This window comes from Chryseobacterium herbae (assembly GCF_025154075.1).
GTDB lineage: Bacteria > Bacteroidota > Bacteroidia > Flavobacteriales > Weeksellaceae > Chryseobacterium > Chryseobacterium herbae.
In genome coordinates this window covers 115,343-173,013 of sequence record NZ_JAOAMU010000003.1, presented here as the reverse complement: position 1 = coordinate 173,013, position 57,671 = coordinate 115,343, and the positions used below count along the sequence as shown (strand labels likewise).

Here is a 57,671-nt window from a genome sequence, read left to right as displayed (position 1 = left end):
CAGACACGCTGCACACACGACATAAATCGACGTTTTATTCAACACCAATTGATCCTGAAAAAAAATTCCGAGGATAAAACACAGAGTCAGAATAAGAAGCGGCTGTTTATTCAACTGATGTCATTCTTGATGATCAAAATATATTAATTTATCCGATTCTTCAATAACACAGATTTTGCAGAATTCCGTTTCTATCTTCTTCCAAATGACTAACTGAGGGCTTGATTATTTACTATAAAATTAGATTTACACAAAAAAAAGAAAGCCGCCTTTATGAGACAGCTTTTATATTTGAAAAACATCTGTAAGGACAGACTTATTTTTAATTAAAATTTTAAATGGAATATCTTCTAAGAAGCAATAAATTTCACTTTAGAAGATGGAGCTTATTTCGCTTTTAAAAACCGGTCCGTCAATCTTTTGGTTTCCTTAATATAAAACCATGTATCTTTTCCGTAGTCTTCATATTTGAAATTCCCCGTCTTTTTGGGAATTGCAGGCTCTATCTGAGTTCCTTCATGCCATTCATTAAAGGAAGTGATTCCTATAAAATCCGGGTGAACTTTTGCTGCCGCCTCAAACATTTTCTGATAATACTTTCCGTTTTCCCTGCTCTTGAAATTGGCTTCATTCCACGGTCTTATCCTTGTATCAGAATAACCCGGTCCCACGCACGGAATAAAAACAAGGCTGTGATCTTTTGCATATTGAGAAAGATATTCCCAGTTGGAAGTTGTGCTCCCGAAAACGAAGCCTTCGCTGGCAAAATAAGTGTAGAAGCCATCAAATCCGGAGGTTTCAAAAAACTTCGAATGTTCTTTTTCAACCCATAATCCGATATAAAGCCCATCGAGTTCTGTATTCCGGACTGTTTTTTCACCTTTTTCAGACAATAATTTTGTCCATTCTTCCGGAGAAATTTTGTAACTGTCGTACACGTAATACAGAGGTTTTCCGTCTTTTTTATAAAAAGCATGATGCTGAGAATAAGTCTTCACAAGATAGGCCAGCTGATCTCGAAGTTCTGAAATATTTTTGTAGAACGGTTCGATGTGAAAAGCAACCTTCAGATCAAAATTATCAGCGATATCCAGATATTTTGAGATGCTTTTATCCACAAAAGAATCTTTTCCGAGCCAGCTTAGTACCACAACGCCTACGCCGGAATCTTTGATCATCTTCATGTGCTTTTTTATGATCTCCGGATCATTGGAACTGTAATTTCCCAACTCCGGATAGAAGTTGGCTCCAATATCATTCCCTCCTTTATAATGGCCTAGGTTGTTCCACTTCGGATTGCTCCAGTGCGGCAAAATATCATGATTCCAATGATCATATTTTCCATCTACGGTGAGGTTTGCATACCAGCCATAGTAGAAAATCTGGATTTGTTCACGGAATTGAGTCTGTTGAGCAAAACTTTTCAGGGAAATACCCATCAAAAGAATGAATATAAGTAAGCTTTTAAAATTCATTTTTATAAAAATTTAAATCTGCAAAACCCTTCAGCATTAAATCGATTGAAACTCTGTTCTAAACACTTAAAATCACCTCCGCAGCCTTCTCGCTGGCTCCTTTCCCACCGAGTTTTTCTCTTAAAAGACTGTAATCTGCGAGAACCTGATTCCTTTTTTCACCTTCTATCATTTTATTGAGCTCTTCTACCAGATTTTTAGTATTCAGATCAGTCTGGATCAGCTCTTTTACCACTTCTCTGTCCATAATCAGATTGACCAGAGAAATATATTTGATGTTTTTCACCAGTCTTTTTGCGATGGCGTACGAAATTTTGCTTCCACGGTAGCAAACTACTTCAGGAACATTCAGCAAAGCAGTTTCCAGAGTTGCCGTTCCCGAAGTGACAAGCGCAGCTTTCGAACATCTCAGCAAATCATAGGTTCTGTTGGATACAAAATGAACATTGTCATCCACATATTTCTGATAAAATTCCTTCGAAAGGCTTGGTGCACCGGCAATCACAAACTGATAGTTTTTAAAGTGAGGTCTTACGGAAAGCATGATTTCAAGCATCTTTTCCACTTCCTGCTTTCTGGAACCGGGAAGAAGTGCTATGATTTCCTTTTCATTCAGTACGTTTTCCTTTTTAAATTCTTCGGTACTGATTTCTTTTAAACTTGAAATTGCATCCAGCAACGGATGACCTACAAAATGGGAATGAACCCCATGCTTTTTATAAAATTCCTCTTCAAAAGGAAGGATGACCATCATTTCATCCACATATTTTTTAATGATTTCTACCCTGCCTTCTTTCCAGGCCCAAAGCTGTGGAGAAATGTAATAGACCACTTTGATCCCCAATTCTTTTGCAAAACGGGCGATTCTAAGGTTAAATCCAGGATAATCGATCAAAATCAAAACGTCCGGTTTATTATTTCTGATGTCTTCTTTACAGAACTTGATATTGTTCAGAATGGTCCTCAAATTCATGGCCACTTCCAGAAATCCCATAAACGCAAGATCACGGTAATGTTTTACCAGAGTGCCGCCCTGTGCAGTCATAAGATCTCCACCCCAGAATCTGATTTCCGCCTGCGGATCTTTCTGTAAAAGGGCTTTCATTAAATTGCTTCCATGCAGATCACCGGAGGCTTCTCCTGCAATAATGTAATATTTCATTTCTTCCGAAATCTTTTATTTGTTTTTAAAACCATCAAAAACCGGCCCTTATTTCACTTTACAGAATGATTTCGAATTATGGGAGGTTTCTATGGTAAGGATAGAGAACAAATTAAGGTTTACATGATCTTAATTTGTAAATTTGTCCAAAGATAATGATAAAAAATGTCAGAAGAATTTGAAATCCGAAATAAAGTTGCTGAAAGCGGCCTTGTGAATTTTGACTTATCCACTCTGATTCCTAAGGGGATAAGAAAAGGGATCGACCTTAAGGATTTTCTTTTCCAGGAAATGATCCTGAAGGAAAAAGACTTCAGGGAAAAAGTAGATGCTATAGATCCTGAGGAATACAATGATGCTTACATCTATATTTACAATTCAGTGGATACTATTGTTCCGCTGTGGGCTTATTTTGTCCTGACAGCCAAGCTTACTGATGTGGCTAAAAAAATCGTTTTCGGAAACCGTGAAGATTTGGAAGTGATCATCATGCATAATGTCATTCAGACACATGACTTTGAAGATATGAGAGGCAAAAGAGTGCTGGTAAAGGGCTGTTCGGATAAAGAAATTCCTGAAAATGCTTACATAGAACTGGTAGAACAATTAAAACCCCTGGTAAAATCCTTAATGTTTGGTGAAGCCTGCTCCTTTGTTCCTATTGTAAAGAATTAATATGAAGAAATATTTATCCGCCCTATTTCTATTCTTCATTTTTTTTGTGATTTACTTTTCCGGGAGCTTTTCGAAAATTCCATTTGGAGACTGTGTCGGGTTTGTCCTGGATGCTGAGAAAGGGAAATTGGCAACAATTGCGACGGCAACAACTCACTTTTTATACATTAATACCGTTATTTTACTTAAAAACATTACTGGTTTTAATGGCATCGAGGCTAGCCGTTTATTAATAGTTTCTTCAGGAGCCGCAACTGTTTCCGTTATTTATCTAACGGTTAAAAGTATCACGAAAACAGAATGGGCTTCCGCCACGGCAGCTCTTGTTTTTGGTTTCAGTTTCTCATTCTGGCGAAATGCAGAAATTGTGGAGGTCTATACTTACAATACTTTTTGGGTAAGCCTTTTTTTCTTTGCCGTCATCAAGAGTTTTACAGAGCATAAAAAACAATATATCGTATGGGCAGGTATATTTTTAGGCATCAGTCTTTGGGTTCATATCCAGAATATATTACTGATTCCCGCGTTTTTAGTTTTTCTTTTCTATTTCAAAAGTGAAAAGAAATATTTCTATCCTTCACTGCTGGCATTCGGGCTACTGTTTGCCTCATTGTTTATCCTGAATGTATCTCAGGGACTGCCTTTCAAATCACCTTACAGTTCGGATCAGGGAACCTGGGTCGATGATTCTTTTAAAAAAACCTTTATTCAATATATCAAAGATTTTATTCAGTCTTTGGCTTACCTTATCTACAATTTTAATGTATTTACTTTTTTCGGAGTGATGGGTGCGGTATTTCTGTACAAATCCAATCGGAAAATGTTCTTTGTGTTCCTTGCCGCATCCTTGTGTGTATATGGTTTTTCTACGTTTTATGCGGTTTCGGATAATTATGTTTTCTTCCTTCCTTTCAACGTTATCTTTGCGTTGTCTGTCGGATATGGATTGGCTCATCCCAAATATGCTGTGCTCAAAAAAATTTCATGGGCATGCCTGCTTATTCCATTGGGGTATTTCATCGCTTATCAAAGTGTTTTGCAGACAGAAAAAGGAAAAGTATTTCACAGTTTCAAAAAGTACAAAGGAGGACTGGATTATTACATGCTTCCCTGGATGAACGGCAACGAAGGTATTCTGGAGTTTACCATTGATAAAAAGACTGCCCCCGAACCCGTTAACTGGATGACAGTAAGCGCCGTAGAATATATACAACTACTGAAAAGCAAGGGATATACAGACGAAGAGATCAAAAAACTTTAACAATAATTGTGAGGTGAAAAGATTTTGTGAATCACATTTTTTGATAACTTTGATTTACTTAATACTTTAAAATAAACACAAACTATGAGTTTAATTGACCTACTTACAGGTAACACCAGCAACCAGGTTGCTGAGCAGGCAGAAAACAAATTCGGGATCAGCAGAAACCAGATTATCGCCTTATTGGCTGTAGCAGCCCCTTTGGTTATTTCTTACCTTAGAAATAAATCTCAGGACGCTAAAGAAGCAGAAGCTTTAAATAATGCTTTAGATAAAGACCACGACGGAAGTATTCTTGATGACGCATCACAGGCTGAAGCAAGACAAGATGAAGGAGGGTCAATCCTTGACCACGTTTTTGGCGGGCAGAAAAGCAATGTAGAAAACCAACTTTCTCAGAATACAGGAATCTCCATCGACAAAATCGGTCCTATTCTAGCGATGCTAGCTCCGGTGATCATGGGATATATCGGTAAAGAGAAACAACAGAATAATGTAGGTGCAGGAGGTTTAGGAGATCTTTTGGGAGGAATTCTTGGAAATGCATCCAGCCAGGCTCAAACGCAGCAATCAAGTCCATTGAATGATATCTTAGGAAGTGTTCTGGGAAGCGGTCAGTCGCAATCAGGAGGAAACCCGCTTAATGATATTTTAGGAAGTGTACTTGGCGGTGGCGGAGGGCAACAACAGCAACAAGGAGGCGGATTAGGAAGCATCCTTGGTAATATTTTAGGAGGAAAATAATTTAATTTTGTATATTAAAAAAGGCTGAAGATTGATCTTCAGCCTTTTTTATTTTTAGCTTTTTGCTTTAGTTTCAGAAGAACCAACGGATTTAGAAACCGTTCCAGGTCTTCTTTTCCCATATTGATTTTACACTTTCACCGTCTTCCATTTTCCTTTTTTAAACAAAATAAAGGCAACAATGGTAATCAAAGTTTCTGCAGCCGGAATAGAGATAAATACTCCTTTAGGTCCCATTCCGAAATGTTTTGAAAGAAAATAAGCCAGCGGAATCTGAAACAGCCAGAACCCAAAGAAATTCACCCAGGTTGGCGTCCAGGTATCGCCCGCTCCGTTAAATGCATTGATGAGTACCATTCCGATTCCATAGAAAATAAATCCTACACTCATAATATGCAGTGCATTTTTAGCAAACTCTTTAATATGTGTTTCCTGCGTAAAAAATCCTACCAGAAAATCTCCAAGCAGGAAAAATATTAAGCTTACCGCCAGCATGAAGATCACATTATATTTTACAGTTTTCATGACTGACTGTTCTGCTCTCAGCATTTCATTGGCCCCCATATTCTGACCAACCAGTGTGGAAGCCGCGTTACTCAATCCCCAGGCGGGAAGCATAAAGAACATCATCAGCCTCAAAGCGGTCTGATATCCTGCAGAAGCATTTTCCCCTCCGGTAGTTGCCACCAATTGAGCTAGAAAAATCCAGCTGCATGATGCAATCACGAACTGGAAAATCCCCGGTGTTGCTATTTTCACAATGGATTTTATCTGTTTGAAATCAGGAGTAAAATAAGGAAGCGCAATGCGGATTTGGGTATCTGCAACCAACAAATGATACAGCTGATAAACTACACCGACACTTCTACCTATTGTAGTTGCCAAAGCCGCTCCGGTAAGTCCCATTGCCGGAACAGGTCCGAAACCCTTGATCAGAACAGGACAAAGGATAATATTCACAATATTGGCGATCCAGAGAGATTTCATCGCAATGGCTGCATTTCCCGCTCCCCTGAAAATCCCGTTGATCAAAAATAAAAGCATAATAATAACACTGCTTCCCATCATGATCCTCGTGAAATCTTTCCCGTACGCTGCCGCTTCAGGTTTTGAGCCCATTAAAATCAGAATTTCTTCTGCATAGATCACGCCCAATAAACTCAGCAACAAAGTAATGACAAATGAAACGAGTAAAACCTGTGCAGCACTTCTGGAAGCCTGCTCCGGATTTTTCTCCCCAATTCGCCGTGCCACCAAAGCCGTGGCTGCCATACTCATCCCTATCGCAATGGAATACATTACCGAAAGTACCGATTCTGTAAGGCCTACTGTTTGAATTGCATATCCGCTTTCTTTCAGATGCCCGACAAAGTACAGGTCTACCAATGCAAAAACAGATTCCATGGCCATCTCCAGCATCATAGGAACCGCCAGAAGAAGAACAGCGCTCCTGATCGTTATTTTGGTATAATCTACTTCTTCCCCGCTGAATGCTTTTTTCAAAAAATCTATATATCTTGTCATTTCCTAATCAATAATTATCTGATTATCAAAAATACAAATTCAATTCTTATAAAAATTTAGTTACTCATATCAAAAAAATAATTTAGATTTGTATATTCTTAAAATGAATCTTATGAAAAAAATAATCTCTACTGTTTTTATACTTGCCATCTCGGCATCTGCCAGTATGCTTTCTGCTCAGTCACTTAGCAAAGCTCAGATGCAAGCTATTCAATCTGACAATGTTACTTCATTTAAAAAGAATTTTTCAAAAGCAGATTACAACAAATGCTTTCCGCTTAAAAATGAAACTTTCAGTGCATTAGGTTTCAGCTCTCTTTATGGCAGAAATAATATTATTAAATTTCTTCTGGACAACCAGGCAGATGTCAATAAGGAATGTAATGGTAAAACTCCCCTTGCATTAGCCAAATTGGGAAATAAAGAGCAAACCGCACAGCTATTGATACAAAAAGGAGCTACCAATAATTAAAAAGCCCTCAAATAATATACAAGACTTCCGAAAGGAAGTTTTTTTTGTTTACAGAACCTGCAAAAATCTTATCTTTGCATCCGGAATTTATGGTTGAAAACTTCATGATCAGAAAGCTCAACCTTATATCTTAAACATTGAACCTTAAACAAATAATTATGTTTCGATCACACACGAACGGAGAATTATCTCTGAAAAATCTTAATGAAGAAGTTACACTTTCCGGATGGGTACAGACTATCCGTGATAAAGGATTTATGATTTGGATAGATCTTCGGGATCGTTACGGAATTACCCAACTGGTTTTTGACCAGGACCGTTCTTCTCCACAACTGATGGAAGAAGCTAAAAAGCTGGGCCGTGAATTTGTGATTCAGGTGACAGGAAAAGTAATCGAGAGAGTAAGCAAAAATCCAAATATTCCAACTGGAGAAATTGAAATTCTAGTTGAAAAACTGGCAGTTCTTAATGAATCCCAGCTTCCCCCTTTCACCATTGAAGATGAAACGGATGGCGGTGAAGAATTAAGAATGAAATACCGTTACCTTGATATCAGAAGAGCACCGGTACGAGATAAGCTTATTTTCCGTCACAAAATGGCACAGAAAGTGAGAAATTATCTTTCCGACGAAGGATTTATCGAAGTGGAAACTCCGGTTTTAATTAAATCTACACCGGAAGGCGCAAGAGACTTTGTAGTGCCAAGCAGAATGAATCCGGGACAGTTTTATGCCCTTCCACAATCGCCACAGACGTTCAAGCAGCTTCTGATGGTAGGCGGAATGGATAAATATTTCCAGATCGTAAAATGTTTCCGTGATGAAGATTTGAGAGCGGACAGACAACCGGAATTTACACAAATTGACTGTGAGATGGCTTTCGTAGAACAGGAAGACATTATGAATGTCTTTGAAGGAATGACGAAAACATTGATCAAAGATATTACAGGACAGGAATTCGGAGCTTTCCCAAGAATGACTTTCGTTGATGCGATGAAGAAATACGGGAATGATAAACCGGACATCCGTTTCGGAATGGAGTTCGTGGAACTTAACGAACTTGTAAAAGGAAAAGATTTCAAAATATTTGACGACGCTGAATTGGTAGTAGGAATCAATGTAGAAGGATGTGCTGACTATACAAGAAAGCAGATCGATGAGCTTGTTGACTGGGTAAAACGTCCGCAGATCGGAGCATCCGGAATGGTTTGGGCTAAATTCCAGAATGACGGGGTGAAAACCTCATCTGTCAACAAATTCTACAACGAAGAAGATCTGGCGAAGATCATTGAAAAATTCGGAGCTAAAGAAGGCGACTTAATGCTGATCTTATCCGGAAACGAAAATAAGGTAAGAGCTCAGCTTTCTGCCTTGAGAATGGAACTTGGAAACCGTTTGGGACTGAGAAAAGGAGATGTATTTGCACCACTTTGGGTCGTAGACTTCCCATTACTCGAATTCGACGAAGAAAGTGGACGTTACCACGCTATGCACCACCCTTTCACCTCTCCTAAACCTGAAGATTTCCATTTACTGGAAACAGATCCGGGTAAAGCAAGAGCAAATGCTTACGATATGGTTCTTAACGGAAACGAGATCGGTGGAGGTTCTATCAGAATATTTGACAAAGATCTTCAGTCTAAAATGTTTGACCTTCTAGGATTTACCAAAGAGGAAGCAGAAGCTCAGTTTGGATTCCTGATGAATGCCTTTAAATACGGAGCACCGCCTCACGGGGGATTAGCTTTCGGATTTGACCGTTTGGTGGCTATTCTCGACGGAAACGAAGTGATCAGAGATTATATCGCATTCCCTAAGAATAATTCAGGGCGAGACGTGATGATCGATGCGCCGGCATCTATCGCTGATGCACAGCTGGATGAACTGGAAATACAATTGAACTTAAAAGCATAAATTTAAAGCGGAGATTTTTCTCCGCTTTTTTATTGACATTATATGAAAATCGCAGCAGCACAAATCAAGCCCATAAAAGGAGATATTCTTAAAAATATTGAAAATCACAAAATAGTAATCAAAGCAGCAGCTACTAAAAACGTTGATCTGATTATTTTTCCTGAGCTTTCGATTACCGGCTATGAACCTGAATTAGCGGAACAGCTCTCCATTGATTATGAAGATCAAATTTTAGATGTTTTCCAAAAAATAGCAGATGACAACAACATGAGTATCACCGTTGGAATGCCGACAAAGTCCGATGATCAGTTATTTATAAGCAGTATTATATTTGAACCGGGGGAAAAGAGAAAAGTGTATTCAAAGCGGAATCTTTTCCCAACGGAAATTACCTTTTTTTCAAAAGGAGAAAGCTTCTGTCAGCTGGAACTTTCGCAGACTAAAATATCACTAGCCATATGTTATGATTTATCTGATCCTACTCATTCACAGGAAGCTTACCAGACGGGTTCAACTATTTATGCAGCAAGTGTTCTCAATTCGGTCAATGGCATTGATGAAGACATTATTAAACTATCCACTATTGCAGAAAAATACCATCTGCATGTTATAATGGCTAATTTCGTTGGAGAATCGGGAGGTTATGAATGCGCAGGAAAATCGTCTGTCTGGAGTACTACAGGAAATTTATTGGGGCAACTCAATGATGAAGATGAGGGGATTTTGATTGTAGACACCGATAATGATCAGATCGAAAAAATTTATATCAACTAATATCTATTAAAGCGGAGAAAAATTTCCGTTTATTTTATTCAAAATTACAGAAATATTCAGATTAATTCCGTTTTCACACATAATATGGGGTCATTTCGACTCTTATATCGAATATTTGTGAATAATTAAAATTCTAATTTAATAGGAAAAAATCACAGTAAATAAATTTATTAACGAAATAAATACACTATTCAATAAAATAATAAACAAAACAAACATTATATTATGTTACATTTAAATACAGGTTTTATTAATATATTTATAAGTACCATGTGAATATGATGACAATATCATCGTTCATATTGAGAAAACTTTACCAATACACCAATATTTAAATGATATGAAAAGCAAACTATTACTCTTATCAGGATGCCTTGTTTTGGCTCTGAATTCTTGTAGGTCGGATATCGAAAACGCGCAGGCCAATCAAATGGACCATACAACGGCGAAGCTGGATAACACGACGGTTCATAAATTATTAATTAGCGGGACTTATACGTATGTCAATGAAGTGAATGGTGAATATTTTTACGCAGATGATATTACCATTACAGCTGAACAGTTTAACAAATTAAAGATGCAGACCAATTCTGAATTGTCAACATCTGAGAAAAGCACCATTGTAAGCTCCTTTATCAAGACATGGCCAGGTGCAACAGTCTATTATACATTACCCAGCCAGGGAACCCTGAGTACTCTGAACTACAATACGTTCCTTACCAATATCAACAAAGCGTTTGATATGATTTCTTCCCAAACCAGTGTTCAGTTTGTAGAACGCACCAACCAGACCGAATATATCACCTTTACCTATTCTACAGGTAACAGTTCTCCGCTTGGATGGCAGCAAAACAGAGTGAATGGTATCAAAATTTATAATATTACCTATCCGGCAATTATTGCCCACGAAGTGATGCACTCTATGGGAATTATGCATGAACAATGCCGTCCGGACAGAGATCAGTATATTATTGTAGATGTTAACAAGGCGGTAGAAGGAAGCCGTCACAACTTCAACCTTTACAATGATTATGCAGGACACGGTGCGTTTGACTTCGGTTCGGTGATGATGTATCAGTCTACAGATTTTGCGATAAACTCAAGCCAGCCTGTAATGACTAAACTGGACGGTTCTACTTTCACCAAGCAAAGAACAGGATTGTCTGCCGGTGACTATGCCGGAATTAACCATTTGTACGGGCCTGTTAATGCTACTTCTGCAATCAACGGAACTTATACAATGACAACAGCTTTAGCAAATGATAAAAATGTAGATATATCCGGAAGCTCCACTACAGATGGTACCAGTGTGATTCTATATTCAGCCTCTACAGGGAATAACCAGAGATTTACTTTCAGTAAGTCAGATCACGGTTATTATACCATCAAATCTACATTGGATGCTACAAAGGTTTTAACTGTAAAAAGTAGCGGAACAGCAAATGGAACTGCTGTAGAATTAAGAACTAATTCTAATACAGATGCTCAGAAATGGTTATTAATTAATTTGGGAAATAATGGTTTTGGATTTGCTCCTAAGAACGCACCATCCCTGAGATTAGAAGTAAAGGGTGGTCTAACCACTAACCTTACTCCTATTGTAATCGGTAGTACGGATCAAACGGTTCAGCCGCCTACAAAACAACGTTTTAAACTTACAAAAGTTAATTAATATTTTTTTATCCAGATAAAGAGGTTAGGGATTTATTTTCCTAACCTCTTTTGCTTTATAATTATTTACTGTTTAATTTCAATATCTCATCTCTTCCCGGTCCCGTAGAAAGATAAGTGATGGGAACACCCAGCTCATCATTCAGAAAAGAAAGGAAAGCTTTTAATTCTTCAGGTAAGTTGGAGGCATCTTCAATAGCGGTAATGTCTCCTTCCCAACCTTTCATCTGTTTTAAAACCGGACGGGCATTTTCAGGGAGTATTCCTGAAGTTCGGGCCACATTTCCATCTTCGAGTTCATAATGGGTACAGACTGACACGGATTCCATTCCGCTTAAAACATCTGCCTTGGTCAAAATAACCTGGGTAACTCCGGTGATCATAATCGCATATCTTAAAGCCGGAAGATCCAGCCAGCCGATTCTTCTCGGGCGCCCTGTATTGGACCCGAACTCGTTTCCTTTCTGTCTGATCTCTTCACCCAAACTGTCAAAAATCTCCGTAGGAAACATTCCATTCCCTACTCTTGTGCAATACGCTTTTGCAATCCCGAATATTTCACCGACTTTCTTAGGTGAAATACCCAGTCCGACACATGCTCCTGCAGCCGTGGTGGAAGAGGAAGTCACATAAGGATACGTACCGTGATCTATATCCAGCATTGCAGCCTGTGATCCTTCTGCCAGGATCTTTTTTCCTTCAGACAAAGCCGTATTTAAAACTATCTCTGTTTCTGTACGGGTGAACTTTTTCATAAAATCTACCGCTTCAAAGAATTCCCTGCTGATTTCCTCTAATGAAGGAAGCACCATATCTCCACCGGCAAGAAGCCTGTAGTCTCTTTCTAGAATCTGCTCTACCCTGCTCTTAAAATCAAGAGAATCTATATCACCAACCCTAAGATTCTGTCTTAAGATTTTATTGGAATAGGCCTGGGCAATCCCGTTTCTCGTCGTTCCGATGGTGGTATATTCTAGATTATCTTCCATAAAGCAATCCAAGAGTCTATGCGTAGGAAGAACGAAGTGTGCCTTTTTGGAAATCATCAGAGTATTTTCAGGTTCAATCGTTTCGTCAAATTGTTTAAGATTTAAAATTTCTTTTCTCAGACTTACCGGATCCAGTACGGTTCCTGTTCCGATGACATTCTGAACGCCTTTCATGAAAATCCCGGAAGGAAGTGATTTTAAAGTGATTCTTTTACCATTTCTTTCTATACTGTGTCCAGCATTTGCACCGCCATTAAAACGGGCCGTCATGTGATAGTCTTCACTGATGAGATCAATAAACTTTCCTTTTCCTTCATCGCCCCACTGCAGGCCTAATACAATGTCCATATATTTAAATTTTATGATGCAAAGCTATGGTGGTTTGAAAAGGAGACCATTGTCATTTGGCAAAAAGGGATGTGTTTTTTTGTATAATGTATTAATGTATAGTGTATTAATGTATCATGTAAAAAGTATTGATGACGATGAAAATCTGATGTTTAAACAGATACACTTTTGGCTAAAGCCGGTGAAAATTTTGTTTTTTCTTAACCGGGCTAAAGCCCGTTCCTATTGATTTTGTTATACAATATTTCTCCTGATACGGCTTAAAGATGAAGGCGTAATTCCAAGGTAAGAAGCGAGCATAGATTGCGGAACTCTGTTGGCAAGTCCCGGATAATGATCTAAAAAATGAATATAACGGGCTTTTGCATCCAGATTGAGCATTGTACTTGCGACCTTAAGTTTGTTCTCTGCCACAAAAGCATGTACTTTAGCGAACAGAAAAGGCCAGATGGCAATTTCTTTCTCCAGCTTTTTAAAATGATCAAGATCGATTGCAAGCAGAACTCCGTCTGTGATAGCTTCAATGTATTCAAGTGAAGGCATTTGATCCGCAAAACCGTGAAAATCCCCGATAAACCGTCCTTCATAAATAAAGTAGCGGGTAAAATCATCTCCCTGCTTATTGTAGTACAGAGACCGGAAAACGCCCTCTTTTACAAAAGCGATCTTTCGGCTCACCTTTCCGGCTTCAATAAAAGCTTCCCCTTTTTCTATGGTGATTTCCTGCAGACCTTCAGCGATCAGCTGTTCTTCCTCAGCATTGAGAATTCCGAATTTGCGGATATAATTAAAAAGTTCGTCCATATTTATTTTGCCTGAATAGTCGGGAAATATAAAAGTATAAAAATACGGTGGAGAAGCCATTGTCATTTGACAACAAAGCTGATAAAATGTACCACACCATCTTCCCACGGCATGTTAATTGATTGATTTTTAAAAACGTAAGACAATGAAAGCAATCTGGAACGGCGCCATTGGCTTCGGTTTAGTCAATATCCCGGTTAAAATCTATTCCGCCACAGAAACCACAAAACTGGACCTCGACATGCTCGATAAATCTGATTTTTCCAATATCAAATTTAAAAGAGTCAACGAGAGTACAGGAAAAGAAGTGAAATGGGAAAACATTGTAAAAGGCTATCTCATGGATGATAAATACATCGTTCTTGATGAGGAAGATTATGAGGCAGCCAGCCCTGAAAAAACAAAAATTCTCTCCATTGATCAGTTTGTAAAGGAAGCGGAAGTAGACAGTGTGTACTTCGAAAATCCTTATTATCTGGAACCTCAGAAAAACGGTGAAAACGCATACCGTCTTCTGCTAAAAGCTTTACAGGAAACAGAAATGGCAGGAATCGGGACCTTTGTTTTACGTGACAGTGAAGCGATTGGCATGATCCGACCTTACAAAGATATACTGGTTCTGAACCGCCTCAGATTTGATCAGGAAATAAGAGACTATAAAGATCTGAAAATCCCTGCCGCAAAAGCTCCTAAACCTGCAGAACTAAAAATGGCTGTAAGTCTTATTAAACAGCTTTCTCAGGTTTTTGATCCCGCCATGTACAAAGACACTTATTCTGATGAACTGATGAAGATTATCAGAAAAAAAGCTAAAGGCAAAAGCATTAAAATGAAAAAAGCCGAACCTGTGAAAGAAGGTAAAGTAATAGACCTTATGGCTCAGCTAAAAGCCAGTTTACAAAGTCCCAAATCCAAATCTGCATCGTAATGGCTCTAAAAGACTATCAGAATAAAAGAAAGTTCGATGAAACTACCGAACCTGAGGGCAAAACGAAAAAAAGCAAAGACCAGCTTATTTTCGTGATTCAAAGGCATGCGGCATCGCGTCTTCATTATGATTTTCGTCTGGAAATGGATGGAGTCCTTAAAAGCTGGGCTGTTCCGAAAGGTCCATCATTAGATCCCAAAGATAAAAGATTGGCGATGATGGTGGAAGATCACCCCTATGATTATAAAGATTTTGAAGGAAATATTCCGGAAGGAAATTACGGAGCAGGACAAGTGGAAGTCTGGGATAGCGGAACTTATGAACCTTTGGAAAAAGACAGCAAACTTTCGGATGAAAAAGAGCTTCTGAAAGAACTTCGTGCTGGTTCATTAAAATTTATTCTCCACGGAAAAAAACTGAAGGGTGAATTTGCTCTTGTTAAAATGAAAAACAGTGAGGAGAATGCCTGGCTTCTCATTAAACACAAAGATCAATTTGAAGAAAGTCCGTATGATGTTGAGGAAAATACTTCACCAAAATCTTTGGTAACGAAATTTTTAGAGGAAAAAAAAAGCCTAAAAATAAAGGAAAAAAAGAAGTCATAACTTCTGAAAAAAGATTCAAAAACTTCAATTCATTAACGAACGAAAAAAAACTAAGCTCTTTCATCAAGCCTATGCTGGCTAAATCTTTTGAAAAAGCATTTGACGATGAGGACTGGGTTTTTGAAATTAAATGGGACGGTTACCGTGCTGTGGCCGATCTCAGCCATACTGATCCCGTGTTCTACTCCCGAAACGGAATTTCATTTTTATCAAAATTTGAAAAAGTTGCAAAAGACTTTAACCACCAGAAATATAAAATGATTCTGGATGGCGAAATTGTGGCCTATGATGAGCACGGAAAACCTAATTTCCAGCTTCTACAACAGATCGGTGATCATCCTGATATGGCTCTAACCTACCAGGTTTTTGATCTTCTCTGGCTGAATGGTCATTCTACAGAAGAGCTTCCTCTCGTACAGCGCAAAGAACTTTTAAAAGAAGCTTTAACAGAAACGGAGGTGATCAAATACTGTGACCATATTCCAGAAAATGGAATTGCTTTTTTTAATCAGATGAAAAAAATGAAGCTGGAAGGAATGATCGCGAAAAAGGCCGACAGCTTATATGCTGAAAACCATAGAACGAACGACTGGCTTAAAATAAAATTCACGAATACGGACGAAGCCATTATCTGTGGATTCACAGAACCCCGGGGTTCACGGGAAAGTTTCGGAGCTTTAATTTTGGGAAAGTATATTGCAGGAAAACTGATTTACTGTGGTCATACAGGAACAGGCTTTAACAATGAATCTTTGAAACTGCTTTATGAAAGGCTCCAAAAACTCATTGTAAAAACTTCTCCATTTGAAACGGTTCCGAAGACAAATATGCCCGTAACATGGACAAAACCTGAATTGATTTGTGAAATTAAGTATTCCGAAATCACGAAAGACGGGATTTACAGGCATCCTGTTTTTGTGGCCATCCGTGAAGACAAAGAACCTGAAGACACAGATACTCCAACCCACGAAAATCCAAAAGAAATGAAAGCGAAAAACCCATCCAAGAAATCAGAAAACTCCGAAAAAGAAAAGGAAATCACCCTGGATAAACATACAGTAAAACTGACCAATCAGGATAAGATCTATTTTCCCAAAGATGGTATTACGAAAGGAGAAGTGATCGCCTATTACCAGTCCGTTGCTTCTTATATTCTTCCTTATCTGAAAAACCGTCCGCTGTCTCTCAACCGGTTTCCCAATGGCATTGAAGAACAGGGATTCTACCAGAAGGACGCGGGTGACAGTATGCCCGACTGGATCAAAACAACAGAAGTCTATTCGGAATCCACTGACAAATACATTGACTATGTGTATTGTAATGATAAAGCAACTTTAGCGTATCTGAATAATTTAGGCTGTATCGATATGAATCCATGGAACAGTGCGCTTCCGGATCTGGAACATCCGGATTATCTGGTACTGGATTTAGACCCGTCAAAGAAGAACACATTTGATGACGTGATTGAAACAGCGCTTCAGGTGAATGAAGTTTTAGATTCAATTAAAATTAAAGGTTATTGTAAAACTTCGGGAAGTATGGGAATCCATATTTATATTCCGACGGGTGGAACATATGATTTTGACCAGGTAAAAGATTTTGCACACATTCTGATGAAACAGGTGAATGAAAAGCTACCCAAACTCACCACTCTTGAAAGAAGCCTACAGAAAAGGGATGACAAAAAAATCTATCTCGATTATCTTCAAAACAGGACAGGACAGACTTTGGCTAGTGTTTACAGCTTGAGACCCAAAGAAGGCGCTTCTGTTTCTATGCCTTTGGAGTGGGAGGAAGTAAAACCGGGCTTGAAGCCAACTGATTTTACGATTCATAACGCCTTAGAGAGAATCAAGGAAAAAGGTGATTTGTTTAAACCTGTTTTGGGAAAGGGAATTGATATGATGAAGGCGTTGGAGCTATTGCAGAATGGTGGATAAAATTCTATTTTTGGAGTGGTCAAAAACTGATCATAACCACTGATTACTATGAATGAAACTATTCAGATCGAAATTCCTTTTAATGAAACACTTGAAAGGCAGAATCAAAATTTTTATTTTAAATATGTATGGAATAAAGCGCTAAAAAAGTGGTGGAAAATTTTACTTTTTACCATAGTCTTTTTATTCTTAGGATTCTATCCAATAGAAAATTTTGATAAAAATTTGATTCATTATATATTTAAATATGGCGGAATATTTTTCTGCGGCTACTGTTTCATTTTAATCAATAACTATTTTGCTTCCAGGAAGAAATTTAAAAAAGAAGTTGATAAGATTATTACTGAGTTCAAAACTAAAAACGAACCTTCTTCCATTATTTTAAATGATCACGGCATTGAATTTAAAAATGCATTCTACATGATGGGTTCCGTTTGGGAAAAGGTTTTTTATATAAGATCAAATGACACTATTGTCATCAGCCCAATCAATACTTTATCTTTTATCATTCAAAAAGCAGAATTTAAAAATGACGAATTTGACATTGTATTAAACTATCTTGCAAAATATTCAAAACAACAAAATTAAGGAAGCTTAGCCACCAAACCTTCCGGAAGAATTTTCAAAATCATATAAATCATCTTCCATTTAAAATTCGGGACGATAGTGAAAGAATTTCCGGCATTGACAATATGTTTTGCCACATAATCAGGCTCCATGATCAAAGATTCGTTGAGCTGTAGCCCGTCATTGATCTTTGTTCTGATATAACCGATCACTAAAGCATTGACTTTTATTTTTCTTGCAGCCAATTCCTGTCTTAAGCCTGCTAAATATTGAGTAAATGCAGCTTTTGTACTTCCATACACAAAATTACTTTTCCTTCCTCTCACTCCTGATAATGAAGACAGCCCGATAATTCTTTCCAAATGGGTGTTTTTCTGATCCATGGCAATGATGTTCAGAATGGAAACGGCTCCCATATAATTGACCTGCATCATCTGTTGAGTGCCTTTAAAATCTACCAATGCTTTTTCATTGTCAACCAGGAAACCGGCAGCGTAAACCGCAATATGAGGCTTTACGGGAAGTTCATCATAAAATTTTTGATGAGAATCAAAATCTACCGCATCAAAATAAAGAATGGTCACCTTTGAAGCATCCAGCCTGTTATCTGCAACGAATTTTTCAAGTGAGACAGTATCTCTTGAAGCTGCAATTACAGAAAATCCTTTTTGAATGTATTGTATGATACACTGCTTGGCTACGTCTGAATTGGCACCGAGAATGAGAACGGTTTTGTCTGTATTTTGATTCATGGTGCAAAGATATTTTATTTGGTTTTAATTTTTAAACACAAATTTCACGAATAGGTTCACGGATAACACTAATTTGAGTAATGCGGGGTTCACATTTCACTTGCGAAGCAAAATTCACCATGGACATTTCTCAATCTTAGTCTTAACCTAAGAAAAGTCTCGTGTCTGAAATCTGGCATCTCAAATCTTGATTTTAGCTATAAAAAAACTCGGCGCGGTGAACTTCGTTCACCGCGCCGAGCGATATTTTCAAACTGAAAAATTATTTCTTTTCAGTATCAATTTCTTTTTTCTCTGCTGCTTTTTCAGCAGCAGCTTTCGCTTTTTCTCCAAAACGCGTTTCAGTAAATTCTCTTGAAACGGCCGCTTTTTCGAATTTCAGTTTTCCAGATAAGGTTTCGATCACGAACCCGTCATCCTGAACCTGAGCAATTCTACCGTGAAGACCTGAAGTAAGGACTACTCTGGTACCTACTTTTAAAGTTTCCTGGAAGGTTTTCTCTTGCTTCTGTTTTCTCATCTGTGGTCTTATCATCAGAAAATAAAACCCCACAAACATTACCCCCATCATGATCAGCATCATAGATGAAGACCCCTGCTGTGCCTGTAAAAAGATTGTCAACATATATTTATATTATGGTTGGATGTTCGCTGTGAACGTTAATTTGATAGGAGTCTTATCTACGTTGGCAAATACATCTGCATACTTCTGAACGTTTCCGTCGAAGCTTGAAGAGTCAAAATGCAACGTGATTTTACCTTTTTTACCAGGAAGGATTGGTTCTTTTGTAAAATCAGGAGCAGTACATCCGCATCCTGGCTTTACTTCAGAAATGACCAATGGATTTTTTCCTGTGTTTGTAATCTCGTAAATATGCTCTACTTTATCTCCTTTTTTGATTTTTCCAAAATCGAAGCTGTTTTCAGATAGGGCAACAGATGTTAGTGGCTGGTTAGAAACCGGAGCTGCAGCAGCTGTTTCAGCCGAAACCGGAGCAGCGGCAGGGTTAGTAGGAGCTAAATTGGTAGCACCCGCTGTAGAATCTGTAATATTAGCAACCTCTGCACCTGTAGCAGCTTGCTGATTTTCTTTTTTACAAGAAACCAAACCAAGGCCTATGATAGACAAAGCGATAATTGATAATGTCTTTTTCATGTTAAATTCTATTTTGATCTTTACAATATTTATCCAAAATTCCGTTAATGAAGATATTGGAACGGTCCGTTGCATATACTTTTGCAACTTCAATATATTCATTGATAATAACTCTTGAAGGCGTAAAAGGAAAATTATCCAGCTCAGAAAGTGCTGTTGACAAAATGACTTTATCCATTAAAGAAACTCTTTCAAGATCCCAGTTTTCCAACCTTTCACTCAGCTTTTTCTCATTAACTTCCCAGTTGTTCAGGGTATCTCTCAGAAGTTTTCCTGCGAAAGTTTTATCCTCTTCATCTTTAATCATTTTGATTAATGTTCTGCTTTCTTCATCCTCCTTCAGGAAACCGATTGTTTTCTGTACCATTGAGTTGGCGATGTGGATATCATCATACCATGAAAGTTCTTTATCACTAAGATATTCCTGGAAATCATCATTCTCAGCGATGTATCTTAAAAACAGTTTTCCGATAAATTTCTGATCTTCTTCAAAAGAATACCCATCTTCTTTCATGAAATCCTGATACCTCTTCCCTCCTGTCATTCTTTGGAAAGTTTTCACCAATATATCATCATGCATATCCCATTTCAACTGCTTGTGTTGGCCTGTGAAAAATAATCTCTCAGGATTTTCTTCCAGCTTGATCAATACTTGGTTATTGATGAATTTTTGGTTAGGATTAATTTCAGCATCAGTTTTAAGATATTTGTTCTTTCCAATCTCAATCTGAGTCTCTGCCAATTCTTTCAGAGCCACCAAAAAATTGAGTTGATAGATATAGAGATTATAGATTTTCTCTATTCCAGTGAACATATTTTTTTCTAAAACATCAAATTTTACAGGATTCTGATAGTATGAATACACTGTTTGTACTACTTTTTCACGGATTTGTCGTCTTCCTAACATTCAAAGAGCTTTTTATGGGTGCAAAGATACAAAAATTAAAATTGATGAAATTCGTAGTCTGCCTACATTTTTGTAAATTTGTAAAACTTTATGAAAGCGCTAAAAACCTTAAACCCTTACTTTTGGAAGCACAAAATATTATTGTTTTGGGGGTTACTATTTATTATTGCCAGTAATTTCTTCAATATATATAAAGTTCAGTTTGTAGGAAAATCTGTGGACGAACTTACCAAAAGCGGCAACCTGGGCTTCAACAATCAGGTTTTGGTGTATGTAGCCATTATTGTGGGCTGCTCACTTCTGACCGGATTTTTCACCTTTATGATGCGTCAGACGATCATCGTTGCCTCCAGAAGGATTGAATATGAACTGAAAAATAAAATCTACAGACATTACCAGGAACTTTCTCTGACGGATTATAAGCAGACGACCATCGGTGACCTTATGAACAGGTTGAGTGAAGACGTTGTTGCCGTAAGAATGTATCTGGGTCCGGGTGTGATGTATGTGGTGAATTTAGTGATCCTGCTTGTGATCACCAGCATCTATATGGTGAAAACGGATGCGTCTATGACCGTATGGACGTTGTTGCCACTTCCTATTCTATCTTATATTATATTTAAGGTAAGTTCGATTATCAATAAGAAGTCGAAGATCATGCAGAAAAGTCAGTCTGCGATCTCCACTTTCGTACAGGACAGCTTTTCAGGAATCAGAGTGGTGAAATTTTTTGCTAAGGAAAATTACATCAAAAAGAATTATGGCATCAAAGTCACTGATTATCAAAACAAAGCTTTGGATTTAGCGAAAACTGAAGCGTATTTCTTTACCATTATTTTATTTGTAATCGGATTACTGAACGTTGCGGTTATTCTTGTGGGCGGACATAAATATATTGCCGGAGAACTGAGCGTGGGTAAAATTGCTGATTTCTTTATGTATATCAATATCCTGATCTGGCCATTCTCCATGGTAGGCTGGGTAACTTCTGTGAATCAGAGAGCTGAGGCTTCGATGCAAAGGATCAATGAATTTCTTGATAAAAAATCGGAAGTTATTAACACGAACTTTGAGGACTATCCTATTAAAGGTGATATTGAATTCAGAAATGTTTCCTACGTTTATCCGAACACAGGAATCAAAGCATTAGATAACTTAAGCTTTAAGATCAAAGCCGGTGAATCTCTGGCGATTATGGGTAAGACAGGAAGCGGAAAATCTACGATTGCCCTTCTGTTGTGCAGACTTATTGATCCTACGGAAGGTGAAATCTTAATCGACGGGAAGAACCTGAAAGAGCACAATCTGACCAATTACAGAAATTTCATCGGATATATTCCTCAGGAAAGCTATTTATTCTCGGATTCTATAGAAAATAATATCGGTTTTGCCATCGATCATCCGTCTCATGAAAAAGTGGTGGAATATGCAAAAATTGCGGACGTAGATAAAAATATCGTTGAATTTAAAGAGCAGTATAAAACACTTGTTGGTGAACGCGGCGTGATGCTTTCGGGAGGACAGAAGCAAAGAATATGTATCGCAAGAGCTTTAATAAAGGATCCAAATATCATCATTTTTGACGATTCCCTGTCTGCTCTGGATACCGAAACGGAACAGAATATCCTTGAAAATATCGACAGAAAAATCAACAACGCCACGTCCATAATTATCACACACAGAGAGTCTAGCGCTCAAAAAGCCGATAAAATCATCAACCTTACCGAAATTGCCAATTCTGTAACTGCTTAGCCGTTTCATTCTCAATTGTTAAATAAATCATAAAAAAAATTTTGTGATTAAAAGAATTCTTTTATATTTGTTCTTAACAAGATTAAAAAATATCTAACAATGAGTGAATACAAGGAACGCCATGAAAATGAAATTTTCACTAAGGTGTTAAAAGCAGGGAGAAGAACTTATTTCTTTGATGTGCGCGAGACGAAAGCAGGAGATTATTATCTTACGATTACCGAAAGTAAAAAGAACTTCGGGGAGAATGGGGAAGCTACATTCGAGAAGCACAAAATTTATCTTTACAAAGAAGATTTTAAAAGTTTTCAGGAGATGTTTAATGAATCCACAGATTTCATCATTAATGAAAAGGGTGAGGATGTAATATCAGAAAAACACGACAAAGACTTCAAAAGCAAATCATTCACTATTGATTCTGACGACGAAGTTTAAAAAAGAATATCTAAAAACACAAGCATCTGAAAAAGATGCTTTTTTTATGCCCTTAATTGTAATTTCAGCATATAAACAGAACTCCTGATTTAAAAAGGTGCATTTGGAAACATAGAATTTTACAGGAAATAAAATGAACAGCTATATAATGAAAAAATAAATTATATTCGCATTTAATTATTTCGATAAAAATTAAATTTATTAACAATGAAAACACGCATTATTTACATTCTATTAAATATTCTATCATTTTCATTTGTATTTTCACAAGAAGGAAAACACCACACTGACATGATTTCAAAAAAAGAAAAGAAGTCAGCGTTGAGTAAAAAGAACGTTCAGTTCAATCCAAATACGGTCAACTACGATGTTACTTATCATAAATTAGAATTAAAAGTAAATCCAGGCGTAAGAAACATATCCGGAAAAGTGACCACCACTTATACAGCTCTATCGAATATGAATACCATAACCTTTGACCTGGTCAGTCAGATGGTCGTAAGTTCTGTAAAGCAAAATAATGTGAACCTTTCATTCCTACAAAATGCAAACAAAGAATTAGTCATTACCCTTCCCAATACACAACTGGCAGGTACAAGTGCGTCTGTAGAAATCACATATGCAGGTATACCACCCAATACGGGACATGTCTTTTTTACGACCCACAACAGCTCTCCTATCTTCTTTACATTATCAGAATCATTCGGAGACAGAGAATGGTGGCCATGTAAGCAAGATATGAGAGATAAAATAGACAGTATTGATTTGTACATTACAGCACCATCACAATATGTAGCGGTCGGAAACGGTGTGGAACCTGCCGCTCCAGTCATTTCCGGTTCTGATAAAACCACCCATTTTCATCACAGCTATCCCATTCCGGCTTATTTGGTTTCCGTTTCCGTGACCAATTACAGCACTTTCAATCAGACCGGGGGCACCGCTCCCAATACCTACCCGATTATTAACTATGTTTTTCCAGAACACCTGAGTCTGGCACAAAGTAATTTAAGTCCAGTTCCTTCCTTTTTAAATTTTTTCGAATCCTTGTTAGGAGTCTATCCTTATAGTAATGAAAAATATGGAAACGCAGAAGTTACCGAGAGCGGAATGGAGCATCCTACAGTCTCTTTTATCAGCAATTATAACAGATATATGATGGAACATGAAATGGCCCATCAATGGTTCGGAGACAAAATCACCTGTGCTACATGGAACGACATTTGGCTCAACGAGGGATTTGCCACTTTTATGGATGAACTGCTTATAGAACATTATGATGGTAATGCAGCAGGAATATCGAACAGAACCAGCTTGATCAACCATATCACTTCACAACCTAACGGCGCAGTATATCTTACGGATGCAGAAGCTCTGGATGAAGACCGTATTTTTGACGGCCGTCTTTCTTACAATAAGGGCGCGATGGTCCTCAATATGTTAAGGCTTAAGTTGGGTGAAACCACATTCCTGCTTGGGCTTAAAAATTATATAAATGACCCCAATTTAATATATAAAACTGCAGGAACGCCAGATTTCAAAGCTCATATGGAAGCGGTTTACGGAAGCAGCCTGACCGATTTTTTCAATGACTGGATCTACAATCAGGGCTATCCTGTTTATACCATTAAAGCTCAGAATATGGCAGCTGGCCAGGTAAAAGTTCTTGTGAGCCAAACTCAGTCACACGCTTCCGTTAATTATTTTGAAATGCGTTTACCATTACAGTTCACAGGCGCGGGAGGCCAGGTGTATAATACTTATGTAAATAACACCGTAAACAACGAGTCGTTCACAGTGAATGTTCCGTTTACCATAACCGGAGTAAGATTTGATCCGGAAAAACATATTATCTCGAGAAACAATACGGCTACATTAGGACTTGGGAATGTCGATTTTGAAAAAGATCAAATCGAAGTTTATCCCAATCCGGTAAGTAATATTTTAACCGTAGATTATGTCACTCCTATTGATAAAGTGACCATGACCAATATGGTAGGTCAGGAAGTACCTGTACATTTTATCAATAAAAACCAGATTGATTTTTCTAAGTTCAGTCCAGGGGTCTATGTATTACAGGTGCACACTCAAAACAGCACAAAAACTTTAAAAATAATCAAGAAGTAAGGGCTATCATTTCCTGCAGAATTTATCAGGGAAATCTCCAATCGCTTTTTAAATTTACAATTCCCCTTCAGGTTACATTTAATCATCCACCAACCGGCAAATGATTAAATGTAACGTAGGGAATGATTAGCTATATTCTCGTTTTATCTGCGTAAGAATAGTCGGATCCTGTATTTCATCGTCTTTGGCTAGCAGCAATACTTTAGACATTACTTCCGCAGACTTCGGATCATCATCTGCAAAAGGCAGAAACAGTCTTCCTCTATGTTGTGAATGAACAGGAAGGATAGACAGATATTTGCCCGGAACCTGATGAACCACCGCACTGCCCAAATGCACACTGTATTCTCCCATTTTCCCTTTCACCAATACATGAGAACCTTCAATACTTACGTTATCCAATTTGAATAATCGGGCCGTTTCTTTCATCAGTACTGCACGCATTTCAATGGAAGAATGGCTGGCTTCCGGATCTACTCCACCTACGTGAGCTACCGACACCACGAGATCTATATCCCGCATCACCTCTGAAAACAGTCGTGGATTAATATCTTCAAAAGGAATATTTTTATAATCTTTTAATGAATGGAATTCTATGGTTTCCAGAGTCGGGCTTTCCACTTCGGCTGGTGAAAACCAATTGGCAGCAGCATACATTTTCACCTGGAAGCCTTCCTTATGATAGACTTTCTGAAGACCTTCTTCGTAATCTACTTTCCAACCTCGTGTTTTAAGCAGTGCTAATGCTTGTTTCGGTTGAACCTGATGTCCTGCATAACGGCGTGATACTGATTTTTCCTTCAGCTCATCCGGTGTAGGCACATACAATTCCCTAAATATCTGCTTGAACGGCTGAATCAGTTTTTCCGTAAAACAATAGTGCTGATAATCGCTCCAGACCCCATGCTGATGCAGATCTACACAATGAACAATCCTCAGCGTATTGGTATCATTTAATTCCTGAATTTCTCCATGAGCATTAATCAGATTCCCGTCATGATAGAATCCTATTTTATCATCACTGGAAATGAATACGAGCTTTTCCAGATGTTTTACAATAACCGGATGTTCAAAAAGGTTTTTAATTTCTGCAAAAAAGAACTCGTCGCCTCTTATCATGGCTTCCTCCAATCCTTTTCGGGAACGGGTCCACTGTTCACGCATGATCTTGCGGTAGTTTCCTAATTCTACGATCGCTTTATCTTTTTTGATTTTTGGCGGAATAGATTTCAGCTGTTTATCATCCCTGAATACTACCATTTCGGCTTTTCCATCGTCTTCTATAATCAAACCTACCGTTACTCCATCGATCGTCACCTGGGTTTCTTTTGATAAAATCGTTTGAATCTGTTTGGTTTCCATTGCCCAGGTCAGTCGGATCGGGTCCGGATAGCCTGCATTTCGGGCTAAGTTTTCCAATGCCACACGAATAGCCAGCGCTTCACTCGTCTGTTTCATCGAGCCAAATTCTTTACTTTCCTTTTTAAACTGCTGAATGTATTCATAGCGGCTCAAGACATCTTTTTCCGGATTGGCTTTGCTCAATGGAACAAGTCCATACACCCGGAGATAATCCTGATCACGCTTGTCTTTTACTTTAGCCGTTACTTCTTTGATCTTTAAATCGCCGGTAAGTGTGTCTGAATAAAGTCTTGCCCGGCGGTGTCCGTTTCCATCGGAGATATATTTAGCAGATTCATACAGCATTTCCCAACGGGCTTTTCCCAGTTCTTTGTAAGCTTGTGTAAACCAGTCTTTATCCACTGCCCCATCCTGAAATTCCTGAACATCTACGGATGAATATTTGGCCACTTCACTTTCCAGTTCTGAATTCTGAGCCTGATACGCACTGGTTTTGGTATGGGCGTGCATCCACCAGATCGCTGAATCCAAACCTTTCCAGCCTAAATAAGTACTGATCAGTTTCTGCCACTGCGGTGCATAAACGGCAGCCTGTATCAAACGGAGTTCTGAAATCTTCTCTTTCTTCATCATTTCATTAAATGATTCCTGAGTATCACTTTCCAAAGGATGAGAATTTTTGATCAGATAAGAGAACAGTTTCTGCCTGGTCATATTTTCGTTGCCATAACTATAGATATAGTTGGCATACAATGTCGATTTCCCGAGTCCTTTCAACAGCTGCACAAAGCGGTTGGTTCCGTAGATGGTCTGAAATTCCTGTACAAATTGAGAAACGGCAGTATTCGCATCACCACGAATAAGCTCTACATCCAGGAATTTATTCTGAATATCTTCTATGATCGGTTTCAGGAAAGGAAATGTGTCCAGATATTGTTCCTGATTATGGTAAATCGTATGGGTCTTCGCTCTCGTAAGATCCCTTATGACAGAGTCTGCCGTGAAAATACCTTCATAAAGTTCATCTTTTGTAATAACGTTCAGCTCATACGCTTTACAGAATAAATAGAAATTCGGAACTGAATGTTTTTTATTTTCTTCCAGACCATTATACTGCATCCAGCGGTAAAGATTCCACTGTTTGATATATTGTTCATCAGTAAGGTCTTTAAAAGGCACTGCCTGTAAAAACACACTGAAGAAGCCCAGCTGCTGCCAACCGGTTCCTCCACCATAATAATAGGTATTTTCTTTTGCTTTATAGTTAATGATATCGTCCTGCAAATGGGCAAACAGAGTACTGCACGCATCGATCAGGAAATCTGTTTTCTCCTCGAATATAAACTTATACTGTAAAACTTCCAGGATCCTTTTAACAGGATTATCCCAGTAATAGTCGCTTTTCAGAGGATTAGGGATGATATCCTTGTGATAAAATACATAGTTTCCCAGGAAGTCTCTGAATTTTTTACGGTCGCAGTTTTCAGCGAAAGTCAACAGGAATAAATCCCGCGGCTGAAGTCCCGAATCATTATACCACTGTGCCCATACTTCATGCAGAGGATAGTTTTCAGCGATCTGTTCAGAGGTAAAACCTTCCGTATTGTTTCTGATGTGCCGGAGGGTATTGCCCATCAATACAGTTATTTTTGAGCCATTCCAATCATCTACTTCGTATTCATGATCTTTATTTTTAAGGAATAAAGCATTGAGTTTTTCTAATTCCCCTTTGATATGGTTCATGGGTTGTGTAAAACCATACTTATCTTTTTTCGTAGCCTTTGCGTATACGGAATTGGCTTCCACCTTAGGAAGTTCAAATTTTGAGATCACAGAAGGATCATAGAATCCGAATCCATTTTCTGCGGAAAGTACTTTTTGGTCATCAGAAGGATTAAGCTGATCTAAAAGACTCTGTTCCCTTTCGGATACTTTCGGCTTTTCTGAAAACTGTTGGGTCCAGCTTCCGATCTGAGCAGAGGCTCTTTTGTCTTTTTGAAGCTGCAACATAATATCCAGAGAAGCAGTTCGCTGCTCGATATCTCCTTTTACCATTAATTCTTCAACCAATGGACTGATTACTCCATCTTCCTGATGCACCACCAATTCTATCAGTTTCTTACGAAGTGTTCCACCTTTTCTTTTAAACATATCAAAGAAAATCATCAGTTCATCTTTGTTTAAAGGATTTTGCTGCAGCACATTAATCCCTGAAGCCACTAAAGATTCTCCTCTGTCTTTTATGATTTTAAATGCAAATTCTTTCTGGAACGGCGTTACTGCCTGCTTTTTCTTGCCGAAATTATAAGAATAGGAATAACAGTAGAAATCCCCTAAAATACCTCTTGACAGCTGTTCACGCAATGAAAGGTCAAACTGATCAAAATAAGAAAGAACCAGGTCCAGTTTTTCTTTATCCTCACCTACCAAATAAAACATCGACGCGTATAAATTGCTTTTACTGAACGTCGCATTGAGCCAGGAGAATATCTTTCCTTCAAATTTCTTTTCCTTTACCTCAATCTTTTGGGTAAGCTCATGCAGTTTTTCAAAGAAATCAGGATAATCGGTATTATTGATATAGAATTTTGAAGCTGCATTGGCACTTAATAATGTTGATAAAGGTTCGCCCGCAAAAGCCAAAACCTGCAAATCGCCTTCCAATACTGCTTTGTAGTACAATGGCATCTGGATATACGGATCATGGGTTTCTCCCGCGAATTTTATGGCCAGACATTTCTTTTCCACACTGCCATGGTCATACAACTGATGCAGATATGGAACCGCTTTTTCCACATCCCATACAGACTGTACCCAAAGTGCCATATAAACTTCGTTATTGTTCTTGCTTTTTATAGCATCCGGAATCAGTTCGGGATTGTTGAAATAGGTATGCGCCAGGGAAACAATATTTTTTACCACTGATTCTTTTTCGGCATCCCAACCCAGACCTGTCCAAGTATCTATGGAACGGACAACAGATGAAAAACGGGTGAGTTTATGTTCTACAATCACATTCGTCATATATTCCAACGCACCGATGCTGGTTTCATCCAGAGCTTCCAGTACCGTTTGTCTTAAACCTTCCTGTCGCTGAGCTGCCAGTAGGAGTTTTTCCACCAGTTCCCAGCAATGTTTCTGATCACTGTTGAGTAATGCTTTGATGATATTTCTGGATACTTTTCCTTCAGGATGTTTATTGAAAATAATGTCTTCAATCAGTTGATAAATGATGGCATTTCCTGTATCAATCGCTGCGGACCAGATATAGAACTGGTTTAAACTGTTTGAAATCTGACTGTCGTAGATGATCTGCTCTTCCAGGGTAAGGTTATAATACTGCTCACCTCCATGAGTGTAAGAATAGACACTCGGAAACTGTAAAAGACCTCCTATTAAATTAACCTGATTGAGAAAGATGTACTTTTCATTGTTAGGTGCACGGAAAGATCGTCTGTAATAACCTGTCTGATACATTTTCTGAGGCATTTTATTCCAGGCGTGCTTTACCAGATCAGCATTGTCGCCAAAGAAATAAACCAACAGCTTATAATACTCTTTGTCTTCCCAAATATCAGGTTTAATGCATTTTTTAAGTTTTTCAGACTGCTCAGAACCCAGCGTTAATTCCTGATAATAATTGAATTTACCCATGATCATCAGGCCTAATTCTGCTACTTCCTTTTTCAGTTTAGGTTTTGAAAAAAGTTGAGAGAGTATTCCCTTTTCCGTCTGCTCTTTTAGATCTTTCCGTAAATTTTTATAGTAATTTACAATCTTCTTCGATTCTAATTTTTCTGTGATTTCCATGTATTTTGAGATTCAGTGTTTTTAATTACCAATAACTTCCTGCAAGAAAGGTAAGCCTGATGAAAGTGAATGTGTGTTGTAGGCTCAGATCTATCGTTTCGGAAAGGTTTTCCAGCTGTTCGTCATTATAAAATACGGCAAACATTCCGTCTTCGAAAGCCTGCGTCGCATTTTCCTGCGCCTTCTGAAGATTCGCTTTCTTTTCGTTATAAATACTTCTGAAGCCTGCTTTTCCGGTGTCTGTAAGAATATTCAGATAATTTTCCGAAGGTATTTTCGTATAATCTGTATCTTCCAATTCAAATGGTTGAGCATTGAATGCTTCCACCTGCTGCTGAACAATTAGTTGTAATAAATTCTCCAGTGATATTTTGGAATCATCATATCCAATTTCAAGCTTCTGTTCTGAAAGAACAGGATGTTTCCTGCCTAATTGCTTTACCGTTACCTTTATTTCCATATGTGAAGTTGATATCAATAAATATAGGAAAATTTTTAACGGAGACTGTTTTAAAACCTTGAAGAACGGTTATGAATTAAATCATCAATCTGTAAAAATTACATTTTTTTTGAACTGAATATGTTTTAGAACATAAGATGATTGAAAATAAAATTTCAGGAATAGTATAAAATAAAAAAGCACACTTTAAAAAGTGTACTTTTCTTTATGAATTATAGTCAAAAACCGGATCGCATGAGTCGGCAATTCACTGATTTAATTTTTGATATCTTTTATTTTTTAATGACTTTCAATGTCTTAGTCTCATCATTTGAATTCACTTTAACCATATAAACTCCTGATGCTAAGCCGGAAAAGTCTAATATCCCTTCATTAGCATTTATTGTTTTGCTCAGCACTTCCTGACCTAATAGATTATAAACCGATACCAAAGATATCTTCTGATCAAACGAAATAATAAGCTTGTCATTAACAGGGTTTGGATATGCCTTTAGAGAATTTTTTGACATGGTAAAGTCATCAACCCCTAAAGTTGGACAGGCAATAACTGTTGGAACATTTTTATCAACAGTAGAACCATCACCTAATTGACCAAACTGGTTTAACCCCCATGTGCTGACAGTTCCATCGCTCTTTAAGGCAAAAGTATGTGATATTCCAGCAGCAATAGCTTTCCAGTTCGTAAGACTGCCTAGTTGTGCAGGAACGTTAGTGTTGGTATTAAGTCCGTTTCCTAATTGGCCATATTGATTTCTTCCCCAAGTCCACAGTGTTCCGTTGGATTTTATGGCAAGGGTATGATTTCCTCCTGAAGCAACGGTCTGCCAGTTAGTAGCTGTTCCGATTTGTGTTGGAATATTTTTATGTCCCGTTGTTCCATCTCCTAATTGTCCATTAGCATTATATCCCCAGGTCCAAAGTGTTCCGTCTGTTTTCAGTGCAGCGACATGAAGCGTTCCTACACCAAGACTTTGCCAGTTGCTGGCGGTTCCTACTTGAGTAGGGATCAGCCTGTTTGTATTGGTAGCATCTCCGATAGTTCCATAAGTATTGCTACCCCAGGCCCAAAGTGTTCCGTCTGTTTTTAATGCGATGGTAAAATCCTGTCCGCATTGAACAGCTACCCAATTGGCAGCAGTTCCTATTTGAGTCGGCACTAAACTGGTAGTCGTGTTACCAGTACCTAACTGCCCATAAGGATTGAGTCCCCATGCCCATAGTGTTCCGTTATTTTTTATAGCTACCGTATGATACATTCCGGTATCAAAAGTCTTCCAGTCAGTAGCAGTTCCTACTTGTACCGGGGTTTGTTGGCCTGTATTTGTCCCATTACCCAATTGACCTGAATTGGCTCCCCAACCCCAAAGCGTTCCATCTGTTTTTTGAGCAATGGTATGGCTGCTTCCGCCAGCAATTTCTTTCCAGTTATTACCCGTTCCTACTTGTTTTGGGGTTGACCTGTTAGTGGTTGTACCATTTCCTAATTGTCCTGAATAATTATCCCCCCAGGCCCATAACGTTCCGTCTGTTTTTATAGCTATGCTATGCGAACTACCTGCATTGATTTTTTGAAAACAACCTGGCAGACCAGCGCTTGGCGACATTTTCACTAAACCAAGCTGTAATGTTCCCAGCCAGATAGTCCCTGAAGATTGAGTACGAACTGCACTGAAATAGTCATCAGGCAAACCAAGATTTGTATTGTTTCTCGTATAAGTGGTGCAATCCGTAAAGTTTTGCAAACCTGATCCATTAAATCCAATCCATACTTTGCTGTTACTGTCAACATCCAGGGCGTTAGGATTGTATCCTGCAAGACAAGAAGTGCTTTGATAGATAAACGCGAGGTTAGTTCCGCTCGTTGTTACTGTAACTAAACTGTCAGAACCTTGCAAATAGACCGTATTGTTGGCAATTCTCAATATTTTTTGAGTTCCCTGCGCTATAAAATTAAAATCATTTCCATTAAATTTATACAATACACCGCCATTGGTAACCCAAACTCCATTATTACTGTCTGTTGCTATAGAATTCAGACTCGTTACAGAGGAATAATTAGACCACGTTGTACCATTGAATTTTGTAAGACCGGAGTCTGTTGCAATCCAAAGGTTATTTTGTCCGTCAACAGCTATATCATTGATTGCATTAGTCGGTAAGCCTGAATTGGAAGTTGTATAATTAGTCCATGTCGTTCCGTTATACATAATAATTCCATTAAGCTGAGATGCAATCCATTTTCTGCCCAAGCCATCAATTTGAATTTTTATAATTGAATTGGATGCAATACCGGAATTGGTAGTATTGTAATTGGTAAAAGTCGTTCCGTTAAAAGTTGAAACTCCTTTGTACGTTGCAAGCCATAACAATCCATTGGCATCAACTTTAATATCAGCAATATAATTGCTCCCTATTTCTGAATTTGAAGTATTGTATGTTTTGTAACTATACGTTTGTGCAAATGCAGAAATTGAACTGAGGATTAAGAATAAAAAGTAGAGTTTTTTCATGGTTTTTAATAAAATAAATTCCTTCATGTTTAGTTTCATAATGTTTCCCTACTCGTTTAGCTTTTCGGTTCCGCTTCGTTTGAATGGTTTCTGAACTCCATATGAAATGAAAACTTTTCAAAATCAAATTAATTCATGAAAAAGCGAGCTATGATTTAAAAAAGTATTTGGTTGGTTAAATAATACTGCATCATTACCAGTAGAAGATTCGAAGTTTCTCCAGTATGAGTACAGACTATATCCCGTTACGAGAAATAATCTAATAAAGTGTGTTGATTACACCACTTGCACTTGTAAAGAAATCTAAGATTTACTTTGTTTCTAAGTTCCGGAAACAATCAGTATTGATGAATTAACAGAATAAATTCAGGGTAATTTTTCTCATTTTCATGGTTTAATGTTTTTAAATTAAGGTTTTAGTTTTTGCGGGCAACATGTATCGTCATGATGACTTTTTATGTTGTGAACTGCAAAAATATACTTTTCTTACGGAGTATCAAACAGTCAATGACAATTTAGACACCAAATGGTGTTTATTAATTAATTTAGGCTCAGTCTTAAAACTTAGGGAGCAGATAAAAAATTTTCTCTAACAAAAAGAAACATCCATATAGTAACATGAGTTTGGATAAGACATTTTAATCTGTGAGATAAAATGATTATGAACACTCTTTTGTGGTTTAAAATTTAAAAATCAAAGGTATATTTTAGATGCGAAACCTTACAGACCGTCTAATTTTTTAAAACAATTTTTAACATTAAGAAATTAAGATCTTAAAAGATGGAGCGCTTAAAAAAATTAATTCATTGATTTCTTCATTCATAATAATAAACATACTGCTTAAATCCTTAATGTTTAAATTAAGAGATAAACTAACGTTTATTGAGGTTAAGAAATTAAGATCAATTTTAAACAGACTCTTATCGGTTTGATTGTATATTTTACTCCCAAAATTTTGAGATAGATCCTCAATTTGGTATTGGAAATGTATAGAAATGAAAAAAGTACACTGTAAAAGTGTACTTTTCTTGGGTGAATGAGGGGTCTCGAACCCCCGACCTTCGGAACCACAATCCGACGCTCTAACCAACTGAGCTACAATCACCGTTTTGTGAGTGCAAATATAGGCAAGATTTTTTAATTACCAAACAATTCCGTCAAAATTTTTCATCGCAATGAGCTTCTCAGACGTAAATCCCTCAGCATAAGTCACTCCCGACAAACGTCCCAAATCCTGAGCACGATATGTAAGGCTTTCAAAAAAGTCTTTTGTGGCAATTGGGGTAACAGGCTCATTGGATGTTGGATCATAAAACTGTGTTTTGAAGGCCATGCAGGCAGCGATCTTCTTATCCAGATGCTCGGATATATCAATCACAAACTCAGGTTTGATATCTTTCCACTGAATATAATTAAAAATCTGCTTTGGTCTCCACACTTCCTGATTTCCTCCATCCAATTGGGTTTCAATTTTTCTCAGTCCGGCAAGGAAGCACGCATCTGATACTAATTTCGCGCCTTTTGCATGATCCGGATGTCTGTCATCTATTGCATTGGCTAAGACGATTTCCGGGCGGTATTTCCGGATCATTTTTACGATCTCCATCTGATATTCTTCAGAATTGACTAAAAAGCCATCTTTCATGCCTAGGTTCTCTCTTGCAGAAACACCAAGGATCTTTGCAGATTCAGCGGCCTCCAGTCTTCTGGTTTCATCGGTTCCTCTGGTTCCGAGCTCACCTCTGGTAAGATCTACAATGGCACATATTTTCCCCTCCGAAATCATTTTAGCGATTGTTCCGCCGCATCCTAGTTCTACATCATCAGGATGTGCTCCAAAAGCAAGTATATCTGTTTTCATATGCTCAAATATAAGACTTAAAATAAAAACTTCCCAAACATTGAGAATGGGAAGTTTTAATATCTATAATTTAAAATTTAAATTACTTGTTGATTGCTGCATTTAATTTTACAGCATCCTGATAAGTAGGATCAAGCTGTAAAGATTTAGCTACGTAATCTTTTGCTTTTGCAGTATCAGAATCTTTGTTCATATACGCTACCGCGAAGTAAGCATATGCTAAAGTCTGCTTGTTAGCTTCCGCATCTGCAGGTTTTACAGTAGAGATGAATTTTTCGTATGCCAATTTTGCTGCATCGTTATTCCCAGCCTGTTGGTAAGAATACCCTTGGCTGTAGTAAGCTGGTGCCCAATCCGGAAGAAGTGCACTCATTTTCTGCCATGCAAGAATAGCTCCATTCCAGTTTTTAACATCCTGGTAAGCTGTAGCTAATTTGAATAGAGAATCTGAATCTTCTTTGTTAGCAGCTACTTTCTTCTTCAATGCTTCGATCTCAGGAGTAGTAGGTCCTTTTTCAGCCTCAGCCTGAGAAGCTCCACCTCCTGCGATATTCGCAAGCTCGATATCCCACTTCATTGTTTCATCCTTAGCAGCTTTTGCGATTGCAACTTTCTGCTGAGCTTCTGTAGTTAAAGCTGTTTTTTTAGCTGCATCCGTTTCAGTTTTTGCCAATCCTGCTGCGATAAGTCCCTGAAGACCCTGGTCAGCCGGCTGTATTCTTGTTTTTTCAGCCTGAGAGACGAACGTATCCATATTCTGTTTTGCATCAGCATAGTTTCCATCAGCAAAAGACTGATATGCTCTTAATTTAAACTTGATAGGATCATCAATTTTATCAAAGATTTTGTCTAGTACAATTTTAGAGTTTGCATAATCTTCATTGGTAAAATATAATTTTGCAATTTCTAACTGAGTATATGGATCCTCATCAGCATATTTTGTATAGTTGATAAGGTCTTGAGTCGCTTTTGCGTTTTGCTGATATCTGATATCGTATGAAGCCAAAGCTTTGTAAGCAGGTGCATAAGTAGCATCTACACCAATCGCTTTATCAATACTTTCTTTTGCATTTTTCCACAATTGAGCAGCCATCCAAAGCGTACCCATTCTTGTATAAACGGATGCTTTATTTTTAGCTAAAGGTAATGCTTTATCGTAAGCAGACATGGCTTCACCCGGTGCTCTTTTAATTCTGTAAGCATCTCCAAGAGTGTAATAATAATGAGCCGGAACACCTTTTTTCTCTGCTTTTTCAACAGCCTTTGTCAGGAACTGAATGGCAGCATCAGGAGCATTGTTCTTTTCAAATAAAGTTAAAGCTTCCGCAGCTCTGAACAATACTTCAGCATCTTTTTCTCTGGAATCTGCTACAATTTTCTGAATTTCAGCAATTGCACTTTTATCTCCTTTACCCAACTTCACGGTAGCTAAACCGATTTTGTTCAGGTAGCTTTTGTTATCAGCAGCTAAACCTTTGTTAAAACTTTCAATAGCTTTAGCATAATCAGGTTCACCCTGCTTAAGGTAAGTATTCCCTAAATAGAAGTAATTTTCTGCTGTAGGTGCTTTGGAAACCATTTCCGTAAAATTGATTTTAGCCTGTGCGTATTTGTCACTGTCTATACTGTTAATACCATCCTGCAACGTCTGTGCAGAGGCTAAACCGGCAAAAAATACCACAGCTGCTCCAAAAGCAATTTTCTTTACATTCATAATCATTATATCTTTCATTTTATATTTTTCTATATTTGACTTATATGCTCCACAATTTTTAGACCAAATTAATATTTTCACAAGGGGTACAATGCTATTTTAATAATTTTTAACGCATCTGAACCTCTCTTTTGTATATATTATAGGGCTGCAGACCTTCTTTTTCTACAATCATCTGCCCCAGTTGTGTACATGAATATCTGATAAATCCGTTAGCGATATTAAAGTTCCCTTCATTGGTTAAAAAATAAAGAACTCTGGTAAACGGATAGGTCATTTTACGAAGGCTTTCATTATCTACACTGTATAATTTTCCATTATTTTCAACCGGCAGAACTTTCACCATTTCTCTAAGTTTCTCAGACGTTTTATCATAAGGACGACTGAATGTATTCAGGCCGATAACTCCGATTTTATCGGTATGCTTACCTAATTCTTCAATGATATTCTGGCTTCCCGGAATAATGGAGAACTTAAGGTCTTTCGGCTGTTTCTTCAGTTTTTGTGCGACGAAGTTCAGGTTACTTGAATTGGTTCCGTCGAAGATAAAATTCTTAGCATCAGATTCCAGTCCGTTTTTTATCTCATCCATGGAAATGCTCTGTTTCGGAGAATCTTTCGGAACAACAAAAACGACTGCATCTGCGGCAAATTTAGCAGGAAGAAACTTCAGGTCAACCTGTTCTTCATATGCTTTTTTCTCTTCAGGAGTAAGATCCCTGGACATAACTGTTATTCTGGCCTTATCATTCAGCAGATCAAGAAAGCCTAAATCTTCTTTCTTTGTTTCGATTTTGATATGGGTTTCAGGATAATTGATCATATATCCGTCTGCCAATGCCTCGGTAACGCTTTTAAAAGACTCGTCGGTAAGTATGGTAAGGTCTCCTTTATGATAGGATGGAGATTTGTCTTCTTTTTTGCAGCTTACAGCAACGATACTTATTACGGAAAGCACCGCGATTTTCAAACTATTTCTCATTTCCTGAATCTTTAATTCTTGAAACTGCTCTATAGATTCTAAATATTCCATAAAGAATAAGCACTGCACCCATCGCATAAGCAATGGCAGGCTCTAAAATCGTGAAGAAAAATTTGTAGATAATAACTACAATTCCCAATACGATATAAAATAATCCGGTAACTACGGATAACCAATTGAACATCATGTAACAAAAATACCAAAAAAAATAAAAAAGAGAAGCATATGCTTCTCTTTTTATTTATAATTCGAATAAATAAGTCTTATTCAAAGTTCATAGTAAACGGTACGCTATAGTAAGATCTAACGCTCTCCCCGTTTCTTTTCGCAGGAGTCCATTTTTTCAGTTTCTTAACTACACGAATCGCTTCACTGTTGAAGTCGCCATTTGGAGATTTCTCTTCAATAGTAACTCCGGAAACAGTTCCGTCTCTTTCTACAACGAACTTAAGTTTCGCTTTAAGGGTACCTTCACCTCCTTCCATTAAAGAAGTATCAAAATTTTCCCCTAGATATTTTCTTAATGATGCCATACCTCCAGGATATTCTGCAGATTGGTCTACATCTTTGTAGATCTCGTTAGGGTTATTTGTTTTTACTTCCGCTGTACTGGCTTTGTTACCATTATTAGGCGGTGGTGGCGGTGGTGTATAAGCCGGAGCTTTTACCCCTTCCTGATTATTCAAACCGGTCGTCGTTTCTAACTGCTTAGAGATTGGCGGCGGTGGTGTTTCAATCTTTGGAGCTTTTACAGGCTCCGGAACCACGTTCTGAATTACTTCAATTTTTTCCTCTTCTTTTGGAGGAGGTGGTGGAGGTGGTTCTTCTTCTTTTGGCTGGTCAATGATCGGATCCTCTTCAATAATGTTTACCAAATCTGCCTTCACTTCTTGTTTAGGTGGTTCAGTAAGTCTCTTAATAGTAAGATAAATAAAAGGAGATAAAGCCGCAACCAGGAATAATGCCGTTCCAACAATAAAAGATTTTGTCAGAAGTCTTGGATACTGATGTCTCAGATCATAGGCACCATATTCCTTATTTCTATTTTCAAATACAATCTCATCTAAAGTAAGATTCTGATTGTATACATTTTCATCTGCCATAGATTTACAGTTTTATGGTTAAATTACTTTGTAGCTGGTGTAGCCGCAGCTCCATTATTCCCAACTTTTCTATCATAGATAGCTTTTTCCCAAGGCTTCACATCGGTTACCCCGTACTGCTCACTTTTGGTAATGGCCATTTCGTCAAGAATATCTACAAAGTTCTTATATACAGCATCGTCAGTCGGCTTGATAATAACAGTAAATTTTGTTTTATCTACTGCGCCTGCTTTTGCTTTCTCAATTATTTTTCTAATCCCTTCTCTATCGTAAGTAGTCTCGTTAAGATTTTGATCAGTTAAAGATGTTGGATCCTGCTGATGCCAGAAAATCTTATTGTTTTTACCTAATAATAAAGAAATTGAGTTAGAAAGTTTAATTTCTGTTGGAGGTGGTTTCGGCTGATCCTCTTTTGGTTTCGCCGGAAGCCCTAAATCCATTACATTCGGTTTGCTAAATGTGGTTGTGAACATAAAGAAGGTAATCAATAGAAAACCCAGGTCCACCATTGGAGTCATATCTACTCTGGTATTCTGCTTCTTGGAACGTACCTTGCCGCCTTTGCCGCCTTTTTCCTGTACTTGTACTTCTGCCATTTCTAAATGATATTATTATGGTTTACCTTCTTGTGATGTAATCAACCAGAATTTAAGAAAATCAATATCTCTTAAACCTTCAAATAGGCTTTTAACTTTAGGATACTCAGTTGTAACGTCACCCTTGATTGCTAACTTGTAATCAGGATTTACGCTCAAACTTTGTTGTACCCATTCCACTAACTGCTTATTTGTACTATCCATAGGAATCCCAGTAGGACTCTTAAAGCTTTTCTGCTCCTCATCTGACAAATCGAGATAGCCTTTCAGTTGGTTCATAGGAACCCCAATTGCTTGTACTTTTTGAAATGCAGCTTTTTGTTGGTTAGTAAAAGTCATATTATACTTTTTTCCCATTTTTTCTAAAAGCTGTAGTCTCTCTGATGCATTCTCTACCGGCTGGAAATAAAATTTTCCGTCCGGAGTAGCGTTGATGGTCATCAAACTTGCATCAGGAAGTAACTTCTCTGATATTGAAGATGGCGGTTTAATCTGCTCCACGTCAGGTTTTTTAAACTGAGTGGTCAATATAAAGAACGTAAGTAGTAGGAAGGCAACGTCACACATTGCCGTCATATCCGTCACTACTCCATGTCTTTTTGGTTTGACTCTCGCCATTGTTTTGAATTATTTTTAATTAAACTTCTTTTAATTGGAATGCAAATTCCTTGCTACAAATTCAATTCTTAGTTGAATTCAGCAAAAGACTGCTGGATGCTCATAGCGATCTCGTCGATCTTATAAGTTAATCCGTCAATTTTAGATGTAAAGAAGTTATAAAGGATAATCGCGATAGCTGAAGTACCAATACCTAATGCCGTGTTGATCAAGGCCTCAGAGATACCTGTAGAAAGTGCAGCAGCATCTGGAGTACCACCACCTGAACCTAATGCGAAGAATGCTTTGATCATCCCGATTACAGTTCCTAAAAGTGCGATCAATGTAGCTACAGTACCTAAAGTAGAAAGAATCATCATGTTCTTTTCAAGCATTGGCATTTCAAGAGTAGTAGCCTCTTCGATAGCTTTGTTAAGAGCTACCATTTTTTGCTCTTTATTTAAAGTAGTATCGTGAGAAAGTGCTTTGTAAGTAGTAAGACCTTCTTTTACTACGTTACCTACAGATCCTTGTTGTCTGTCACACTCTTCTAAAGCTTCATCAATTTTGTTTTGATTCAATAAGCTTCTTACCTGAACTACGAAGTTGTCTAAGTTTCCTTTTCCAGCAGCCTTACCTAGTACGAAATATCTTTCGAAAGAGAAAACGATTACAGTAATCATGAAAGTAATCAAGATTGGTACGATAACCCCTCCTTTGTAGATAATCCCTAAAAACGATTCCGGGTGAATGTCTTTTCCTTCAACACTAGAGAAAGCTACAGATCCACTACCTAGTTTTTCTGCGTCTTTAAAGTTTCCTGGGTTCCCAAGAACGAATAAATAAATACAAACTCCTATAACGAATAAAATAGGAATAATAACAGCCGGGTTTAAACCTCCTGCTTTTCTAGCAACTACTTGCTCATCATTTTTTGAAACATTCATTTCCATATTTAACTAAATTATATTGTTTTAAAATTTTACAAGGTGTAAATTAAAGGCAAAATTAATTAAAATGCAAGAGTCTTAAATAAACATTTTGCATTTTTCTGATAAAGAAATTTTAATACGATTTCGATATAATAATTATTTTTAATTATTTTATTTATTTTCCTCAATTTTAACATTTGAGTTAGAAATTTAAAAAAATAAGACCCTCATTTTTTTTAATTTGCCAATGTTAACTTTTTTTTAAATTACGATATTCACAATACGGTGATGCACTACGATGATTTTTTTAGGTGTTTTACCTTCCAAAATAGGTTGCATTTTTTCATCAGAAATCACCAAATCCTCTACCTCCTTCGCAGATAACTGAGCTGAAAGAGAAATTTTGAACTTCATTTTACCGTTTACACTTACCGGATACTCGATTTCGTCTTCTACCAGATAATCTTCGTTCAATACCGGGAATTTTTCAAACTCCACAGATTCCTTATTCCCCAGCAAACTCCAAAGCTCTTCACAGATATGTGGTGCGTACGGAGAGATGATAACGGCTAAGGGTTCTAAAATATTGCGTTTGTTGCATTTTATTTTCTGAAGCTCATTAACAGCGATCATAAATGAAGATACAGACGTATTGAAAGAGAAGTTCTCAATGTCATACACGACCTTCTTTATTAAGGTATGCAAAACTTTGTATTCTGCTTTTGTCGGTTCTTCGTCAGACACTTCAAAGGTATCTCCGTTGAAATACAGGTTCCAGAATTTCTTAAGGAAACCGTACACTCCACTTAGTCCTTGTGTATTCCAGGGCTTGGACTGCTCCAATGGACCTAAGAACATTTCGTATAGTCTTAATCCGTCTGCTCCGTATTCTTCACAGATATCGTCAGGATTTACAACGTTGTATTTAGACTTGGACATTTTTTCTACTTCACGGTCTGTGATGTATTTTCCGTCCTCTAAAATAAATTCCGCGTTCGCATAGTCAGGTCTCCACGCTTTGAAAGCTTCGGTATCCAATTCATCAGAGGTTCCTTTTAATAAGGATACGTCAACGTGAACAGGCATTAAAAACCATTTAAGAGCATTAAAATTAACTTGAATCTCTTCAACGTCTGGATATTTTAATTTAAATTTCTCTTTAATAACTTCTTTTACTTGATTAACCTGAGTGACAATTTCTAAATCATTTTCTAAATCATAATCCTCATCAAGTTTAAACTTACCAATAAATTTTTTCGAAATAAAAATAGGAGTTCCATTTATAACTTCTTGGTAATATTGCTTAAAATCCTCTGAGTCATATTTTTCTTTATTAGAGTTATAAATTGTTGCTGTTAAAAAATTCCTGTAGACGAATGCACTCATCCCCAAAATCATCCCTTGGTTGATCAGTTTCTGGAAAGGCTCGTCATTATTAATGTATCCTCTGTCTTTTAAGAACATGTTCCAGAAACGGGAATATAGTAAGTGACCGGTGGCGTGCTCGCTTCCTCCGATGTATAAATCTACCTGTCCCCAATAATCGCTTAAGCTTTTATCTGCAAAAACCTCATCATTGGAAGGATCCATATATCTAAGGAAATACCATGAGCTTCCCGCCCAACCCGGCATTGTAGATAATTCTAACGGGAATATCGTTTTATCATCAATAAGGTCTACGGAAACCATTTTTTGATTGGCTTCATCCCACGCAAATACTTTCGCGTTTCCTAATGGCGGATCACCATCTTCAGTCGGTAAATATTTTTCAACTTCAGGAAGTTCCAGCGGTAAAGCGGAAACCGGAAGGGTGTAAGGCATTCCTTCCTTATAATATATAGGAACCGGTTCTCCCCAATAACGCTGTCTTGAGAAAATGGCATCACGCTGTCTATAGTTAGTCGTTCCGTGACCAATTCCTTTGTTCTCGATTTCAGAAATTATTTTTGATTTGGCATCGCTATAATTCAATCCGTTTAAGAAATCAGAGTTCACACAAACTGAATCTTTAGAGTCGAAAGATTTTTCCTGAATATCTTCATCGGTATCTACTACCTTTTTAATATCAAGGTTAAATTTCTTGGCAAATCTATGATCACGTTCGTCATGTGCAGGAACCGCCATTACAACACCTGTTCCATATCCCATCAATACGTAGTCTGAAATATAAATTGGCATTTTTTCGCCACTGAAAGGATTAACAGCATAACTTCCCGTAAAAGCACCACTCACGTTTTTCACGTCAGCCATCCTGTCTCTTTCCGTTTTCTTGGAAGTTTCTTCAATATAAGAATCTACTTCTGCTTTCTGAGCTTCTGTAGTAATGGTATCTACTAAAGGATTTTCAGGAGCCAGCACCATAAATGTTGCCCCGAAAATAGTGTCAGGTCTTGTCGTAAACACTTCAATGATTTCGTCATGTCCTTCTACCTGGAACTGAACCTGTGCTCCCTGGGATTTTCCGATCCAGTATTCCTGGGCATCTTTAAGAGGCTGCGGCCAGTCTAATGTATTCAAGCCCTGTAATAACCTTTCAGAGTAGGCTGAGATTCTCATGCTCCACTGCATCATTTTCTTTTGAAATACAGGAAATCCTCCTCTTTCAGATTTTCCGTCTTTCACCTCATCATTCGCCAATACAGTTCCCAAAGCCGGACACCAGTTAACGGTAGTCTCCGCTCTGAATGCCAGACGGTAATTTAAAAGGATATCTTCTTTATCAAGGTCTGAAGAATCTTTCCATTCTTCTGCCGTGAAATTTAATTCGTCGTTTTGATTAGCATTTAATCCTTCTGTTCCTTTTTCTTCAAAATGCTGAATCAAAGTCTGGATAGGTTCTGCCTTATCGGTGTTTTTATTGTACCATGAATGATACAGCTCAATAAAGATCCACTGAGTCCATTTATAATAGGATGCATCTGAAGTTCTCACTTCTCTGCTCCAGTCGAATGAAAAACCGATCTTTTTCAGCTGTTCTTCATATCTGTTGATATTTTCCTCAGTGGTGACCGCCGGATGCTGCCCGGTCTGGATCGCATACTGCTCAGCAGGAAGTCCGAAGCTGTCATAACCTACCGGGTGGAGGACATTAAAACCCTGATGTCTTTTATATCTCGCATAAATATCTGACGCAATATACCCCAGCGGGTGCCCCACGTGAAGCCCTGCCCCGGATGGATACGGAAACATATCGAGAACATAAAATTTAGGTTTGTGCGTGCTATTGGAGGTTTTGTAGGTCTGGTTTTCTTCCCAGTACTTCTGCCACTTTTTTTCTATCTGCTGATGATCGTAAAACACTTTATTATAGATATTAGATGTTAGATATTAGATGTTACATTTTTCAACTCCCATTCTAATTTTCACAAAAATAATGATTTTAAAAGAAATAAGAATTTTAATTTTAATTAATTCGGGAATGTACTTCAACAAAAAAAATCTCATCCGGAGATGAGATCTATAGTAAGGTATGGAATGTATATTATTGAGGAATTCTCTTGAACGTGTACGTTCTTGTTTTATATACAGTCGGATCCTGAGTCTCTTCTCTTACCGCAAGGTTTAGGGTCACGTCATCGAGGGTCACCACTTTCGCATTGGATGGTTCTACTGTCCCTTGATATTTCATCACTACTGTTTTTGCGCTTTTATCATACGTGTAAGTGAAATTTCGGTCTGATTGAATAGCACATTGTGGAGTAACCCCTATAAAATCCCAGTCCGTTCTTTTCCCGGAAGCTTCAGTATTGAATCTCCATCTGGATTCTTTCTGACAGTCGGTATATGTAATAAGATCTGAAACCGGATCTGCTCCTGTTTTAATCGTGGTCACTACTTCTTTAAGCGGCTGCCAAACGCCTACAAGAGGATATTCCATCGTAGTATCGCCATCATCATTACATCCTGTAGCTAAAAATAATGATAAACCTGCAAATAGTAATGCTAATTTCTTCATATATAAAATTTTCAAGGGCTAAAATTATAATTTTTTTGATTTATAACACCATTTTTTGTGAAAAATTATTTCAATATTACATATTTCTGAAAATTTTAGAACATTAACCCTCATAATAGGCGTTATTTAACAAATATTGAATCTGAGATACCCTGCGTTTTTTATTAAAAAAACTATTTTTGCAGAAACAAAACAAAAATGCAAAGTATAACGAAAAATAATTTTGACTTCATCCGCGTTCTCCTCGCTTTCATTGTCTTTGTAGGACATCTGGGAGCTTTAAGTGACTCAACTCAACTCACTTTTTTAACACATAGTCCCGTAGAAGTTGCCGTTTTTGCATTTTTTATTGTCAGTGGATTCCTTATTGCGAGGAGCTACGAAAGATCTTCCAGCCTGAAAAGCTATGTAAAGAAAAGAATCAACAGAATTGTTCCCGCTTATCTATTGGTTGTATTTCTTTGTACCGTACTTCTGAGCCTTGTAAGTACACTTTCTTTCTCCGATTATTTTGGAAATGTACAGGTTTATAAATATTTCTTCTGGAATTCTATCTTCATGAACTTTATGGCTCCTTCCCTTCCCGGAGTATTCGGAAATGAAGCGGTTAATGGTGCGCTATGGACCCTTAAGATTGAAATGTGCTTTTATTTTGCAGTTCCATTGATCTTTTTGTTATTCGGAAAAAACAATAAATACAGGAATACAAGCCTTATCATTTTGTATTTTCTTTCTTTGATTTTCCTTAATTATTTTGACCTGACCGGAAAATCTGCTATTTCCAGGCAATTGCCGGGTTCACTATGCTATTTTATCGGTGGAATGCTGATTTATTTTCATTTTGATCAGTTTATCAAATATAAAAACACGCTGTTCATTATTGCCCTCATTACGGTTTGGATCGATCTGATTCTGCATATCAAATTATTCTCACCTATCATGATCAGTATTATTGTACTGTATATCGCCTATTCACTTAAGTTCCTGAATAATTTCGGAAAATACGGAGATTTCACATACGGTATTTATATCTTCCACTTCCCTATTATCAGGGTATTTGCTACGCTTGGGCTATTTGCTAATTACAATCCTTTTTTCATGAGTTTTGTGTGTATGCTGGTGGTGATTGGAGTAGGAATTGCGTCCTGGCATCTTTATGAGAAAAAATTTTTATAATTTTACCCTCATTAAATTCACAAATGAAAGACCTTGTTTCCATCATTACTCCCTGTTACAATTCTGCAGAATTCATCGAAGAAACGATACAGTCTGTTTTAAACCAAACCTATGAAAACTGGGAATGGCTGATCACAGATGATCTTTCCAAAGACAATACCGTAGATATTATAAAAAAATACAATGATCCGCGGATAAAACTGCAGGTCCTTGAGAAAAACGGCGGCGCAGGAAATGCCAGAAACAACAGTCTGGAAAGAGCTACAGGACGGTATATCGCCTTTCTGGACTCCGATGATTTCTGGTATCCCGAATATCTGGAAACCATGACCGATTATATGGAGGAAAACAATGCAGAATTGGTCTACTGTAATTATTCAAGGTGTAATGAGCAGTTACAGCCTGTTTTAAAGGATTTCTTAGCGGATAAAGTAGTCACTTTTTCCAATCTTTTGAAAACCTGCAGACTGGCACCGGTTTCTACGATGTATGATACCCAAAGAGTCGGGAAATTTTTATTCCCGATAAAAAGCAAACGTGAAGATCATGTGATGTGGCTGAATCTTTTAAAAGTAATTCCGGAAGGAGTGCCCATCAATAAGACATTGGCCAAGTACAGAATGCGTGAGAATAGTGTTTCCCGAAAGAAAAAAAACATCATCAAAGATCAGTATCTGGTCTATAAAGACTTTATGGGATTTTCTACTGTAAAATCTCTTTATTACACAGCCAATTGGGCGATTAACGGATTTCTGAAATATTCTAAAATATTCAATTAATGGAGTACTCCAAAGAGTTTAAAGCAGCACTGAGTGCTTTTTCCAATGTAGAAAAAGACCGTCTTATTTTCAGATTACTGAAAAAGGATAAACTTTTGTCTAAAAAACTGTATTTCGAACTGATCGATCAGGAAACTACGGACGATAAGAGAAATACCATGGAAGAAAATGTTGCCGAAAAACTTCTTCTTGCATCTAAATATGTGGGAAATGCCAAGTATTTCATGAGCACCGTCCGAACCGTAAGCGCAGACATTACTGAGCACGTAAAAATAACTACGGATAAATTCGGGGAAGTTTCACTGAATCTTTTGCTGGTCAACAGAATTCTGGATTCTAACGAAGACCTCAGCAGACAAAGGTTTGACAATGTTTACAAACTCTATATTTACATCATCAATAAAATATTCAAGGCATTGGTTTTAACGAAAAAACTGGATGAGGATTACTGGATGGAAATTGACGAATTACTGAAAGAATCTCTGGATAAAATCCTTGACAATCAATACCTGCAGAAACTTTGTATTAACAACGGTCTCGATTTTAACTGGTTCCAGTCTCACCGTATTCCAGAAAACATTGAGCAGATCATGAAGGATATAAAAAGTCAGGGGTTTTTGAGATAGAGATTTCAGACATCAGATTTCAGACACGAGACTTTTCTTGGGTTAAGAATAAGATTAGGAAATGTCAATGGTCAATTTTGCGGCGCAAGTGAATGGTGAATTTTTGGAAGATATGAGATTTCAGACATCAGACATGAGACTTTTTTTTAGTTAAGACTAAAATTAGGAAATGTCAATGGTCAATTTTGCTGCGCAAGTGAAATGTGAAACCCTCTTACTCCACAATCCGAAAATCATAAACCCGGATCCCGAAACTCTCAAACACTCTCACTCTCAAACTCTCAAACCCGAATTCAGGTTAAGAAACTTCAATCGTCAATTTTGCTGCGCAAGTGAAATGTGAAACCCTCAAACTCGTAACCCGAATCTCATAAACCCGAATCCCGAAACTCTAAAACGCTCCGACTCTCAAACTCTCAAACACACCAACTCTAAAACTTAAGATATTTTCTGAAGAATAAGGTGGGTTGCATCAGGCTTGTTATCAACGAACTTTCGGGCATTGTCTGACAATCCCTGGAGTTCTTCCTCATTATTGAAAAGAAACAAAACGAAATCTGCTGCTGCGTATTCCTCGGGAAAAGACTTACCGCCTTCTGCTGCAATCAGGTCGTCCGCTTCTGGATTTTTTCTGTAATGATTTCCAAAGATCACAGGTACACCGAATGTTGCTGCTTCCAAAATATTGTGCAGTCCCGCATCATGAAAACCACCTCCCACAACAGCCACATCTGCATACGAATATAATTTTGACAACAAACCGATGCTGTCGATAATTAAAATCTGATATTCAGAAATGAGAAGCTCTGCCTTATTTATTGAGCTGTAGACTAATGCATCAGGGAAAATATTTTTTAAATGGCCCACTCTTTTCAGATCATGAGGAGCAATGATTAATTTTAAATCTGCATTCATTTTTGAAATGGTGGCCGCGATTTTTTCTTCTGCTTGCCACGAACTTCCGAAGACGATCGTCTGACGATCTCCTATAAATTCTGAAATAAAATCCACATGATTATCGCGCATTCTCAGCTGCTTTACCCTGTCGAATCTTGTATCTCCCGTTACCGAAGAATTACTGAGACCAATACTTTTGGCCAATGCAAAGGAAAATTCCGTTTGATGAAAAAACCAGTCTACATTTTTTTTGAGCTGCTTTACAAACCATTTCCCGTAGGAAGTAAAAAACGCCTGTCTCTCATAGAACAAAGCAGAAATCACGTAGATCTTAGCTCCGTGTTGTTTCAGCTCAGCCAAAAGGTGATACCAGTAGTCGTATTTAACGGTGAAAAATAATTCGGGATCAAACTGAGAGATAAATTCTTTTATGGTGCTCTTTTTGTCGAAGGGAAGATAACAGATCACATCTGCGATATGTTTCTTTTTTACCACATTTTCATAGCCTGAAGGGGAAAAGAAGGTCACAAGGATTTTATGAGTCGGAAATTTCTCTTTCAGCTTTTCCAAAACCGGAAGTCCCTGCTCGTATTCACCGAGGCTGGCCGCATGCATCCATATCACTTTATCTGATGGCGAAAACGTAGCTTTTACCTGATCTAAAGACTTCTTTCTTCCTTCAACTCCTTTTTTAGTTTTATCATTAAACAAGGCGAAAACTTTCATTCCGAAAATGAGAAGACTGACAAATATGTTGTATAGGAATGACATCTTAATTATTTTTCAATTTCAATTCGGTCGTTATGGGTAGACGGGCTGGAGATGACAAGAAATTCCACATCATCCTGAGATTCATTGGAAATACAATGTTTTGATTTGGGCTGAACGGAAATACTTTCTCCCGCCTTTACAGAAAACTTTTCATCATTAATATCAAATACCGCTTCTCCTTTTAAAATATAAAAAACCTGTTCTGCCATTTCATGAAAATGCATTTTTTCAGCAGTTCCGGCGGGCATTTTTTCCTGTTTTACGGAAAGATTACGGGAATCATTCAGAACCCAGCTGTCGCAGCCGTTTCCCCAGGTATAATGCGCTGAATGAGTTTTAGAATGTATCATTTGAATATCGCTACAAAAGTAAAAACCAACATCAAACTTCCGATCACCGATAAAATAGCTGTAGATAACGGAACTCTAGGCTTTACGGTTTCATCAAAGGCATATCGGAACATATAATCCTGTCCGTTCATAAAGATCAGCATCACCAATACAAACAGCCACCTTAGAAAAATTTCCATAATCAGGAACTGAGCATATTTATTCTTATCCGTAATATCGACGGGAAGATTGGCTGTTTCCGGATGTCTTAATGCATAGGCAAAAAAACAAAATAAAGCCGTTCCAATGACCGGAGTAAAAAAAGAATATATTTTGCTCCCGAAGTTATCGGCTTTTCCGTCAAAATCGAAATGTACAGGAATTTTTTTAGGAAGGGTTTTGTAATGTTTCAGGGTAAACCACCAGAAAAAAACCACCAATCCGAAATTAAAAATATCAAAGACTGTAAAAATAATATTCTCCATTCCGACTGTATTTAAGGCTAGAGCATGTTTTTAATCACTCTCAGTTTATGCGTATGTTTATTCATTTCTTTGTTAAAGATCCCAGTAGAATCAAGAATGTCTATCCTTACTTTTCCTGAGGCATGAATAATCCTTTGGTTATCCAGCATAATTCCTACATGAATAATTTTCCCCTCCGGATTCTCAAAGAAAGCCAAATCTCCTGGCTGGCTCTCTTCAACAAAAGTTAAAGGCACGCCAACTTCTGCCTGCTGATAAGTATCTCTCGGCAATTTTATATCATGAATTTTATAAACGAGTTGTGTAAAACCTGAGCAGTCCACCGCAAAAAAACTTTTGCCGCCCCACAGATAGGGCACATTAAGGAATTCCTTCGCCGCCAAAGCAATACTTTCACGAAGATCATGACTTCTTCTTGAAGCCACTACCGGAAATTCCACTTCAGATCCTATTGAAAGAAGGGTTTTTCCATCTTTCATCAGTACTGAAGAAAAATCCTCAGTCACTACGGTCACTTTTCTTTTAACCAAATCCTCGTCTGTTACAGATCTCAGCTGTTTGGTATCCATCCATCCTTCATATCCATCATAATGCATTTTTATTTTGGTCCAGTTTTTATTCACTTCCAAAATATCAGCGCTTTCTCCAAACAATATTTCCGTAACCATTTCCGCCTTGTCAGAACCTTCTGCGCGGACCGGTGCTACTGTAACGTTACAAATTCCTTTATTCATAATTTTTTAGATGATAGATTTCAGACAACAGATTTCAGATTTACTGAAGCTTGTCTGATATCTGTTGTCTTGTATCTTGGGTCTTATTTCCTTCTCAGAAAATTCACTCCATCACGCAAAGGTAAAATAAGATTTTCAAAATCGTCGTCTTTTGCGATCAAATCATTCAGTTCTTTGATGATCTGTGTGGATCTCTGTTTTGGATTTTCTTCCAGTACTTTACCGTACCACAAAACATTATCAAACATCACCACGGAACCGGATTTTGTTCTGGGCTTGATGAGTCTGAAATATTCTGCATAATTCTCTTTATCGGCATCTATAAAGATAAAATCAAAAATCTGATCGGTTTCTCTTAAAAACTCTTTGGCATCCTGAAGTTTAAAATCAATCTGTCCCGCGAATTCACTTTCTTCAAAATATTTTTTGGGAAGATAAGCAAGATCTTCATTAACGTCCAGTGTGGTTATTTTCCCGTCTTTGGCCAGTCCTGCTGTCAGACAAAGAGTAGCATATCCTGTAAAAGTTCCTATTTCGAGTACATTTTTAGGCTGAATCATTTGGGAAACAATCGTCAAAAGCCTTCCCTGCTGATATCCGGATATCATATGCGGCTGAGTCGTTTTCTGATAGGTCTCTCTTCTTAGTTTTCTCAGAATTTCAGGTTCTGAGGAAGCATGTGTTTCCAGATACCTGTCCATTTCAGGATTCTGTTCTTCAAAAAAGCTCATAAAATTTTAATTTAAACAAATTTAATCATTTTAAAATTCCTTTTTGAGTTCCTGACTTCTATTCAACATCTCATAAGAAAGGAGAGAAATTAATTCCCTCCTTTTTTTCAGATATATCTGCGGCTCTATTACAAAGCTATACAATACTGACCTGGTGTACCACATACCCAACCCGGACAACAGTCTCTGGTTACACGGCAAATAATCTGTGGGTTGCAATCTCTAATAGCTCCCTGTACTTCTTTCATTTGTCCTCTTGACATTTTTTTTAAATTTTTCATATTTTTTAGTTTAGTATAATTTCCTACTCTTTAAGATTTTCGGACACCTCTATTATTTCTCTTTATAGAGATTTAAATATAAACATTCTTTTAAAATAAATAATAGAATCTATAAAAACTAGTTTTCACTTATTACATCAATAGAAGATCCAGAACACTCATTATTTGAATGAAAGCGTGCATTACCCCCTGTTTTTTTCATTGCAATGGAGAATATTAATGATCTACCAAGTCATTCTTCCGGGAAAACCACGGTGCAAAATACCGGGAAAATACGGATATGTTTGTGTCGAACATAGTTATACATTTGCAGAGAACAAGGGGTAAAAACACTAAGAAAAAAAGGAAATGAATGCAGGGGGAAAACTAAATAACACTGAGAATCAGAAGACCGCAGGGCCATTAGGCAAGGCGGATTCTTCGTCTAAAAAAACTAAGACGCAAATATCCAATTCATTTTTTCAACGAGTTATTTCATTATTGAAAAAAGAAGAATTAATTTGATTAAAAAAATAAATCCCGAATTGCTTCGGGATTTATTTTTATGGGTATGTTGGGTTTGAATTACTTCTTAGGAGTAATATCCATTAATTTCATGAACTCATCCAGCTTAGGCATGATGATGATTTCCGTTCTTCTGTTATCCGCTCTTCCGGAAACACTCATATTCGTTGCTTTAGGATTGTATTCAGAACGTCCACCAGCTGTGATTCTTGCAGGATCTACACCGAACTGTGTCTGAAGAACCTTCGCAATCGCTGTACCTCTCAATGCAGAAAGATCCCAGTTGTCTCTTGGCAGATTAGGAGAACTTAAAGGTGCGTTATCTGTATTTCCTTCAATCAGGACAGAATATTTATCATAATCATTGATCACTTTAGCTACTTTGCCTAATACTTCCTGAGCTGTTGGCTGAATGTTGTAATCTCCTGTCTTATAAAGCATTTTATCAGAAAGTGAGATCATTACCACTCCCTTCAATACTTTCACCTGTACATCATCATCCGCCACATTATCAAGAGATCTCTTAAGCTTATTAGACAGAGCCATATTCAGACTGTCATTTTTAGCATTGTTTGAGATCAGCTGCTTGATATAAGAGTTGGAAGCATTGATTTCTCCCACTAGCTTATCAATATTAGCTGAGCTTTTTCCTGTATTTGAAAGACATGCATCCAAAGATGATTTCAAAGCATCATGCTGGCTCTTTAAAAGATTATTTTCTCCTGACAAGGCAGAATTCTGAGACTTTAAATCCTGGATCTCTCTTTGTCTTTCGCCAATATTTTCAATACACTGCTTGTAGTTTGAACTTAAAGCATCGTACTGTTTTTGGGAGACACATGAGGTTAATCCCAACGCCATTGCAGAAACTGCTAAAATTTTAAAAATCTTCATACGTATCATTTTTAGACGAATCAAAGTTAGGAAAATTCAATTGAACTATATGCATTATCTTTGTAGGAACGAAATTCTCAACAAACGTTTTGGAAAAATTTAGTTTTAAAAATCAGCTTGAAAACCTTGTCCGAAACCCGGAAAATCACCGCTATCTTTTAGCAGTGAGCGGCGGTGCCGATTCTATGGTTCTGGCCTCTCTTTTTCAAGGTTTGGGGCTTGTTTACCAGATTGCCTATGTCAATTATAAGCTCCGTGGTGAGGATTCGGATCTAGATCAGAAAACGGTTCAGGATTTTTGTGAGAAAAATCATATTCCTTTTCATCTGTATGAAGTTTCGGAAAAAGACAAAAAACCGGACAATTCCATTCAGCTTTGGGCCAGGGAACTTCGTTACCGCTTTTTCCGTGAAATTCAGAATCAGGAAGAATTGGAATTTCTGGTTACGGCTCATCATCTGAACGATCAGCTGGAAACTTTTATCATTAATCTTTCCAAAGCTTCAGGAATCGACGGACTGAGTGGCATTCCGGCAGCCAGTAATCATACACTCCGCCCGCTTCTTATTTTTTCAAAAAAAGAAATTTATGACTATGCGGAGGAAAATGGGATTGATTTCCGGGAAGATCTTTCCAATAAAAAAAGTGATTATTTAAGGAATAAAATCAGAAACGAAATCGTTCCCAGGCTTTTAGAAACGAATGATCATTTTCTGGAAAATTTTAAAAGAAGTTCCGTTTATCTAAATCAGACCAAAAATTTTGTTCAAAAGCAGATAGAGGAGATAGAAAATAGCATTTCGACCTTTAACTTAAAAGAAAAAATTATATCAAAAGAAAAGCTAAACAGCGAAAGTGATTTTGTAAAATTTGAGATTCTAAAAAAATACGGCTTTAAAAAGGAAGAAGAGATTAAAAAAATCTTCTCAGCTCAGAGTGGAAGCACTTTTTTTTCTAACGATTATGTATTGATTATCAACAGAAATGAATTAATTTTATCCGGAAAATCTGATAAAAAAGATCGTGAAGAAGAAATTATCCTGATAGAAGATCCGGATCTTTCGGAAAGCCAGATGGAGATCAATCTTGAAAATAAGATTGAAAACATTGAAGGAATCAATAACAGTTTTGAATGGGATCTCGATGCCGAAAAACTTCAATTTCCACTGCGTTTGAGAAAACAACAGGATGGCGATGAGTTTTATCCGACTGGTTTTTCAGGAAAAAAGAAAGTTTCTAAATTTTTTAGGGACGAAAAATTATCTATTTTAGCGAGGCAAAAAATCTGGATCCTGTGCGATGGCAACAACTCCGTACTCGGAATTATACCATTAAGGCAGGACAGACGATATACAAAGGACGGGAAAACGAAAAGTATTCTCAAAATTTTTAATGAAAAGAAAAATGAAATTTAGAAACTGGTTTTTAGTAGTGCTGCTTTTTTTAGCGGCAGGAATTAATGCACAGATCAAGAATCCTGTAAAATTCAAGTTCACCATCAACGATTTGGGGAACAATCAATATGAAGCTGTACTGAATGCTACGATGGAAAGCGGCTGGCATATTTATTCCAAAGACCTTCCTGAAGATACAGGAATCCCTACTGAATATAAAGTTTCGGGGAAAAATATTGAACTGATTGGAAAGTTTACAGAAGTCGGCAAAAAACATGAGGAATTTTCGGAAGCTTTTGGTGGAAAGATTATTTTCTATTCCAATTCAGCCGGGTTTAAACAGAAATTCAAATTAAAAGATCCCACAAAACCGGGTGATGTGACTTCTGAAATTACGTATCAGACGTGTGATGACAGAGTTTGTCTTGCGCCTAATACATTAGAATTCAACCAAAAAATCACTCCGAAAGGAGCTACTGAAGAACCAGCAGAGGAAAAAACCGAAGCTACAAAAGATTCAGTAAAAACAATAGAAACTGTTGCCACAGCTCCTGTGAAAGGAGAAGTAACCGTTACTCAAGCTTCACAATTAGATCCTAAACAGCTAAAAATAGCCACCATTGATTTCCAGAAACCTTTAACGGATTGTGGAACTGCCTCTACAAAAGTGGACGAAAACTACTGGACTTATTTATTCTTAGGATTTGCAGGAGGTTTAATCGCCTTACTGACACCCTGTGTTTTCCCGATGATTCCGCTTACGGTTTCTTTCTTTACAAAAGGAAACAGCAACAAAGCAAAAGGTAAAAGAGATGCGCTGATCTACGGATTTTTCATCCTTTTGATCTTCGTATTATTAAGTGTACCGTTCCACCTGATCGATGGAATCGCAGGAAATATTTTTAACGAAATTTCTACAAGCGTCTGGCTGAATATCGCCTTCTTTATCATATTCATCTTCTTTGCAGGAAGTTTCTTCGGATACTATGATATCACGCTGCCAAGCTCTATCGCCAACAAATCTTCTAAAGCAGAAGAGGCTGGCGGACTTGTTGGTATTTTCTTCATGGCGTTAACGCTGGTTATTGTTTCTTTCTCATGTACCGGCCCTATTCTGGGAGGTTTATTAGGAAGTGCAGTGACAGGATCTTCCAATGTTCCTATGCTTCTTACCTTTGCACTGGCAGGATTCGGATTGGCATGGGCTATTGTTTTTGGATTGCTGGCTTTATTCCCACAGGCTTTAAAGAGTCTTCCAAAATCAGGAGGATGGATGAATACCGTGAAAGTGGTTCTTGGATTTGTAGAACTGGCTTTGGCTTTAAAATTCTTATCTAAAGCTGACCTGGTTTCCAAAACATTCTTATTAAAAAGAGAACTTTTCATAGCCATCTGGATCATTATTGCAATTGGACTGGCTTTATATTTATTCGGAATTATAAGATTCCCGCACGATGATAAAAAACCTAAAATTTCTATTACAAGAAAGATATTGGGAGCATTGGGAATCGGTTTTGTGATTTATCTTATTCAGGGATTAATTCCTGCTGAGCGTCCAAAACTTCAGCTATTAAGTGGTATTTTGCCTCCACTGAATGTAAGCTATTTACATGATGAAAAAGACGGGATCCTCGGGATGCACCCTGAACATGATTTCTTTAAAGCCATTGAACTTGCTAAAAAGGAAAACAAACCGATCCTCATCGACTTTACCGGCTACGGCTGTGAAAACTGCAGAAAGATGGAGGAATTCGTCTGGAGCGAACCGGACATCTTACCGATCCTTCAGAATGATGTGGTACTCGCCTCTTTATATGTAGATGACAAGGAAGAGCTTCCGGAAGATCAGAAAACCAAAATTGATCTTGGTGACGGACAGATCAAAAAAGTAAAAACGATTGGTGACCGATGGAGCTTATTCCAGCAGGTGAATTTCAACAATAATTCCCAGCCACACTACGTTCTGATAACACCGGACGGAAAAGTGATCAATACACCGGTATCCGGATATATGCCGAAAGAAGATTTCAAAAAATTCTTAGAATGCGGCGTTAATTATTACAAAACAGCAAAGTAAGCTTACTTTACCTATCATAAAGCCTTATCAATTCATTTTGGTAAGGCTTTTTTGTACACTTATTAGAAGAATATCTACACTTACTAATTGATTTGAGAACATTTCCTTTTTTTTATTAAATTACACCCTGAGTCACCCAATTACAATTACATATGAAATATTTTAAATTTACTTTTTTATTTTCCCTTACCATTTACTCCTTTCTGCCGGCACAGACCGCCCCTGCTATACAATGGCAGAAATCACTGGGTGGAAGTCATGGGGATCAGGCAAAATCTGTTCAGCAAACTTCTGATGGAGGATATATCGTTGCCGGATGGTCTAATTCTACCGATGGTGATGCTACAGAAAATCATGGAGATTCCGATTATTGGATTGTAAAACTGGATGTTTCAGGAACTATACAATGGCAAAAATCATTGGGTGGAACTTCTTACGACAGCGCCAATTCAATTCAACAGACCGCCGACGGAGGATATATTGTTGCCGGTGAATCTTATTCTACCGATGGAGATGTTACCGGAAATCATGGGAATTCTGATTACTGGCTCGTAAAAGTAGATGCCTCAGGAGTTATACAATGGCAAAAATCATTGGGTGGGAGTAATCAGGATACTGCAAATTCTGTCCAACAAACTTCAGACGGAGGGTACATTGTTGCCGGTGAATCTTATTCTACCAACGGAGATGTTATAGGAAACCATGGAATTTCCGATTACTGGATTGTAAAATTAGACGCCTCAGGAACTATGCAATGGCAGAAGTCACTGGGTGGAACTTCTTATGAAGGAGCCAATTCAATCCAACAGACTTCTGACGGAGGATATATTATGGCAGGTACAGGCAGTTCTACTAATGGAGACATTAGTATAAATTATGGAAACGGAGATTTTTGGATCGTAAAACTAGATACCTCAGGAGCTATACAATGGCAGAAATCATTGCTGGGCAATCTTGCTGATACTGCAACGTCTATCCAGCAAACATCAGATGGAGGATACATTGTTGCCGGTATGTCTAATTCTACAAACTCTGAAATGCCGCTAATGTTTGGAACATCTAATTATTGTGTGGCAAAATTAGATTCTAACGGAAATACATTATGGCAAAGATATTTTGGGGGCAGCGG

The 57,671-nt window shown here is 37.6% G+C and carries 50 protein-coding genes and 1 tRNA gene (2 of these 51 running past the window's edge); 20 read left to right on the top strand and 31 right to left on the bottom strand.

Annotated elements, in window-relative coordinates:
- From N0B48_RS10825 to lpxB, 3 genes are all read right to left on the bottom strand, one after another.
- Positions 1 to 114, bottom strand: partial view of a ComEC/Rec2 family competence protein gene (locus tag N0B48_RS10825; protein ID WP_259838818.1) — the 5' portion only. The gene continues 1,656 nt to the left of window position 1, outside the view; only the first 114 of its 1,770 coding nucleotides appear in the window; it begins with the start codon at positions 112 to 114; its stop codon lies beyond the left edge, outside the window.
- Positions 115 to 386: 272 nt separating this feature from the next.
- A complete protein-coding gene (locus N0B48_RS10820) occupies positions 387 to 1,475 on the bottom strand; it encodes a glycoside hydrolase family 99 protein (protein ID WP_259838817.1) in 1,089 nt (362 codons plus the stop codon).
- Between the two features lie 58 nt (positions 1,476 to 1,533).
- Positions 1,534 to 2,637 carry a lipid-A-disaccharide synthase gene (lpxB, locus tag N0B48_RS10815; protein ID WP_259838816.1) on the bottom strand — a complete coding sequence of 368 codons (1,104 nt, stop codon included), beginning with the start codon at positions 2,635 to 2,637 and terminating at the stop codon, positions 1,534 to 1,536.
- A 165-nt stretch (positions 2,638 to 2,802) separates the two neighbouring features.
- Here lpxB and N0B48_RS10810 point away from each other — a divergent pair, with 165 nt between their 5' ends.
- The 3 genes from N0B48_RS10810 to N0B48_RS10800 all read left to right on the top strand — a co-directional run bounded on the left by N0B48_RS10810 (position 2,803) and on the right by N0B48_RS10800 (position 5,317).
- The gene (locus N0B48_RS10810; protein WP_259838815.1) at positions 2,803 to 3,312 is read left to right on the top strand and encodes a DUF2480 family protein; all 510 of its coding nucleotides are present in this window, start codon (positions 2,803 to 2,805) and stop codon (positions 3,310 to 3,312) included.
- Position 3,313: 1 nt separating this feature from the next.
- Positions 3,314 to 4,573: a protein O-mannosyl-transferase family gene (locus tag N0B48_RS10805; protein WP_259838814.1), complete on the top strand. Its 1,260-nt coding sequence runs from the start codon at positions 3,314 to 3,316 to the stop codon at positions 4,571 to 4,573.
- An 84-nt stretch (positions 4,574 to 4,657) separates the two neighbouring features.
- Entirely contained in the window at positions 4,658 to 5,317 is a 660-nt protein-coding gene (locus N0B48_RS10800; RefSeq protein WP_259838813.1) for a DUF937 domain-containing protein, read from the top strand.
- A 129-nt stretch (positions 5,318 to 5,446) separates the two neighbouring features.
- On the opposite strand, the gene N0B48_RS10795 is transcribed toward N0B48_RS10800, so the two are convergent.
- Complete coding sequence (locus N0B48_RS10795; protein ID WP_259838812.1) at positions 5,447 to 6,841, bottom strand: MATE family efflux transporter; 1,395 nt, start codon at positions 6,839 to 6,841, stop codon at positions 5,447 to 5,449.
- A gap of 112 nt (positions 6,842 to 6,953) precedes the next feature.
- Here N0B48_RS10795 and N0B48_RS10790 point away from each other — a divergent pair, with 112 nt between their 5' ends.
- The 4 genes from N0B48_RS10790 to N0B48_RS10775 all read left to right on the top strand — a co-directional run bounded on the left by N0B48_RS10790 (position 6,954) and on the right by N0B48_RS10775 (position 11,672).
- Complete coding sequence (locus tag N0B48_RS10790) at positions 6,954 to 7,313, top strand: ankyrin repeat domain-containing protein (RefSeq protein WP_259838811.1); 360 nt, start codon at positions 6,954 to 6,956, stop codon at positions 7,311 to 7,313.
- A 158-nt stretch (positions 7,314 to 7,471) separates the two neighbouring features.
- Entirely contained in the window at positions 7,472 to 9,226 is a 1,755-nt protein-coding gene (gene aspS / locus N0B48_RS10785) for an aspartate--tRNA ligase (RefSeq protein ID WP_259838810.1), read from the top strand.
- A 42-nt stretch (positions 9,227 to 9,268) separates the two neighbouring features.
- A complete protein-coding gene (locus N0B48_RS10780; RefSeq protein WP_259838809.1) occupies positions 9,269 to 10,000 on the top strand; it encodes a carbon-nitrogen hydrolase family protein in 732 nt (243 codons plus the stop codon).
- A 340-nt stretch (positions 10,001 to 10,340) separates the two neighbouring features.
- The gene (locus tag N0B48_RS10775; protein WP_259838808.1) at positions 10,341 to 11,672 is read left to right on the top strand and encodes a M12 family metallopeptidase; all 1,332 of its coding nucleotides are present in this window, start codon (positions 10,341 to 10,343) and stop codon (positions 11,670 to 11,672) included.
- A 61-nt stretch (positions 11,673 to 11,733) separates the two neighbouring features.
- Here N0B48_RS10775 and N0B48_RS10770 read toward each other — a convergent pair whose 3' ends face one another.
- Both N0B48_RS10770 and N0B48_RS10765 read right to left on the bottom strand, forming a co-directional pair.
- Positions 11,734 to 13,008 carry an adenylosuccinate synthase gene (locus N0B48_RS10770; RefSeq protein WP_259838807.1) on the bottom strand — a complete coding sequence of 425 codons (1,275 nt, stop codon included), beginning with the start codon at positions 13,006 to 13,008 and terminating at the stop codon, positions 11,734 to 11,736.
- 234 nt (positions 13,009 to 13,242) lie between these two features.
- Positions 13,243 to 13,812: a Crp/Fnr family transcriptional regulator gene (locus N0B48_RS10765; protein WP_259838806.1), complete on the bottom strand. Its 570-nt coding sequence runs from the start codon at positions 13,810 to 13,812 to the stop codon at positions 13,243 to 13,245.
- A gap of 145 nt (positions 13,813 to 13,957) precedes the next feature.
- On the opposite strand from N0B48_RS10765, the gene ku reads away from it, so the two are divergent.
- The 4 genes from ku to N0B48_RS10745 all read left to right on the top strand — a co-directional run bounded on the left by ku (position 13,958) and on the right by N0B48_RS10745 (position 17,873).
- Complete coding sequence (gene ku, locus N0B48_RS10760) at positions 13,958 to 14,740, top strand: non-homologous end joining protein Ku (RefSeq protein ID WP_259838805.1); 783 nt, start codon at positions 13,958 to 13,960, stop codon at positions 14,738 to 14,740.
- On the top strand, positions 14,740 to 15,345 hold the full coding sequence (locus tag N0B48_RS10755; RefSeq protein WP_259838804.1) for a DNA polymerase ligase N-terminal domain-containing protein: 606 nt from the start codon (positions 14,740 to 14,742) through the stop codon (positions 15,343 to 15,345). The genes ku and N0B48_RS10755 overlap by 1 nt, the downstream gene beginning before the upstream one ends.
- 71 nt (positions 15,346 to 15,416) lie before the next feature.
- Positions 15,417 to 17,285, top strand: coding sequence for a DNA ligase D (gene ligD, locus N0B48_RS10750; protein WP_259838803.1), 1,869 nt, complete (start codon positions 15,417 to 15,419; stop codon positions 17,283 to 17,285).
- Positions 17,286 to 17,333: 48 nt separating this feature from the next.
- A complete protein-coding gene (locus N0B48_RS10745) occupies positions 17,334 to 17,873 on the top strand; it encodes a hypothetical protein (RefSeq protein WP_259838802.1) in 540 nt (179 codons plus the stop codon).
- Here the strand turns inward: N0B48_RS10745 and N0B48_RS10740 are convergent.
- The 4 genes from N0B48_RS10740 to N0B48_RS10725 all read right to left on the bottom strand — a co-directional run bounded on the left by N0B48_RS10740 (position 17,870) and on the right by N0B48_RS10725 (position 20,667).
- Positions 17,870 to 18,604, bottom strand: a complete 735-nt coding sequence (locus tag N0B48_RS10740; protein ID WP_259838801.1) for an SDR family NAD(P)-dependent oxidoreductase — start codon at positions 18,602 to 18,604, stop codon at positions 17,870 to 17,872. The genes N0B48_RS10745 and N0B48_RS10740 overlap by 4 nt on opposite strands.
- Before the next feature lie 262 nt (positions 18,605 to 18,866).
- Positions 18,867 to 19,229: a preprotein translocase subunit YajC gene (yajC, locus tag N0B48_RS10735; protein ID WP_034723294.1), complete on the bottom strand. Its 363-nt coding sequence runs from the start codon at positions 19,227 to 19,229 to the stop codon at positions 18,867 to 18,869.
- Positions 19,230 to 19,238: 9 nt separating this feature from the next.
- A complete protein-coding gene (locus N0B48_RS10730; protein ID WP_259838800.1) occupies positions 19,239 to 19,760 on the bottom strand; it encodes a DUF1573 domain-containing protein in 522 nt (173 codons plus the stop codon).
- 1 nt (position 19,761) lies between these two features.
- Entirely contained in the window at positions 19,762 to 20,667 is a 906-nt protein-coding gene (locus tag N0B48_RS10725; RefSeq protein ID WP_259838799.1) for a transcription antitermination protein NusB, read from the bottom strand.
- A 90-nt stretch (positions 20,668 to 20,757) separates the two neighbouring features.
- On the opposite strand from N0B48_RS10725, the gene N0B48_RS10720 reads away from it, so the two are divergent.
- From N0B48_RS10720 to N0B48_RS10710, 3 genes are all read left to right on the top strand, one after another.
- Positions 20,758 to 22,419 (top strand): ABC transporter ATP-binding protein, encoded by a 1,662-nt coding sequence (locus tag N0B48_RS10720; protein WP_259838798.1) that lies wholly within the window; start codon positions 20,758 to 20,760, stop codon positions 22,417 to 22,419.
- Positions 22,420 to 22,518: 99 nt separating this feature from the next.
- Complete coding sequence (locus tag N0B48_RS10715) at positions 22,519 to 22,854, top strand: DUF3276 family protein (RefSeq protein WP_034701927.1); 336 nt, start codon at positions 22,519 to 22,521, stop codon at positions 22,852 to 22,854.
- A gap of 207 nt (positions 22,855 to 23,061) precedes the next feature.
- Entirely contained in the window at positions 23,062 to 24,981 is a 1,920-nt protein-coding gene (locus N0B48_RS10710) for a M1 family metallopeptidase (protein ID WP_259838797.1), read from the top strand.
- Positions 24,982 to 25,107: 126 nt separating this feature from the next.
- On the opposite strand, the gene N0B48_RS10705 is transcribed toward N0B48_RS10710, so the two are convergent.
- The 14 genes from N0B48_RS10705 to N0B48_RS10640 form a co-directional block, all read right to left on the bottom strand.
- Positions 25,108 to 30,153, bottom strand: coding sequence for a DUF4132 domain-containing protein (locus tag N0B48_RS10705; protein ID WP_259838796.1), 5,046 nt, complete (start codon positions 30,151 to 30,153; stop codon positions 25,108 to 25,110).
- 25 nt (positions 30,154 to 30,178) lie between these two features.
- Positions 30,179 to 30,613: a hypothetical protein gene (locus tag N0B48_RS10700; RefSeq protein WP_259838795.1), complete on the bottom strand. Its 435-nt coding sequence runs from the start codon at positions 30,611 to 30,613 to the stop codon at positions 30,179 to 30,181.
- A 272-nt stretch (positions 30,614 to 30,885) separates the two neighbouring features.
- Complete coding sequence (locus tag N0B48_RS10695) at positions 30,886 to 33,123, bottom strand: RCC1 domain-containing protein (protein WP_259838794.1); 2,238 nt, start codon at positions 33,121 to 33,123, stop codon at positions 30,886 to 30,888.
- 1,031 nt (positions 33,124 to 34,154) lie between these two features.
- Positions 34,155 to 34,230 (bottom strand) — tRNA-His (locus tag N0B48_RS10690).
- 35 nt (positions 34,231 to 34,265) lie between these two features.
- Positions 34,266 to 34,985 (bottom strand): bacillithiol biosynthesis deacetylase BshB1, encoded by a 720-nt coding sequence (gene bshB1, locus N0B48_RS10685; RefSeq protein ID WP_259838793.1) that lies wholly within the window; start codon positions 34,983 to 34,985, stop codon positions 34,266 to 34,268.
- Between the two features lie 82 nt (positions 34,986 to 35,067).
- Complete coding sequence (locus tag N0B48_RS10680; RefSeq protein WP_259838792.1) at positions 35,068 to 36,717, bottom strand: tetratricopeptide repeat protein; 1,650 nt, start codon at positions 36,715 to 36,717, stop codon at positions 35,068 to 35,070.
- A 91-nt stretch (positions 36,718 to 36,808) separates the two neighbouring features.
- Positions 36,809 to 37,681 (bottom strand): PstS family phosphate ABC transporter substrate-binding protein, encoded by an 873-nt coding sequence (locus N0B48_RS10675; protein ID WP_259838791.1) that lies wholly within the window; start codon positions 37,679 to 37,681, stop codon positions 36,809 to 36,811.
- Positions 37,671 to 37,868 carry a DUF308 domain-containing protein gene (locus tag N0B48_RS10670; RefSeq protein ID WP_259838790.1) on the bottom strand — a complete coding sequence of 66 codons (198 nt, stop codon included), beginning with the start codon at positions 37,866 to 37,868 and terminating at the stop codon, positions 37,671 to 37,673. Before N0B48_RS10670 ends, N0B48_RS10675 begins: the two co-directional genes overlap by 11 nt.
- A gap of 76 nt (positions 37,869 to 37,944) precedes the next feature.
- Positions 37,945 to 38,784 (bottom strand): energy transducer TonB, encoded by an 840-nt coding sequence (locus N0B48_RS10665; protein WP_259838789.1) that lies wholly within the window; start codon positions 38,782 to 38,784, stop codon positions 37,945 to 37,947.
- Between the two features lie 23 nt (positions 38,785 to 38,807).
- Positions 38,808 to 39,380, bottom strand: a complete 573-nt coding sequence (locus tag N0B48_RS10660; RefSeq protein ID WP_259838788.1) for an ExbD/TolR family protein — start codon at positions 39,378 to 39,380, stop codon at positions 38,808 to 38,810.
- Between the two features lie 15 nt (positions 39,381 to 39,395).
- Entirely contained in the window at positions 39,396 to 39,998 is a 603-nt protein-coding gene (locus tag N0B48_RS10655; RefSeq protein WP_259838787.1) for an ExbD/TolR family protein, read from the bottom strand.
- A 68-nt stretch (positions 39,999 to 40,066) separates the two neighbouring features.
- The gene (locus N0B48_RS10650) at positions 40,067 to 40,930 is read right to left on the bottom strand and encodes a MotA/TolQ/ExbB proton channel family protein (RefSeq protein ID WP_048502767.1); all 864 of its coding nucleotides are present in this window, start codon (positions 40,928 to 40,930) and stop codon (positions 40,067 to 40,069) included.
- A 240-nt stretch (positions 40,931 to 41,170) separates the two neighbouring features.
- Positions 41,171 to 44,209 (bottom strand): leucine--tRNA ligase, encoded by a 3,039-nt coding sequence (locus N0B48_RS10645; RefSeq protein ID WP_259838786.1) that lies wholly within the window; start codon positions 44,207 to 44,209, stop codon positions 41,171 to 41,173.
- Positions 44,210 to 44,390: 181 nt separating this feature from the next.
- Positions 44,391 to 44,864: a lipocalin-like domain-containing protein gene (locus N0B48_RS10640; protein WP_259838785.1), complete on the bottom strand. Its 474-nt coding sequence runs from the start codon at positions 44,862 to 44,864 to the stop codon at positions 44,391 to 44,393.
- A gap of 198 nt (positions 44,865 to 45,062) precedes the next feature.
- On the opposite strand from N0B48_RS10640, the gene N0B48_RS10635 reads away from it, so the two are divergent.
- Genes N0B48_RS10635 through N0B48_RS10625 form a run of 3 tightly spaced genes read left to right on the top strand, consistent with a single transcriptional unit; the run spans position 45,063 to position 47,445 of the window.
- Positions 45,063 to 46,040 carry an acyltransferase family protein gene (locus N0B48_RS10635; RefSeq protein ID WP_259838784.1) on the top strand — a complete coding sequence of 326 codons (978 nt, stop codon included), beginning with the start codon at positions 45,063 to 45,065 and terminating at the stop codon, positions 46,038 to 46,040.
- Positions 46,041 to 46,063: 23 nt separating this feature from the next.
- Positions 46,064 to 46,819, top strand: coding sequence for a glycosyltransferase family 2 protein (locus tag N0B48_RS10630; RefSeq protein ID WP_259838783.1), 756 nt, complete (start codon positions 46,064 to 46,066; stop codon positions 46,817 to 46,819).
- The gene (locus tag N0B48_RS10625; RefSeq protein ID WP_259838782.1) at positions 46,819 to 47,445 is read left to right on the top strand and encodes a deoxyuridine 5'-triphosphate nucleotidohydrolase; all 627 of its coding nucleotides are present in this window, start codon (positions 46,819 to 46,821) and stop codon (positions 47,443 to 47,445) included. Before N0B48_RS10630 ends, N0B48_RS10625 begins: the two co-directional genes overlap by 1 nt.
- 438 nt (positions 47,446 to 47,883) lie before the next feature.
- Here N0B48_RS10625 and N0B48_RS10620 read toward each other — a convergent pair whose 3' ends face one another.
- The 7 genes from N0B48_RS10620 to N0B48_RS10590 all read right to left on the bottom strand — a co-directional run bounded on the left by N0B48_RS10620 (position 47,884) and on the right by N0B48_RS10590 (position 53,071).
- On the bottom strand, positions 47,884 to 49,113 hold the full coding sequence (locus N0B48_RS10620) for a 3-deoxy-D-manno-octulosonic acid transferase (RefSeq protein WP_259838781.1): 1,230 nt from the start codon (positions 49,111 to 49,113) through the stop codon (positions 47,884 to 47,886).
- 5 nt (positions 49,114 to 49,118) lie between these two features.
- A complete protein-coding gene (locus tag N0B48_RS10615; protein ID WP_259838780.1) occupies positions 49,119 to 49,463 on the bottom strand; it encodes a cupin domain-containing protein in 345 nt (114 codons plus the stop codon).
- A complete protein-coding gene (locus N0B48_RS10610; RefSeq protein ID WP_259838779.1) occupies positions 49,460 to 49,927 on the bottom strand; it encodes a DUF1648 domain-containing protein in 468 nt (155 codons plus the stop codon). The genes N0B48_RS10615 and N0B48_RS10610 overlap by 4 nt, the downstream gene beginning before the upstream one ends.
- A gap of 17 nt (positions 49,928 to 49,944) precedes the next feature.
- Positions 49,945 to 50,661, bottom strand: coding sequence for a C40 family peptidase (locus N0B48_RS10605; protein WP_259838778.1), 717 nt, complete (start codon positions 50,659 to 50,661; stop codon positions 49,945 to 49,947).
- 83 nt (positions 50,662 to 50,744) lie between these two features.
- Positions 50,745 to 51,392: an O-methyltransferase gene (locus N0B48_RS10600; RefSeq protein ID WP_259838777.1), complete on the bottom strand. Its 648-nt coding sequence runs from the start codon at positions 51,390 to 51,392 to the stop codon at positions 50,745 to 50,747.
- Between the two features lie 128 nt (positions 51,393 to 51,520).
- Positions 51,521 to 51,673, bottom strand: a complete 153-nt coding sequence (locus N0B48_RS10595; protein ID WP_442867482.1) for a CCPGW family putative bacteriocin — start codon at positions 51,671 to 51,673, stop codon at positions 51,521 to 51,523.
- 564 nt (positions 51,674 to 52,237) lie between these two features.
- Entirely contained in the window at positions 52,238 to 53,071 is an 834-nt protein-coding gene (locus N0B48_RS10590) for an OmpA family protein (RefSeq protein WP_259838775.1), read from the bottom strand.
- A gap of 89 nt (positions 53,072 to 53,160) precedes the next feature.
- Here N0B48_RS10590 and tilS point away from each other — a divergent pair, with 89 nt between their 5' ends.
- From tilS to N0B48_RS10575, 3 genes are all read left to right on the top strand, one after another.
- Complete coding sequence (gene tilS, locus N0B48_RS10585) at positions 53,161 to 54,486, top strand: tRNA lysidine(34) synthetase TilS (RefSeq protein ID WP_259838774.1); 1,326 nt, start codon at positions 53,161 to 53,163, stop codon at positions 54,484 to 54,486.
- Positions 54,476 to 56,542, top strand: coding sequence for a protein-disulfide reductase DsbD family protein (locus N0B48_RS10580; RefSeq protein ID WP_259838773.1), 2,067 nt, complete (start codon positions 54,476 to 54,478; stop codon positions 56,540 to 56,542). The genes tilS and N0B48_RS10580 overlap by 11 nt, the downstream gene beginning before the upstream one ends.
- Positions 56,543 to 56,694: 152 nt before the next feature.
- Positions 56,695 to 57,671 carry the 5' portion of a T9SS type A sorting domain-containing protein gene (locus N0B48_RS10575; RefSeq protein ID WP_259838772.1) on the top strand. Its footprint extends 574 nt past the window's final position, so only the first 977 of its 1,551 coding nucleotides appear in the window; its start codon is at positions 56,695 to 56,697; the stop codon falls past the right edge of the window.

Coding starts and splice junctions, on each gene's coding strand:
- N0B48_RS10595 (WP_442867482.1), bottom strand. CDS start 51,673: ATGAAAAATTTAAAAAAAATGTCAAGAGGACAAATGAAAGAAGTACAG.
- N0B48_RS10650 (WP_048502767.1), bottom strand. CDS start 40,930: ATGGAAATGAATGTTTCAAAAAATGATGAGCAAGTAGTTGCTAGAAAA.
- yajC (WP_034723294.1), bottom strand. CDS start 19,229: ATGTTGACAATCTTTTTACAGGCACAGCAGGGGTCTTCATCTATGATG.
- N0B48_RS10790 (WP_259838811.1), top strand. CDS start 6,954: ATGAAAAAAATAATCTCTACTGTTTTTATACTTGCCATCTCGGCATCT.
- N0B48_RS10715 (WP_034701927.1), top strand. CDS start 22,519: ATGAGTGAATACAAGGAACGCCATGAAAATGAAATTTTCACTAAGGTG.
- N0B48_RS10605 (WP_259838778.1), bottom strand. CDS start 50,661: ATGAATAAAGGAATTTGTAACGTTACAGTAGCACCGGTCCGCGCAGAA.
- N0B48_RS10700 (WP_259838795.1), bottom strand. CDS start 30,613: ATGGAAATAAAGGTAACGGTAAAGCAATTAGGCAGGAAACATCCTGTT.
- N0B48_RS10770 (WP_259838807.1), bottom strand. CDS start 13,008: ATGGACATTGTATTAGGCCTGCAGTGGGGCGATGAAGGAAAAGGAAAG.
- lpxB (WP_259838816.1), bottom strand. CDS start 2,637: ATGAAATATTACATTATTGCAGGAGAAGCCTCCGGTGATCTGCATGGA.
- N0B48_RS10665 (WP_259838789.1), bottom strand. CDS start 38,784: ATGGCAGATGAAAATGTATACAATCAGAATCTTACTTTAGATGAGATT.
- N0B48_RS10800 (WP_259838813.1), top strand. CDS start 4,658: ATGAGTTTAATTGACCTACTTACAGGTAACACCAGCAACCAGGTTGCT.
- N0B48_RS10640 (WP_259838785.1), bottom strand. CDS start 44,864: ATGAAGAAATTAGCATTACTATTTGCAGGTTTATCATTATTTTTAGCT.
- aspS (WP_259838810.1), top strand. CDS start 7,472: ATGTTTCGATCACACACGAACGGAGAATTATCTCTGAAAAATCTTAAT.
- N0B48_RS10615 (WP_259838780.1), bottom strand. CDS start 49,463: ATGATACATTCTAAAACTCATTCAGCGCATTATACCTGGGGAAACGGC.
- N0B48_RS10600 (WP_259838777.1), bottom strand. CDS start 51,392: ATGAGCTTTTTTGAAGAACAGAATCCTGAAATGGACAGGTATCTGGAA.
- N0B48_RS10670 (WP_259838790.1), bottom strand. CDS start 37,868: ATGATGTTCAATTGGTTATCCGTAGTTACCGGATTATTTTATATCGTA.
- N0B48_RS10765 (WP_259838806.1), bottom strand. CDS start 13,812: ATGGACGAACTTTTTAATTATATCCGCAAATTCGGAATTCTCAATGCT.
- N0B48_RS10710 (WP_259838797.1), top strand. CDS start 23,062: ATGAAAACACGCATTATTTACATTCTATTAAATATTCTATCATTTTCA.
- N0B48_RS10745 (WP_259838802.1), top strand. CDS start 17,334: ATGAATGAAACTATTCAGATCGAAATTCCTTTTAATGAAACACTTGAA.
- N0B48_RS10725 (WP_259838799.1), bottom strand. CDS start 20,667: ATGTTAGGAAGACGACAAATCCGTGAAAAAGTAGTACAAACAGTGTAT.
- N0B48_RS10610 (WP_259838779.1), bottom strand. CDS start 49,927: ATGGAGAATATTATTTTTACAGTCTTTGATATTTTTAATTTCGGATTG.
- N0B48_RS10580 (WP_259838773.1), top strand. CDS start 54,476: ATGAAATTTAGAAACTGGTTTTTAGTAGTGCTGCTTTTTTTAGCGGCA.
- N0B48_RS10755 (WP_259838804.1), top strand. CDS start 14,740: ATGGCTCTAAAAGACTATCAGAATAAAAGAAAGTTCGATGAAACTACC.
- N0B48_RS10590 (WP_259838775.1), bottom strand. CDS start 53,071: ATGAAGATTTTTAAAATTTTAGCAGTTTCTGCAATGGCGTTGGGATTA.
- N0B48_RS10625 (WP_259838782.1), top strand. CDS start 46,819: ATGGAGTACTCCAAAGAGTTTAAAGCAGCACTGAGTGCTTTTTCCAAT.
- N0B48_RS10775 (WP_259838808.1), top strand. CDS start 10,341: ATGAAAAGCAAACTATTACTCTTATCAGGATGCCTTGTTTTGGCTCTG.
- N0B48_RS10655 (WP_259838787.1), bottom strand. CDS start 39,998: ATGGCGAGAGTCAAACCAAAAAGACATGGAGTAGTGACGGATATGACG.
- N0B48_RS10695 (WP_259838794.1), bottom strand. CDS start 33,123: ATGAAAAAACTCTACTTTTTATTCTTAATCCTCAGTTCAATTTCTGCA.
- N0B48_RS10680 (WP_259838792.1), bottom strand. CDS start 36,717: ATGAAAGATATAATGATTATGAATGTAAAGAAAATTGCTTTTGGAGCA.
- N0B48_RS10635 (WP_259838784.1), top strand. CDS start 45,063: ATGCAAAGTATAACGAAAAATAATTTTGACTTCATCCGCGTTCTCCTC.
- ku (WP_259838805.1), top strand. CDS start 13,958: ATGAAAGCAATCTGGAACGGCGCCATTGGCTTCGGTTTAGTCAATATC.
- bshB1 (WP_259838793.1), bottom strand. CDS start 34,985: ATGAAAACAGATATACTTGCTTTTGGAGCACATCCTGATGATGTAGAA.
- N0B48_RS10740 (WP_259838801.1), bottom strand. CDS start 18,604: ATGAATCAAAATACAGACAAAACCGTTCTCATTCTCGGTGCCAATTCA.
- N0B48_RS10620 (WP_259838781.1), bottom strand. CDS start 49,113: ATGTCATTCCTATACAACATATTTGTCAGTCTTCTCATTTTCGGAATG.
- N0B48_RS10705 (WP_259838796.1), bottom strand. CDS start 30,153: ATGGAAATCACAGAAAAATTAGAATCGAAGAAGATTGTAAATTACTAT.
- N0B48_RS10720 (WP_259838798.1), top strand. CDS start 20,758: ATGAAAGCGCTAAAAACCTTAAACCCTTACTTTTGGAAGCACAAAATA.
- ligD (WP_259838803.1), top strand. CDS start 15,417: ATGCTGGCTAAATCTTTTGAAAAAGCATTTGACGATGAGGACTGGGTT.
- N0B48_RS10660 (WP_259838788.1), bottom strand. CDS start 39,380: ATGGCAGAAGTACAAGTACAGGAAAAAGGCGGCAAAGGCGGCAAGGTA.
- N0B48_RS10820 (WP_259838817.1), bottom strand. CDS start 1,475: ATGAATTTTAAAAGCTTACTTATATTCATTCTTTTGATGGGTATTTCC.
- N0B48_RS10810 (WP_259838815.1), top strand. CDS start 2,803: ATGTCAGAAGAATTTGAAATCCGAAATAAAGTTGCTGAAAGCGGCCTT.
- N0B48_RS10795 (WP_259838812.1), bottom strand. CDS start 6,841: ATGACAAGATATATAGATTTTTTGAAAAAAGCATTCAGCGGGGAAGAA.
- N0B48_RS10630 (WP_259838783.1), top strand. CDS start 46,064: ATGAAAGACCTTGTTTCCATCATTACTCCCTGTTACAATTCTGCAGAA.
- N0B48_RS10805 (WP_259838814.1), top strand. CDS start 3,314: ATGAAGAAATATTTATCCGCCCTATTTCTATTCTTCATTTTTTTTGTG.
- N0B48_RS10675 (WP_259838791.1), bottom strand. CDS start 37,681: ATGAGAAATAGTTTGAAAATCGCGGTGCTTTCCGTAATAAGTATCGTT.
- N0B48_RS10730 (WP_259838800.1), bottom strand. CDS start 19,760: ATGAAAAAGACATTATCAATTATCGCTTTGTCTATCATAGGCCTTGGT.
- N0B48_RS10780 (WP_259838809.1), top strand. CDS start 9,269: ATGAAAATCGCAGCAGCACAAATCAAGCCCATAAAAGGAGATATTCTT.